Below are 45,418 nucleotides of genomic sequence, written 5' to 3'. Positions count from 1 at the left end.
AAATTACCTTTGCTCAAAGTGTTTTCTTAATTTTTATTTTCCAACTATGTCAAAGTTATTAGGTATGACATCTAGTAGTTGTAGGCTTTTTACTGCCTACTAAAACACTGCCAACTGCATACTAAAGATCTAAGGTGGTTATAGCAACGGGGCTCACCTCTTCCCATTCCGAACAGAGAAGTTAAGCCCGTTAGCGCAGATGGTACTGCATCTCGTGGGAGAGTATGTCGCCGCCTTTTTTACAGAAGCCTCAACAGCAATGTTGAGGCTTTTTTTATACCCTAAAGTCAAGTGAAATCACGACTGTCAGCTCTCCGGGCCGACAAAGCCTGACAGGGAAGGTCTGGTTCCTTTCTATTTTTCAGGGTTCCAAACCCTGAAAGGGTTGCTCTGGTAGGATGTGATGGCGCGGATTTGCAATCCTTGCCGAGATTTACCCACCAAAAGCTAAAGAGAATACGGATTTCAGCTCTCCTCCCTTGAAAGATGGGTGTCCGCCCTATCGCGCCGGGGAGGATCTGGTTTCTTCAGATATTGTAATTAACCACGAACTTTAAATCCTGAACAACCGCTGTCAGGGTTTAAAAACCGCTGACAGGGTTAACCTTGAGTAGAGAAACTTTTGTAGAATCTGCTGGCGCGGATTTGCAATCCGTGACGAGATTACCCACCAAAAGCTTAATAGAACACGACTGTCAGCTCCCCTCCCTTCCAGGGAGGGGAAGTCCGGCATTTAGCCGGACGGTAGGGTCTGGTTTCAACAAAAGGTTAAACAACGGACATTATCCGCTGCACCACTCAGATTAACCGCTGTCAGGGTTTAAAACCGCTGACAGGGTCGCGTTGGGTCGAAAATCTCTTGTAGACTCCGCTGGAGCGGACGAGAAGGACGAATTTTCATCCTATTCATATTCTATTATAAAAAAATCTTAAATTGTAAAGTAATCACCAACACATCTAATCATGAAACTATTAGTACTCCTCCTTCTCCTGTTCTCTATCTTTTCTCAGGAAATACCCAATAGATGGGATGAACTAACAGCAAGTGACTGGCCTAAAGCACTTGAGAAATCAAATAAAACTATTATTCTGCCTGTTGGAATTCTTGAGAAGCATGGACCTCATGCTCCCATGGGTTCAGACCTTATTCGCGTAAGACAGCTGGCCAGAATGGTTGCAGAACAGGAATATGCTGTCATTTTTCCTGATTATTTTTACGGACAGGTGAATGAAGCCCGGCATATCCAGGGAACTTTTTCGCTGCCCACAAGTCTTACATTGGAGTTACTTCAGGCCACGTGTGACGAGATTGCAAGAAATGGTTTTGAGAAAATATTTATCATTAACGGTCACGGTGGTAATCCTGAATTATTGAAATATTTTGTACAGACCCAAATGGATAAAAAGAGAGATTATGCCGTCTTCTTTCATACATCCAGTCATGATACAGCAGTATGGGAGCAGATAGGAAAAATGAGGAAGTCAGATCCTGCTTTTGATCAACATGGGGGTGAAACAGAAACCTCTGTATTATTGTACATGCGCCCCGATCTTGTACAATTAGACAGGGCCACTACAGAATCCGGGGAAAACCTGAACCGCCTTGCAAAAATGCCCAATGTGTACACCGGCATTTGGTGGTATGGCTCTTATCCACTTCATTACGCGGGTGAGGCTGAAGTCGCTACGAAGGAACTGGGAAAACTCATAACAGAGGATAATGTAAGATCAATTGTTGAAGCTTTGCGTGCCGTGAAGCAGGATACTACTACACTTCAGTTGCAGAAAGAATATTTCGACGAAGTGGAAAGGATGTCCCCCGGTGACAGGAAGTAATTCTGTCTAAATTTCTAAGTGAATAGCTGAGTCAGAAGTGATTTTCAGCTCTCCTCCCTTCCAGGGAGGGGAATGCTGGCATATAGCCGGACTGGGAGGGTCTGGTTTTCAAATGTTGCGGTTAAATGCTGAGTTTTAGAAAACCCTTTCAGGGTTCCAAACCCTGAAAGGGTTGTTCATTACTCCACTTCGTACACCAGATGATTTATAGTTGACATCCGGAAATATCCAAAAGGAAAATTTTCAGGATTGGTAGTGTTGACAATGTTTCCTCTTACTATGCTGGGCTGCGTCCGGAAAGGACCACCATTGCTGCTTCCGGATTGGGATCTAAGAATAAACATATAATCGTAAAATCCTCTGGTTATTCCCTGAATTTCGAACATCACTATATCTCCGGATCTTGCATCTTCATCATTGAAGAAAGCAAAAGTTCGATTGCCATCTGTGAATTCATCATCATAAATTTGGAGGGAAACCCGCTCATTGATGTAGCGAAAAAGATAATAATTCCTCATATCTGCCGGATCTCTGTAATAGACTTTAAACTCATACTCATCACCGGAAAAACCACCTATTTCCTGTTCAACAAAATCCAGTTGAGGGACCGGCACTAATTTTTCGGTTGCGGTATACAATTCGTTATTATAGGTGATAAGCAGTTGATGTTCCACATTAGGTAAGAGAGGGAAATTTTCATATCTGAAAATGCCATCTTCCACTTCCTCAAATATGAATTCCCTCCCGGTCTCTGTAATAATCCAGACAGAGGCGCCAATAGCAGGAGGAACTTCATCCTGGAAGAAAGGAGCAGTAGTAGTAAGTTTAATAACCTGCGCGTTTTGCTTTCTGTCAGCATTCCAGAGTAGCGATGCTTCAATGACAAGACGGGGTGCAGACTCTTTCAGATCGACATCCACAACGTCTTCACAGGAGTAAAGACTAAGTACCAGAAACAACAAAATAATCTTCTTCATCTGCCTAAAATTTAAAATTGTATGTAACCGATGGAACTATCCCAAATAGGGAAAGCCTTATAGCTTCATTCCTTCTGGTATCCTGGTTTTCCCTGAAACTTATAGAGACTGCATTCTTGCGGGCGTAAACATTATAAATTCCGAAATTCCAGGAGGAGCTGTAAGTCGATCTTCTTTCTTTTTGTGGAGTGTAAGTTGCTGACAAATCTAATCTGTGATAATCGGGTAATCTGTTACTATTCCTTGCAGAATAAACAGGGATAGTAAGTTCTTCAAATTTATATTGTGCGGTAGGATAAGTAGTTGGTAAGCCGGTTTGATATATAAAACTGGCATTGAAATCCCATTTTTGAGACAGCTGGTAAGAACCTGTCACAGATAGATCGTGCGTTTTATCATATGCTGTAGCATACCACTGTGAATTATTTATACCCGGTTCTTCGGAAGTTCTGCCCGGCGTTCGCTGTTCTGATCTTGACAATGTGTAGGCAAACCAGCCCGTGAAATCTCCTTTATTTTTTTTCAGAAGCAATTCAGCACCGTATGCTCTGGCTTCACCCGGTAAAATGACCTGTTCAATGGCATCATTAGCAATTAAGTTTGCACCGTCTATATAATCTAACCGGTTTTCCAGAGTCTTGTAAAATCCTTCGATCTCCAGCGAATACTTTTCTCCCGAAAATGTTCTGTAATAGCCTGCAGCAACCTGGTCCAGGGACTGTGGGTCAATATAACGTCCACTTGGTGCCCAAACGTCAAGTGGCGTAGGGGAACTGGTGTTGGTAATTAAATGAAGATACTGGGTCATGCGATTATAACTCATTTTTACAGACTGGTTGTCTGCAAGGACGTAAGCCAAAGCAATTCTGGGCTCCAGATTTCCAAAAGATCTTTCTATTTTATTTTTACTTAAATTTTTAGTTCCCGTAGGCTCTGTTTTTTCATAGATTCCGAATCTACTGTTATACGTGACCGGACCTTCCGCCGGATAAAGGTTCAGTTCTTCCTGGCCGAATCTTAAAAAACTGCTGTATCTGAGACCATATTCTGCGGAAAACTTATCAGAAAAACTGTGCTCCAGTGAAATGTAAGCTGCAGATTCAAAAGCATACTTCTTTGTGAGTTCAGAAGCGATAATACCTGAAGCAGGGGAATTGGGTTCTATTTCACCCGGATTAAATTCATACCAGGTGCTCTGAAGCCCATAGTTAAGGCTGATATCTTTATTGACATAATGATCAAGATCGTATTTAAAATTGAGATTTTTGATCCCACTGTTCCAATTGAAGCCTACAAAGTCGAGAGTAAGCCCATAGTAGTAGTCGCTATAGATTAGAGAAAGATTGCTAAAAATATTTTCTTTAAGAATATGGTTCCACCTCAGGTTAAATACAGAATTTCCGTAGGTATTATTGAAACTTTCACTCAATTTAAAAACGTCTCTACCAAAATATCCAGAAAACAATATAGTATTCTTTGCATCCAATCTGAATGTAAGTTTCGTGTTAAGATCGTAGAAATAAGCAACATTCTCGTTATCTGTTAGCTTCAGAAACAAATGGGCATAAGAGCTCCTTCCTCCAACTAGAAAAGAACTTTTTTCTTTCTGAATGGGTCCCTGGGCAAGCAGTCGGCTGGAGATCAATCCGATGCCGCCATTTGCTTCAAATTTTCTGCTATTGCCGTCCTTCTGATAAATATCCAACACAGAAGAAACTCTTCCGCCGTAATTAGCCGGAATTCCACCTTTATAAAGCTTTAGATTTTTAATTGCATCAGGATTAAAGACCGAAAACAGACCGAATAAATGACTGGCATTGTAAATGGTAGCCTCATCCAGCAGGATCAGGTTTTGATCTGCAGCGCCACCACGAACGTTAAAACCGGAAGAGGCTTCCCCGGCATTGGAGACGCCCGGCAGCAACAAAAGGGATTTAATGATATCAACTTCTCCAAAGACCACCGGGAGTTTTTGAATTGTAGTGATCTCCAGCTTATTGACACTCATTTCGGGCCGGGAAATATTTAATCTTTCAATATCTTCTGTGATAACCACTTCTTCAAGGTCCTGAGTTGCTGTAGAGAGGCTGAAATCCATGTTGATGTTTTCCTTTGCGTCAATCTTAACCCGGCTTGTCTGGTAACCTAAAAAAGAAATTTCCATGACATGTTCTCCTTTCGGGATCTTAATAGAATAGAATCCATAGTCATTGCTTACTGTTCCTCGTTGGAGCTCTGGAAACAAAATATTGACTCCTGCCAGAGTTTCGTTGTTGTCGGCGTCTTTAATCACTCCGTTAACCACAAAAGTTTCCTGCGCCCGCAACTGAAAGACAACAGATAGAAAACAGATAGCGAAGATTTTCTTCAATTATTAAATTTTAAAAGGGAGATTGAGTGCTTAATCAAATAAGGCCTTCATTATTGTATTAATTCCTTTAAACATCAAAAATACAGCCGCGGCCATAGCCAGAATGGCAAAGATCACAACAGGTATAAAAAATATATGATCCTGGTTTTTGAAGGAACTAAACAGCACTACCGGGCCTATAAACGAGAGAGGTAAAGCACCTGCAAGGAACTTAAGCCCTTTAAGCAATAGATTTTTATTGGTATGTTTCATGCCTTCAAAGATACTTATTTGGCTTTAGATCACTGATTTTTAAACAGGGGGCTTTTGCCAATAAGCACAACTTGTCTTTAATTTTCATATATTTAAAAAGTTGCTCTACTTATATTCTAAAGAAAGACCACTTTTCCCCCGGCAAAATTAATTTGAAATTAACATCTTTCAAAGCTTTAAATGTTTAAATTTGTCCTAAAATATTTAAACAATGGATCAGTTTTCGATTAGTCAGCTTTCCCAGTTTTCTGGTATAAAGCCTCACACCATCAGGATTTGGGAGCAGCGTTATAACGCTCTAAAACCTAACCGGTCCGAAGGTAATACCCGATACTATGATGGTGCGCAATTGCGCAGGCTCCTTAATATTGTTAGTTTATCGGGTACCGGAACTAAAATATCCCGCCTTTGCTCTTTAAGTGATGAAGAACTATTCAAGCTTCGGGAAGAGTATGAAGGAAGTGCTGCATTAAGTAATGATTATGAGTATTTTATCAATCAGCTCATTGCAGGCGGAATGAGTTATGATGAAACGAATTTTGATAAGGCTTTCTCTCATTGCATGTTGCGATTTGGGCTTCAAAAAACCTATATTGACATTATTCATCCCCTGTTAGACAGGATTGGACTCATGTGGTCAACTAACAATATTCCTCCTTCTCAGGAGCACTATATTTCCAATTTACTGAGACAAAAAATGTTGACTGCCATAGATTCTATGCCGCCGGTAGTTGAAGGAGAAGAAAAATGGTTGCTCTTTTTACCCGAGGATGAGTTTCATGAACTTGGACTTTTATTCGGCAATTATTTTTTAAGGAGTAAGGGAAAGAATGTGATCTATTTAGGTGCGAACGTTCCTTTATCATCTGTTGAGCACACACTCGAGGACGTGCAGATCGATAATCTCCTGCTGTTTATGGTTCATCGAAATGAACCCGAGAATATTGCCGGTTATCTTGAAGAGCTCAGAAAAATTGCTGGAAAAAGAAAAGTTTTCATTGCCGGGAATGGGATAACTTTAGAAGATGTGTCTCATGATAAATATCTTATAAGGCTTTCAACAGTTGAAGATATGGAGAGAGAAGTAAAACCATTAAGTTTTTCCTGATATGTCAAAGATCGCAATTATTGGAGCAGGTTTTTCCGGATTAAGTGCAGCTGCATATCTGGGTGATGCCGGGCATGAGGTCCATGTTTTCGAAAAGAACAGTGCTCCCGGAGGGCGGGCGAGGCAATTACATACCTCGGGAGGTTATAAATTTGATATGGGACCAAGCTGGTATTGGATGCCCGGAGTTTTTGAGAAATTTTTTGGGGATTTTGGGTTTAGAGTGGAGGATCTCTATAAACTGGAGCTGCTTGATCCTTCATTTGAGGTTGTTTTTTCCGGAAATGAAAAAATGAGCATCCCTGAGAATTATGAAAAATTAAGGCAGCTCTTTGAACAAATTGAGCCGGGAAGTGCTTTGCAGCTCGACAAGTTCATGCAGGAAGCTCAATATAAATATGAGCAGGGCATGGAGAGACTGGTTTATATGCCGGGCATCTCTCTTGGCGAGTTTGTAGATCTTGATCTCATTAAAGGAGCTATGAGGTTACAGGTCTTTTCTTCTTTCAGTAAACATGTTCGTAAATATTTCTCCAATCCTAAGTTGATCTCTCTTATGGAATTTCCTGTATTGTTCCTGGGAGCAATGCCGCAGGATACCCCGGCGCTTTATAGTCTTATGAATTACGCCGGACTCAAATTGGGAACCTGGTATCCACAGGGAGGATTTGGAAGTGTCATAGATGCCATGGTAGAAGTGGCGAAAAACCAAAATGTAAAAATTCATCTGGATGCACCTGTTCAGCAGATCACTACATTAGGAAACAGCGTTCAGGGGATCAAAGTTTTTGGGGAAGAAGTAGCATTTGATGCTGTTGTTGCAGCAGCAGATTACCAACATGTTGAAAATAAACTGCTTCCGAAGGAATTTCAGAATTACAAAGAAAAATATTGGGAGAAAAAAACCTTCGCGCCTTCCTGTTTGATCTATTACCTCGGAATTTCTAAAAGAATACCAGAACTTGAGCATCATACATTATTTTTTGATGAAGATCTCTTTGAGCATTCAGTTGAAATATATAAGGATCCTAAATGGCCGGCAAAACCTTTATTTTATGTATGCTGTCCTTCGAGAACAGATGATTCTGTAGCCCCGGAAGGACATGAAAACCTGTTCCTGTTAATGCCTCTTGCGCCCGGACTGGAAGATGAGGAGCCGGTGAGGGAAAAGTTTTTTAAGATCATGATGGAAAGACTTGAAAAACAAATAGGACGCAGTATTACCCGGTACATCGATTATAAAAAGAGCTACTGTGTTTCAGATTTTGTTACTGATTATAACTCTTATAAAGGAAATGCTTATGGCCTGGCCAATACCCTTCAGCAAACGGCTATTTTAAAGCCTAAGATCAGAAACAAAAAGCTTAAAAACCTTTTTTATGCCGGGCAGCTCACTGTACCCGGACCCGGTGTTCCTCCTTCTCTCATTTCGGGAAAAATAGCTGCAGAGCAAGTAATAAAAGAACTCAATAAGAAGAAGTATGAAGTCACTGTTTGATAATTTATCTCTCGAGGTAAGTCGGCTTACCACCAAATCCTACAGCACCAGTTTTTCCCTTGGTATCTATTTTTTACATGACCGGTTGCGGGATCCTGTTTATTCTGTATATGGGTTTGTGCGGATAGCAGATGAGATCGTGGATAGTTTTGAAGGCTATGACCAGGAGTACCTGCTTAAAAAATTTAAAGAAGACACTTATGAAGCCCTTGAGCAGAGAATATCGACCAATCCCATTTTGAATGCTTTCCAGGAAGTAGTTCATCAATTTGAGATCGACATAAAACTAATTGATACTTTTTTAGCCAGTATGGAGATGGATCTTCAAAAAGTCGACTATAATGATGAAAAATATCAACAATATATTCTGGGATCGGCAGAGGTAGTTGGTTTAATGTGTCTACACATTTTTACTGAAGGAGATAAGAAGCAATTTGAGGAATTAAAGCCTTATGCTATGAAACTCGGAGCTGCTTTTCAAAAAGTAAATTTCCTAAGGGATCTAAAGGATGACTATCACATTTTGGGTAGAACTTATTTTCCGGGTGTGGACATGGAAAATTTTTCACCGGCTGCAAAGAAACAAATTGAAAAAGAGATTGAAGAAGATTTTTCAATTGCCCTGGAAGGTATAAAAAAATTACCTGCGTCTTCAAAGGGAGGAGTTTATCTTGCCTATGTTTATTACCAGTCCCTTTTCAAAAAGATCAAACGATTACCCGCTCAAAGAATTCTGGCAGGTAGGGTGAGGATTAATAATGGCAGGAAATTTGGCTTAATGATCAACAGCCTTGTAGAATGTAAAATGAGATTTGTTTAATGAAATTATTCATAACCCTCCTCTTATTAGTTTCAGCTACCTTGGAGCAACAAGCAGGAATATCGGAGATAAGAAGTTATTATTTGAAAGCAGCAGAGCAGGAAGCAGCAGCTAATACGCTAATGAAAGTGACTACAAAAAGTGATATCAGTGATCCATTGATGTACGGTTACAGGGCTGCGGCACATATGATGATAGCCAAACACGTTGGAAATCCATTTAAAAAGCTATCCAATTTTAATAAAGGTAAAGAGATATTTAGCAAGGCTATTGAAGCTGATCCCAGTAATGTGGAACTTCGTTTTCTCCGGTTCTCTGTTCAGGCAGAAGCTCCGGCTTTTTTGAATTATAAGCAGAATCTCGAAGAAGATAAAAGAATCCTTTTGAACGGTACACCTCAAATTGAAGATGCTGAACTTCAAAAAATAATCCGTGATTACCTTATTTCCTCCAAAGAATTGAGTAATCTGGAAAAAGAAAAATTATAATAGAAAATTGTATTTCAGTAAATTAGACTGGAGTAAAAAAGGAAAAATATGGAAACGATAGCAATAAATTTTTTAATTGTGTTGGCTGCTTTTCTTGCCATGGAAGGAGTTGCGTGGTTTACCCATAAGTACATCATGCATGGTTTATTATGGACTCTGCACAAAGACCATCATAAAAAGGAATCGTCGGGTTTTTTTGAACACAATGATTTTTTCTTTTTGATCTTTGCCATTCCCGGGATTATTTCACTCTACTTCGGAATGGAGGCAGGGTATAATTACCTTTTTTGGATAGGATTAGGCATTACATTTTACGGACTGTGTTATTTTCTGGTTCATGATATTTTTATCCATCAGCGATTTAAACTTTTACGAAAGATCGACAACTCTTATTTCAAGGCAATAAGAAGAGCTCATAAGATGCACCACAAGCACCTTGGCAAAGAAGATGGGGAGTGCTTCGGAATGCTTTGGGTGCCAATGAAATACTTTAGAGAGCAAAGAAAAACTGCCTGATGCAATATACTTACCTGTTGGTGAATTTCTTCACCATCATTATCCCGTTCTTGTTTTCATTTCATCCAAAGCTGAAATTTCATAAGACCTGGAGTGCATTTTTCCCTGCGGTATTCATATCCGGACTTATATTCGTTTTATGGGATATGTACTTCACTCATATTGGCGTTTGGGGTTTTAACGAAAAATATCTTACCGGTATTAATATTGGAAATCTCCCCCTTGAAGAAGTGCTTTTTTTCTTTTGTATCCCCTATGCCTGCGTATTTACTTATCATTGCCTGGATCTTTTTATGGGACGAACAGGAGATCCCAAAGTGCAAAAAATGATCACTATTCTTTTAGTCGTTGGTTTGTTGAGCTTCGGAATTTTCTTTTTCTCCAGAAGCTATACGGCTACTACCTTTATCAGCTTTGCTTTGCTACTGCTTTTTGCTGAATTCATTCTGAAGATCAACTGGCTCAGCAGGTTTTATCTTATTTATGGTGTATTGCTCATTCCATTCTTTCTCGTCAATGGTGTACTCACCGGAAGTTGGATCGAAGAGGAGGTTGTTTGGTACAATTCGGAAGAATTTATGAATTTCAGAATTGGGACTATTCCCATTGAAGATGTATTTTATGGGGCGGAGTTGATCCTTATGAACCTTCTTATTTATAAATACATCCTCGCCCGGAAAAGCTCCTTATCGAAAACATCCTTAAAAGCCAAAGCACTATGATCAGGACTTTACAGATATCCAATATTGTAGCTTTTCTTCTCATGATCGTGGTTAGTTATCTTTCTAATACGGGTTTGATCAATGGTGAGACAATGGGCAGTGTTTCTGCGGAATATGAAAATCTTTTTACTCCGGCGGGATATGCCTTCTCCATCTGGGGCCTGATCTATCTTGCTTTAGCAGGATTTGTAGTTTTCCAGATAATGAGTAAAAAGGGGAGGGAAATGGTTGCAAAAGCAGGTTGGTGGTTTGTGATCTCCTGCGGCTTGAACATTGCCTGGATCTTTGCCTGGCTTCATCATCTTACGGGGCTTTCGGTACTTATCATGGCTTTGCTTTTAATCTCGCTGATCATGATCATTCTGCGCACGAGGATGGAACTGGATGATGAGCCTCTCTCTGTAATTGCTTTCCTTTGGTGGCCTTTTTCCTTTTATTCCGGCTGGATCACAGTTGCCCTAATTGCTAATACTGCCGCCTGGCTTACCTCAATAGGCTGGGGCGGAGCTGGCCTTGCTGAAGCAACCTGGACGCTGATAATGATTGGAGCTGCTTTAATAATCAACCTCCTTATCACCTGGACCCGAAATATGAGAGAATTTGCACTTGTAGGAGCCTGGGGATTAGTAGCAGTTGGCATTGCCAACAGAGGTGAGCATGAAACCATCTTTTTAACCGCTATAATAGCGGCAGGCATACTGGTAATTAGCAGTGGTATTCACGGGTATAAGAACAAAGAATATTCTCCGTGGGAAAAACTTTAGACGAGGATATAGCAGTCTGCTGGCTTCGCAGAGATCTTCGGCTTGAGGATAATTCTGCATTTTATCACGCTCTGAAAAGTGGATTTCCGGTGCTGGTGATATTTATTTTTGATCCTGCAATTCTTGACACCTTACCCAACAAAAAGGATAGCAGAGTTGCATTTATTCACCGAAGGTTAAAAAAATTAAACGAACAGCTTCGCAAAAAGGGTTCTTCACTTCTTGTGCTACATGACCTTCCAAAATGGGCATTTCAAAAGCTCATTTTTGAGTACGGGGTAAAAGAAGTCTTCGCTAATCACGATTATGAACCCTACGCCCGTAAAAGAGATGGGGAAGTGGCGGCTCTTTTAGCAGAAAAAGGAATAGCATTTACCACTTTTAAAGATCAGGTGCTTTTTGAGAAGGATGATGTTTTAAAACAAGATGGTACTCCTTATACTGTTTTTACTCCCTATTCAAAACAATGGAAGCATAGGCTTCATCTTGAAGGGGTGCCGGATTATCCTTCTGAAAAGTTATTAGATGAACTTCTGAAAATTCAGCCAAAGGAGTTCCTTTCCTTGGAAGCAATAGGTTTCGAACCTGTAGATAAAGATGTTCCTGAAATAGATCTATCAGAAGGGCTGATAAAAAACTACCACAATACCCGGGATAATCCGGGGGTGAACGGAACAAGTATGGCGGGAGTACATCTCAGGTTTGGTGCCATAAGTATTCGGCATCTTGTAAAGCAGGCTCTTGAGCAGAATGAAACCTGGCTGAATGAGCTTATTTGGAGGGAATTTTTTATGATGATCCTCTGGCATTTTCCACATGTGGAGCATGAAAACTTCCGAAGCAAATACAACCGTATTCCATGGCGTAACAATGAAAAAGAATTTGAGTTTTGGTGTAAGGGAGAAACAGGTTACCCCCTGGTTGATGCAGGAATGCGCCAGCTCAATGAAACAGGCTGGATGCACAACAGAGTGCGGATGGTTGTTGCCGGCTTTCTCACCAAACATTTATTAATCGATTGGCGCTGGGGAGAAGCTTATTTCGCCGGAAAACTTCTCGATTACGAACTTGCTTCCAATAATGGAAACTGGCAATGGGCTGCCGGAACCGGTTGCGATTCTGCGCCTTATTTCCGGATCTTCAATCCGGATTCCCAGATGAAGAAATTTGATCCGGAATTAAAATATGTAAAGAAGTGGATCAAGGACTTCAGGCCGGGATATATCGAACCTGTCGTAGAACATAAGTTCGCACGGGCGAGGGCACTGGAAACTTACCGTAGGGCACTGGATTTTTAGTAGCCGGTGCGCTGATTAGTTGGCAGTAAAGATGTATTGCAAGCCTATAGCTATTCAAAGGGAGCAAAAGCACCAAATTCCAAGCACCAAATTCCAAGTTCTAAATTCCAATATTCTTCTAGGCAATCATGAAAAACAATTCGTGAATTCGTAGCAAAAAGGAAACCTAAACCATTACAATATTCCCCTTTTTTTAATCTCCAGGTATTTGTTGATGGTATTGACAGTGAGATCTTCTGGTTTGGTGAGAATGGTCTGGATCCCATGTTTCTGAAGCTCTCTTACCATTAACCGCTTGTCATAGCTAAACTGCTCTGCAATCGCCTGATCGAATATTTCCCCTACCTTTCTGGCATCACTGTGAATGAAAGTCTCCAGTTCTGTATTCTCGAAAAATATAACTACCAGGAGATGCTTTCGTGCGAGCGCAAGCAGGTAAGGTAATTGGCGATGTAAAGCACTCAGGTGCTCAAAGTTGGTGTATAGCAGGAGCAGACTTCTCTGTGCCAGTCGCCTGTTTACGTGAGTAAACAGCAATCCGAAATCTGAATCTTTGAACTGGGTGTCAATGTTGTATAGCTTGTCCAGCAACAGGTTTAAATGAGCTTTTTTCGAACTTGCCGGCACCATATGCTCCAGCTTATTTGAAAAGCTGATGAGACCTGCCTTGTCTTTCTTCTTCAATGCAATGTTAGAGAAAGCCAGAGCCGAATTTATTGCATAATCCAGAAGTTTTAATTGCTTGAACGGCATTTTCATGGTTCGGCCGCTGTCGATTACAGAATAAACGGGTTGCGACCTTTCATCCTGGTATTGATTGACCATGAGATCTCCCTGTTTGGCAGTGGCTTTCCAGTTGATACTGCGAATATCATCTCCTAACACATAATCTTTTATCTGCTCGAATTCCATCGTGTGCCCAATCTTCCTGATCTTCTTCAGTCCGGGCTGAGGGATCTTCCGGTCGATGGCCAAAAAGTCTTGTTGTTTCATCTGTATAAAAGACGGATATACTTTGACCATCTGTTCTTTTCCGAATTTCTTGCGGCGCCTTGCGAGCCTGAGCGGAGTTGAAGCGAAAACGTTCAGGTTACCAAAATAATATTCGCCGCGCTCCACCGGTCTTAAATTGTAGCTAAAGGTAGAGGAGCTACGCCCGGGAATTTTTAAGAGCTTCGAAAAATCCCTTTTTTGAAACTGTACAGGAATCTCATCAATGACTTCAAAAGTTGCTGAAAAACCATAGTTGTTATGCAGACTCACCTGCACCTCATTCTCGTCACTGTTTGAGAACTTATCCGGAAGGATTCTTTCTGCCGAAACTCCTTTGCTTTTAAAGAGTACTACAATATCTGCCAGGACGATAAGGAAAAAGATAATGGTAAGAATCCATAGAACAGGGTATAGCCATTCAAGCCAATAGGAAAACAGGAATCCTGTCGCCAGCGAAAAGATGACAACAAAGAAGCGCTGATGCAGGTATAACGACTTAAAGAAGCTTAACAATTTATCTCGGGATTTCTACTGAATGGGTGATCATCTCAATTACACTTGATGTGGTGCTACCTTCCATTTCTCTTTCGGGGGAGAGGATAATACGATGTCCCAGTACCGGTTCCAAAACTCTTTTAATGTCCTCGGGAATGACGAAATCCCTACCATCTACCGCGGCAACAGCCTTGGAAGCATTCATGATCGCAATAGAAGCACGGGGAGAAGCTCCCAGATATAAATGCGGATGATTCCTGGTCTTGCTTACAATTTCGGCTATATAGTTAAGCAGCTTTTTTTCTACCCTTATTCCCTGAATCTGGGAACGAAGCGCCTGTAATTTTTCCGGATCGAGCACCGCTTCAATTTTCGTTTGAGGTGCAACTCCCTGCCGTTCGTGATGCGTTTGCAGGATCATTACTTCTTCGGCCAATTCGGGATAATTGACCTTGATCTTGAAAATAAAACGGTCCAGTTGTGCTTCGGGAAGGGAATAGGTTCCTTCCTGTTCAATGGGATTCTGAGTGGCGATCACCATGAACGGCAATTCCATCACATGCTGCTTTCCATCAATGGTGATCTGTCTTTCTTCCATGACCTCGAAAAGGGCAGCCTGTGTCTTTGCCGGAGCCCGGTTGATCTCGTCAATCAGGACAATGTTCGAAAAAATGGGACCGGGTTTAAATTCAAAGTCGGAGGTTTTTGCATTGAGTACAGAAGTTCCCAGCACGTCGCTCGGCATAAGATCGGGGGTGAACTGGATGCGGCTGAAGTCGGTTTTAAGCGTTTTTGCGAATAATTTGGCTGTAATGGTCTTGGCCACTCCCGGAACACCCTCAATAAGTACATGCCCGTCCGCAAGCAAACCTACGATCAACAGGTCAATGAACTTCTGCTGCCCTATGATGATCTTTGAGAGCTGAGCTTTCAGGCTTTCTACGGCCGACTTCAATTCCTCCAGGGGAATTCTATTCTCGAAAGTTATCTCCTCGTTTCTTGTTTCTTCGTTTTCCATTTAATTGTGTTTAAAGGCCTTCATCGCTTTATTCAACTGCAGCAGTTCTTCTTTGGTGACCTTATTTTGCTTTTCCAGTCGGCCCATGAACTGCCATAACTCCTTTACTTCTTCCACAGGGTTGTCGCTTAATGCTGCCAATCGCTGAAAGAAAGCATCATTGACATTCTCTGTTGAAATTCTGTAGTGGGAGCGTACGTATTCCAAAAATAAGGCAATCTTTTTGGAAGTTATACTTTTATGATCACCTCTGTCCAGGTACAAGCCTGCGATAGTACGGGTGAAATCGAGTGTTTGATTCCTTAGAGGCTTTATTACAGGGATACTTCTTTGCTTCCTTTTTCCTTCAAAGATGACAAATAAAATACTTCCAATGATCACAAAATAATAGGCCCAGCGCAGCGCTTTACTTTTGAGAATGACGAACAGCGGTGAGGTATGGAAGGTTTTTCCGGTTTTATAATAATGGTCCCAAAAGAGGGTTTTTTGAGCAGGAATATAGGCAAGAACCCTCTCCACGTATTCATGATTTTTTTCCTGCAGAAGGAAATAATTACTGAAGGCTTTCGGCATCAAATGCAGGTAGACGCTTCCTTTACCCACAGTATCTCTCAAAAAGTTGATATGTGGATCTTCAATTTCTTCTGAAGCTCCCTTTAGCTGTGTCGTCCCCAGGGTGTCCCGGGGAAGCGTATCCGGAATTGAAAAAACAGCCTGATAAGTTTCTTTGTCAAAAAGGAAAGGCTTCGGATTTTTAAGATCTGGATGAGTCAGATTCAGCAAAGGTTTTGACGAGATTCCTTCTGTAGGCACCAGTATTTCCGTCTTCAGATCAAGAGTGTCCAATATGTTTTTACTGAAATTTTCAGCAATTAAGAAGACCGTATTCCCTCGCTCTACCCATCTCCATAGTTTCTTTAATTCGTTGTCGTCAATAGCGAGATTGTTATTCAGGAAGAAATAGGTGCCTGTAATAGTGGTATCCTCCAAAAATTCAAAAGGAGGAACATTGACTCCCTCTATATTCATATCCTGCTCCTGCAGATTCTCATAAAGTACTTTAGTACCTAGTGGAATTTTATCTAAAGCCGAATAGCTGGGGCTCCAGTTCACCGGCTGTGGTTCATTTGCTTCCAGCCAGGTAAGCGTTACCAGGAGCAGCACCAGGAAGGCGAGAGTGATCTTATAAGTCCTGCTCATGTTGCGGCTCTATTAAACGTTCGGTTTTTTGATATTCATTCTTAATCTTCAAATAATCATCGGCAGTAGTTTCAAAGTTTCCATACCACACAAAATCGTAGATTCTGTTGACTCTTATAAACTGTGATTTTAGAGCAGGATCTTCAATTTCACTGAGGTAATCTTCATCGGTTTTAGCACTGTCGTAGATAACAACCTCCCTTCGGGAGAGCTGCTGTAGGATATAGAGGAAATGATAGCGTATCGCCCTTCTGTAATCTTCTTTGGAAACAGCCTTTTCAATCAATTTCTTTATGTCTCTGGTCCTTATGATCTTTTCTTCATCCTGGAAATGGAGTTCAGCTTCGGCGGGTGCTCCAAAAAGGTAATTTCCGGGGTTGATCTTTGAAAAGAGATAAAGCATTAAGGTGAGTAATAAGCCCAGTAACAGGTATGGCAAAATGTCTAGGAAAATTGCCAGCAGGAGGGGAGCTTCGTAGTCCCCGAAAAGCCAGTTGAGAAATTGCTGCCATTGGAGACGGATATATCGTTTGAATTGGGTCCACCAGGAATCTTCAGCCGTTGCTTCAGAATAATTGAAATCAGGATCCTCCTTTAAGCTTTGTATGGTCTCTTCAGAAAAATCCAAAGGTATAAGGTCTGTTTCAGCAGTTTGTACCACAGCAACCGGTCCTCCGGAAATTCCGAAGAAGCTGAATGCAAGGAAAAAAAAGAGAAACAATTTTGCCATTTTTAAGACCCCAGGTTAGAAATACGTTCATAAGATCCTGTGGCATTTTTTTGCTCATCAAGGCTGTAGTAAATAAAAGCTGTGGCAATCACCACAATTGTAGAAAGCAGGTACTGGAACAGGGATGAGACTACATTAAAGAACACATAAACCCAGTCAACAATATCTGCCGGGTTTGCTACACTGCCTTCGTGAGACGTGGTAAGGGTTTTGATAAAAATATAGATCATCATTGGAAATTGAAAGATCATACCAATGATGTAAACCAAAATCGTAATAACGAATAGCGTAAAAAAGGTATTCCACCAGTTATTTTTTATTAGATCGAATGCATATCCAATGGAATCAAAAACAGATTTGCCGCTAAAAATTAAAATTGAAGGACTGAGGGCCATTGGCACCCAGAGATAAACACCCGGTAAAATACATAATAAAAGCCCCAGCACAGTAAGAAAGCCTGCAATCAACAGGAGACCAAGCATGCTCCCAAAATTATTTTTAACTCCATGGAACACCTCGATTTCATTAACCACTCCTGCATTGGCTATATAGCTTTTTATAAAGTGGAGCACGGTATTGTAAAGCAGAACGTAAAATGCAAGCAGAGAAGAGAAGAGAATAAAGAGGGCAATAAAATACATTTCAAAATTTACTTCTGCAGTGTCGTTTAAAAATGGATTTTCGAGCAGATCCATTCCCAAATAGGAATAGTAGCCAATCGCCAAAAGCAGGATGACAAACACCGGTCCCGTTATCCTGAAAATTGTTTTAAAAAGCGGCTTAAAGTTTTGCCTGATAAACTGGAATGTATCGGAAATCACATCCCCCAGCTCTCGGTGCCGGCGGAAATCAATTGGTGTTGTGGACATTGGGAGGTCTTCTGTTTAAATAAATAGGATAATATATGTAGTAAAATAGAATTAATGCGAAAGAGGTAAGGATGATGAATATTGCGAGCCAATCGGGCATATGGGTATGTCTGGTGACGAAACCTTCAAGAAAACCTGCAATAATAAAGAAAGGGATGGTACTTATAACAATTTTAAGGCCTGCCTTTACTCCCTGTATAAAGGACGTAAGCCTGCTGTAGGTGCCGGGGAACAGCATGCTTTTCCCCACAACCAATCCTGCACAGGCTGCTACAATGATAACAGAAATCTCAATTGTGCCATGGATCCAGATAGTTCTTACAGATTCCCAGAGGAGTCCCTTCTCGTAAAAAAAATACTGAAACGAACCCAGCATGATTCCATTCTGCATCACAATGAACAAGGTACCCAAACCTGCAAAGATCCCGAAAACAAAGGCCATAAGAGCTACCCTCACATTATTGATCGTAATTCCCAGGAACATCTCCATTTCTCCCATTTTCTTATAAACCGCCATTGGATCATCAACGGCAATATTTTCCAGGGTCATGTTGATGTATGCATCTCCCAATATTGATCTTACAAATGCCCCGTCACTGGCTGCTGAAAAACTTCCTGCAGCCACAAACAGTACGAAAACCAAAAAAGCCAGCAATAACTGCTTATGGTAATGGTAGAATTCCTTCGGAAATTCCTCGCTAAAGAAGGTTATAAATCTGTTTTTTGATTCTTTCTTGTTCCTGTAGATCTTCTGATGAGCTCTGGATGCCAATCCATTGAGATACCTGAAGGTGTTGCTGTTTGGATAAAACGTCTGGGCGTAACCCAGGTGGTCTGTAACCTCCAGGTATAGTGCCGATAACTCGTTGGGCGCGACAAGAGCATTATTTTCCAGGGCGCTTTCAAATCTTTGCCATTTATCCTTATTTTGCTTTACGAAAGCAGCCTCGCGCATTCTCAGTTAGTTTGTCTCAAAGAAACATATTAAATGGATAATTTTCAAATTGAAACCGCTCAAAATATCAGTATTACCCAAAATGTCGCGGGAATAGGAGAACGCATTCTTGCTTATCTCATAGACGGACTTATAATGGTGGCGTATATAGTGGTGATGATGATGTTGATGTCGGGATTAAATGTGAGTGCAGGCAGAGAATGGCTTTTTATGTCGGTAATCCTCCTCCCTTTACTTTTATACTTTTTACTTTGGGAGAGTCTTTGGAAGGGCCGTTCTCCGGGGAAAGCAGCGCTGGATCTCCGTGTTGTGAAACTGGACGGTTCAAAACCTGCTTTTTCAAATTACCTGGTGCGCTGGCTTCTAAGGATCGTAGATATTACTATTACCAGTGGTAGTGTGGCAGTAGTCACTATATTAATAAACGGGAAAGGACAACGGCTGGGAGATCTCGCGGCAGGAACAACCGTAATTTCTGAAAAAGCAAGGGTGGGACTGGACCAAACCATACTGGTGGATGTTCCCGAAAATTACAGGCCGGTATATCCGCAGGTCACCATGTTGTCTGATAAGGATGTGAGGGAAATAAAGGAGATCTATAGAAATTCCCTGCAAAGTTCGAATTACAGGGTCATTGGCAGTCTTTCCACTAAAGTTTCTGAGCTCTTACAGGTAACTCCCGAAGAAAAACCATTACAGTTCATTAAGACAGTACTCAAAGATTATAGTTATTATACCCAGCACTAGTTACTCTATGATTTCGGCTTCTAAAATATGAATATTGGTAAGCGGCCATTCACTTTGATCTGTTTCCACCTTATTTATTTCATCCACAACGTCCATTCCTGAAATAACTCTGCCAAAAACCGTATGGTCATTGTTGAGGTGATGAGCCCCGTCTGGATCCTGGACAATGTAAAATTCATAGGGAGAGGAAGCCTTGCTTACGTTTTGTTCTACATATTTTGCTGCTGCAAGCGCACCACGTACGTGGCGGTGACCCGCATCAAATTCACTCGGTATAAGGAAATCTCCAATACGATGTCGTTTTCTGTTGGTATCAGGATTGTCGGAATTTCCTCCCTGGATCACAAATCCTTCCGACACCCTGTGGAAGAAAGTATTTTCAAAGTAATCCTGTTCCACCATATAAAGGAAATTCGCCCGGTGAAGGGGAGTGTCATAAAATAACTCGACATCAATATTCCCAAACCGGGTCTTGATACGCACCTTGTTTGCTCTGTTTTTCCTGGCGTATTCGGTATAAAAAGGAATGAGCTCTTCCTGCACCAATAAAGGGCCATCTCTTCGTTCTTTTTTCTCCTCTTCAGCTTCTACAACCTCTTCGACTTTAGTATTATCTCTTACAGCAGTATCCGGCTGCACCGGCTTTTCTAGCGGAGGTGCTGTGCTGTTTTGTGATGAAGATTTTTTATCTTCACAACTTGCAATAAGCATAACAGCACAAAATAATATCAGCAAACAGGATCTCATGGATTTCAGGGATTTTTTAAATATAAGTCCGAAATTAAGGAAAATAACGCTTCCAGGTGAAGATTCGCACATTAAATTGGCTCCTATGCTGAGACTAAAGGAGCTGGAGAATCTCAGTATTGAAAATAAAAAACCTAATGATGCTGCGGTTCTGGCTGTTTTTTATCCGGGTTTGCGAAAGGAGACAAAATTTGTGCTTATTCTTAGAAAAACATATAAAGGGGTACATTCTAACCAGGTTGGATTTCCCGGCGGCAGAGTAGAGGTAGAGGATGAAAATCTAATGCATACCGCTTTGAGGGAGACCGAAGAGGAAGTGGGAATTCCACGCCATGAAGTGGAAGTGGTTCGGGAGCTTTCCAGGCTATATATTCCTCCAAGTAATTTTTGGGTATATCCCTTTATGGGAGTAATGAAAAGGACTCCTGTTCTTGTTCCACAGGAAGATGAAGTAGAGTCTGTACTGGAAATAGAATTAAAAGATTTTTTGTGTGATTCCTGTCTCACTACTCAAACCTTAAGTACTTCATATGCCAAAGAGATAGAAGTGCCTGCTTTTATCCTTAACGGGCATGTGGTTTGGGGTGCTACGGCAATGATGCTAAGTGAAATGAAAGATATTCTTAAACAGGTGCTGTAAATATAATTAAGTATCTTTGTTTTTCTTTTTAAAATGTAAGGGAACAAATGGGGATATTGAAAAAGAATCCTTTTGGACATTATCTTTTTGTAAAAAAATGGCTTATCCGCATCTTTGGATTATTGTCACATCGTCGTTACAGAGGGTTCAATGAACTTAAAATAGAAGGTTCTGAGATCATTAAAAATCTTCCCGAAAACAACGTTCTTTTTGTTTCCAACCATCAAACCTATTTTGCCGACGTTACCGCAATGTTTCATGTTTTTAATGCAGCATTGAGCGGAAGAGTAGACTCTATCAAAAATGTAGGTTACCTGTGGCAGCCAAAGCTGAATATTTATTACGTTGCTGCAAAAGAAACCATGAACGCGGGTTTCCTCACCCGGATGATGGCCTATGCGGGAGCAGTTTCTGTAGAGAGGACCTGGAGGGAGAAAGGAAAGGAAGTTCAGCGGGAAGTAAATCCCGATGATCATAAAAATATAGGTACTGCACTTGAAGATGGATGGGTGATCACTTTTCCGCAAGGAACTACCAAGCCGTTCAAACCTATAAGAAAAGGAACCGCCCATATTATAAAACAATACAAGCCGGTAGTAATTCCAATTGTTATTGATGGCTTCAGGCGATCTTTCGATAAAAAAGGACTTCGGATAAGAAAAAAAGGAATCCTGCAGAGTTTTCAAATCAAGGAACCCCTGGAGATCGATTATGAAAATGAAAGTGTGGAAGAAATTGTTGAAAAGCTGGAGTATGCCATTGAACAACACCCTTCATTCTTAAAAGTACTTTCCAAAGAAGAGCTGGAGGCGATTGAGGAGCTTAATAAGACCAGACAATGGGAATATTAAGTGTTCAGTGCTCAGTGCTCAGTAGGCAGTAATTACTTTCTGAAAGGATCTTTTTTATACTTGATCCAACTTTTTGCCGGCAAAATCAATTGCTTCAGAATAATTTCAGCAATAATTTAAAAGGTGCTCAAAGAGGACCTTTTTAAGCTGCTATTCTTCCGAAGAAATTTGAGACTTAAAGAAGCTTAGTTATACTTCCAGCTTTTTAAGTTCCTTATAATTTCGTTTTAGGCGTCGCAGCAGGATTCCGTAGATCAACCTGTAAAAAAGCCACAACGCGAGAAGGAATATGCTTAAGATGATCAATCCGGCAATGGTGAATTTGATCCAGTCAACCATATCGAAAGTGTATTTACTGGTGTCCTGCACTTCCTGAACCATTTGATGGTTTTGGATCGAGAAATAAGCAATTACTATAGAATATAAGGCGGTTGAAATCAGGATGTACGCGATATATATTTTAACCGTACGACGTGTTCTAAGAATGTTTTTCATTAGTGTTGCCGCATCATCTGTACTGGAGATCCTTTTATAGTTTCGGTAGAAGCAGTAGATAAAATAAAAGGTGATGAGGTAGCTAACTATGTATATATATATGGTGGTTTGCTTTAAATGTAACTCATCCATATGCTCCCAGTAATTGGCATCGGCCATATAAATGCTGAGCAAAGTAGAGAGCAATAATTCTACTATGCTAATGACGAATATCCATTTTACGATTGAGGAAGACCGTTTCCAGATCATTTTATAGATATCATCATAGGAAAGGCGGGGAAGATTCTCTTCCTGCTTTTTCCAGTTTTGTTTTAAAAATTCTAGTTCATCCATCTGGTAGGTACTACGGATTCAAAATATTTCTGAGGCTCTTCTTTATTCTGTTCATCTTCACACGGGCATTAACTTCTGAGATCCCCAACGTATCTGAAATATCTTTGTAGGACTGGTCTTCCAGATACAAAAATACCAGTGCCTTATCAATATCGTTTAATTCTTTTACCGCCTTATACATTAATTGTAACTGCTGTTCTACCTCATCGCTATAAACTTCGGCTTTTATTTTGAAACTCACATCATCATAATCCTGGGTGCGAATATCCTTTTTAGATTTCCGGTACAGGGTTATGGCAGTATTTAATGCTACCCTGTACATCCATGTACTGAATTTTGAGTCTCCGCGAAACTTAGGGTATGCCTTCCAAAGCTGAATGGTTATTTCCTGAAACAGATCATTGTGGGTTTCCCTGTCATGAGTATACATACGGCAAATCTTGTGCACAATATTCTGATGCTTTTCAAGATTGGTTACAAATTCGTGTTCCAGGTGGTTCTCCACAACAATGTTTAGACCTTTATATGTAGCGAAAGTAATCTTCTTGTTACAATAAGCTTAAAGTTTCTTTACTTTCTTTATCCTGAGGAAAGCCATAACTTTGGGAGAAAATCAATTAAAATCATGAACATACCAGTTTCTGCATATCCGCGGGTAGTGATAGTTGGAGGGGGGTTTGCAGGTATTTCTATAGCAAAGCACCTTTTAAAGGAAAAGTTGCAGGTGATCCTTCTGGACAGGCATAATTACCATACTTTCCAGCCTCTCCTGTACCAGGTATCCACATCTGGACTCGAACCTGATTCAATTGCCTATCCTCTTAGAAAGATCACCCGTCACAGTAAGGATGGGTATTTTAGACTGGCTGAAGTTACGCAGATCGTTCCTGAAGAAAATAAACTGGAAACCTCAATTGGAGACCTGGCTTATGATTACCTGGTGCTTGCCACGGGCTCGCGAACTAATTTCTTCGGAAATAAAAGTATTGAAGAGAACGCCATGTGGATGAAAACTATTCCGCAGGCTTTAAATATTCGCAGCCTCATCCTTGAAAACCTGGAACAGGCAGTAATAACAGAAGATCCGGAAAAGAGAAAGGCATTACTAAATTTTGTGGTAGCCGGGGCAGGTCCCACGGGGGTAGAACTCTGCGGAGCAATTGCTGAGGTAAGAAATCATATTGTCCCACGGGATTTTAGGGATCTCGATCCTGCCGAAATGGAAATTCATTTGGTGGAAGGTTTGGACCGGGTACTTCCTCCCATGAGTGCAAAGGCATCCCGGGAAGCAGAAAAATTCCTGAAAGAGCTGGGAGTCGAGATCCATCTTAACACCATGGTTCAGGAATATGACGGGCAAACGGTGGTCACTAATAAAGAAGATTTGCGATTTTTCACTTCTACTTTTATTTGGGCTGCGGGAGTTTCCGGAGCACCTGTAAAAGGTTTAAATGCTTCGGCAGTGGTTGAAAAAGCTGACAGATATGAAGTAAATGTATTTAACCAGGTTAAAGGTTATGAAAATATTTTTGCCATAGGAGATATTGCTCTTATGCAAACGGAGAAATATCCAAAAGGTCATCCCATGGTCGCCCAGCCGGCAATTCAGCAGGGCAAACATTTAGCTATAAACCTGAAACGGATACTAAAAGGGGAGAAAATGCTGCCATTTGAATATTACGACAAGGGAACCATGGCAACAGTGGGAAGAAACAAGGCAGTTGTGGATCTTGGAAAAATGAAATTTGGAGGCTTCTTTGCCTGGTTTATCTGGATGTTTATCCATTTGTATTTCCTTGTTGGGTTTAGAAACCGTTTGATCACCTTTTTTAACTGGGTCTACAACTATGTTAATTTTGATAAAGCGTCAAGACTTATCATTCGGCCCTTCAAAAGCAACAAGAAAAATCTGGAAGTGGATCAAAAAAAGGTATAAAAAAATCCGGCTCAAAAATGTCATTTTTGGGCCGGATTTTTTTCAGTTTAGTTGTTTACTACAACCATTCTACTGTCCCGGTATCTACATTGTAATATGCTCCAACAATGTTGATTTCTCCATTGTTCACCATTTCAGCAATAATATCACTGTCTGATTTTATTTTATCGATGGTGTGTTTTACATTATTCCTTATAACCGCATCAACATATTCTTTATTTTTAACTGTTCTCTGATCTTCAGGGAAATTATCCGTCATTTCAAGTGCAGGGTCAATATGCGAAAGCATTTGGGAAATATTTCCCAGTTCTACCCCCGCAATAGCAGATTTAATGGCACCACATTCTTCATGACCCATAACAACAATAGACTTTGAACCGGCAACTTTAGTTGCAAATTCCATGCTTCCCAGCATTTCCTCATCTGCAAAGTTACCTGCTATCCGACCTACAAACAGATCTCCAAGCCCCTGATCGAATATTTCTTCTACAGGCACTCTACTGTCGATACATGATAATATCATAGCCTTGGGATTTTGTTCTCCGGCGGTTGCCTGGATCCTACCTTGTCGGTTTCTTGGGGTAAGACTGTCTTTTATAAATCTTTCATTACCTCCCTTGAATTCCGCTACCACATCGGCGGGCATGAGGGCATCACGTTCTTCTTTTGTCAAGTTAACATCTGTATCCCTTTGGGTGTTCTGTGCGGTCATTTCTGATTCCTCTGTGCGATCTACGGGTTCATTTCTTTCTTCGGCTTCCCCACAGCTTGTCAAGAGGAATAAAAATAGTAAAATAGAACTCCAATAATTAATCCTTTTCATTTGTCTCTTTTTTTATAATTAGCTATTGATAATATAAAATTTGAAAGACGGAATCCCTGTTTATGACCTGTGAAAAAGCCTTAAACCCGCAATAAAAAAAGCGGCTCAAGGGCGCTTTTCTGTTAAAATCCCTAAAGTTAATTATCCTTTTATTTCAGCACAACCTATACGTGTACCTGCATTACCGCTTGGCTGTGAAGTGTAATCATCTACTCCGTCATGTACAATAACAGATTTTCCGATAATATTTTTCGTTTCATCGTCGCAGCCTATACACCATTTATCTGTTGTGAAAGTAATACTTCCCTCGCCGTTAGAATTTACATCAAAGTTACCAATATCACCTCTGTGGTAGCCACTGACATCTCCCCATTCTCCATGATCTTCAAAAGTAGGATTCCAGTGCCCTCCGGCCGAACTTCCATCATCGGCAGAACAATCGGCATTTTCGTGAAGATGAATCGCATGCATTCCTTCAGACAATCCCGATAATTCAGCAGTCATAGTAACTTCTCCATTTTCCTCCTTAAATGTTACCGTGCCCGAAACATTGCTGTCACTTCGGGGTTCCATTCTCAAGGATAATTCGCGGCCTTCCATGGTATCATCAACTCCAGCTTCTTCTTCCCCCTGAGTTAAATTAGTATGTTCGTCCACACGGTCTGCTGCGGTTTGATTTTCATTTTTGCATCCGGTAAAAATAAGGGCTACAGAAACTATTAAGCTTATTCCTATGTTTTTCATTATTGAAAATTTTGATTAGTAAAATCTAAATTATTGTAAAAGGCTCCTACTGCCAAAAAATTAAGGAGAGCTTAACAATAACAGGCTTTCAGTTGAGAATTTTTTGTTAGAAAGCTACTGTTTCCCTGGTGACCAAAAGAACAATTTGAGGAAATTCCTTATCTTTTTTCTAAAATATCAAAACACCAATAGAAATGAAATTTGAAAAAATAAGGAAGAGTAATCAAATTTTCATTTTTATCGCCCTCATAATTGCTGCACTTTACTATGGCGCTTCACTCTTAGTACCTTTCACTTTTGCAGTTTTTTTTGCTGCCCTCATTTATCCTCTTGTTACCTGGTTGGAAAAAGGTGGACGTACCGGGAAAATGTTGTCTTCTTTCATTGGAACCTTTGTTGTTTTTATTGGAGTGGGGCTTCTTATATTCTTTTTTATTCGGCAGTTGGGCGTTTTTCTTCAGGATATTATTGAGAGTCGTGAACAGGTGATGAATTATTTCTTTTCTATGCAGCGGAAAATGGCCGATATTACAGGTTTTTCCCTTGAGCAGCAGGACCAAATGTTGCGGGATAGTGTGATGCAGATACTTAATGTGACCCAGTCTTATGTCTCCGGAATCCTTGCAGGAGTTACTGGCATGCTTCTTAATTTTTTACTCGTGTTGATCTTTATTTTCCTCATCCTTGTAAACCGGGAGAAATTTATGAAGTTCTTGATGATGTACGTCGCACCCGATAGGAGGGAAGAAACAAGAAATATTATTTCCAAAACCAGAGTGGTTGCACATAAATATCTTTGGGGCAGAGTGCAGGTGATGATCATTCTTGCAGCTATGTATCTGGTACTTTTCACCGCTTACGATCTTCGACATACAGGTTTACTCATTTTATTTGGCGCTCTAATTACAATTATACCCTATATAGGACCCTTTATTAGTGGAACTATTCCTATTCTGTTTTTGGTGATCTTCGGTGGCACTTCTGGAGAGATTATATCCTTTACCATCATCATCGCGATCATACAGCTTATTGAGAGTTATGTTCTCGAGCCATTGATTATTGGGTCAGAAGTAGAGCAGAGTCCATTGTTTATAATTTTAGCCATTCTTTTGGGTGGGATCATATGGGGTCCCGCCGGTTTGATCCTCTTCGTGCCACTGTTTTCAATTTTAAAGATCTTATTTGATCATACCAACGGTATGGAGCCAGTAGGTTATTTACTCGGTTACGACAGACCGGGTGCTGGAGAAAATTGGATAGATAAGATCAAGAAGAAATTCAAGAAATGAGATAGAACTGACCCCCCTTTTTATTTAATTTTTCTGAGATGTGTAGAGATACCAACTTTGTTCGAAAGGGTTCTATGCACCGGACATTTATCGGCTATTTCGAGAATTTTTTGCTGCTGTGCCTCATCAAGATTCCCTTGCAGAACGATTTCTCTTTCAAATACATCTATTTTTGATGTATTTCTTTCACAGCTTTCACAGTCCTCGGCATGAGTTTTTTTATGGTTTACGTGGGTTTCCACATTTTTGAGAGGCCATTTTTTTCGTCGGGCGTACATTTGAATGGTCATGGAAGTACATGCAGCCAATCCCGCCGAAAGAAGTTCGTATGGCGAAGGACCAAAATCTTCTCCTCCAAAAGAAACAGGTTCATCGGCGGTCAGGTAGTGCTTTCCTGCTTTTAATTGGGTGGTATAGCCTTCCTCTCCAAGGTTCGCTACGACCTGGTGTTTAGTCTCGAGATCTTTTTCCTCGGGAATCTCCAGATAACGAGATGCCCAGGATGCAATAACTTTTCCTGTGTACCCGGAATCCTTTTTATTTGAAAGTAAATGATCTGCCCCGTCAAGAGAAACAAAACTTTTTGGGTGTCTTACTTTTTTATAAAGCGTTTCGGCATTGCTTATTTCTACAACATGATCCTGGGGAGAATGCATGATCAAAAATGCCTTCTTCAGCTCACTGGCAAAATCTGAAAGATCATGATTATTGATGTCGTCTAAAAAATCCTTTTTTATAGTAAAATTTCTACCTCCTACATTTACTTCGGCTATACCGTTTTGTTCAATTTCCTCGAGGTTTGATCTGAGCAGATTTTTCACATGCACGGGAGAAGAAGGTGCACCTATGGTAACGACGCTTTTTACTGAAGGTAACTTGGCTGCAGCAAAAATAACCGCAGCACCTCCCAGGGAGTGTCCTATAAGCATTTCGGGAGCTTTATATTCCCTTTCAAGAAAGTCTGCTGCCGAAAGCAGGTCCTGAACATTTCCTGAAAATGTAGAATCTCCAAATTCCCCGTCACTCTCTCCCAGACCTGTAAAATCAAATCTTAATACTCCATATCCTTGAGCAGATAAGGCTCTTGCTATATTCTTTACAGCAAAGAAGTTCTTGTTACAGGTAAAGCAATGGGCGAATAAAACATAGCTATGTGGATGAGTGTTAATAGGAAGGTCAAGATATCCTGCAAGTTCGAGACCTTCAGAATTTTTAAAGTTAACCCTGGAGTAATTCATACTTAAAGTTTTGTAATTAAAAAAAGGCTATTCAAAACGTATATTTTATTCTCAGCTACTCATCGAAAAAAAATGTTATCTTCTTCAATGAATTAATTTAGAATAAAATGACTGTTTTAAATAGCCCTGTTTTGTTGAAACAGATATCTATCTGTTATCACGATATCTGGTACGGTCGAATTCTCCTCTGTCATAGAAAGAGTCATCTTCCGGAATTCTACCGCTATCTCGTCTGTCTGTAGTTCTTCCAGTATCTCTACCGGTTAAGTTATCACGGTCGCGATCTGTATGATCACGATCTGTTATTGTGCGATCTCTGTCGCTAAGAGTTGTATCACGATCTCTGTCAGCTTCCTGCATTCTTCTTCTTTCGGCGTCTAGATCATTATCTCTTCGATTGTCTCTGTCGAGATCACGATTATAAGATTCAAGTACTACAACCTCATAATCCCTGTCTACGTCATAACCTTTTTCCATTCTTTTGGTTTCGGCAAAGGTTCTGTGATTTATCTTATCTGTATAGACGTACTTATCATCAACATTTAACCTTGCCAAACCTATTGGAAGGATAAGGTGGTTTTCCCCGTCACGATTAATAAATTCGTGAACTTCACTCGCAGGATTACCATAAGGATCATGATTTGCATCAATGATAGATTTATCTACCTCGACGTCGAGGTAAACTACTCTCTTTTTCTCTTTACTTACAAGAAGATTGTCTACTTTTCCAACTACTCTGTTGTCAACATCTTTAACAGGCCAACCTCTTACATCCGGGTCGTCGCTGTCTACTTTAAAATCTGATAACTCATGTAAGTAATACAAATGTTTTCTATGTTCTTTTCTATCTGCCATAATTCTGTCTGATTTTAATATTATTAATTAGCTCATTTTTCTCAAAACATCGCCTGCCTCGTCAAAAAACTTTTTAATCTGATCTCTTTGCTGAAGGGTTTGAGTCGAAGGTTCAATATTCTGAACCGCGGTTTTTACCTCCTGAACATCTGAAGAAAGATTAGGAAATTTTTCCTTCTGCATCTTTTCAATCACATTCGCCAGTTTAGTGCCGGCGTCTTTAATCTTGTTTGCATGTGTGGTTGCTGAAGGATCACGCTGAATGGCCTGTGCATCTTGTCTTATGGCCTGCATATCTGCACTAATGTCATAATTCATTTCATTTGCCTTGGCCTGTACAGCATTCATTAATTGAATGATAGCATTATTAGTGTATTGGTGATCTACCCCCATTCTGTTATTATCAGAGATATAACTGAGATAACCTTCAACACCCTGACCTGTGGCCGACATGGTGTCTCCCTGGGTATTCCAATTTGTGGTGTCAGTTTCCGTATCCCAGGTGGTAGTATCTGTGTCATCTTCCCACACTGTGGCTCCTTCTACCTGTTCTGTAGTGGTATCATCCATGTCATCGTTATCGTCGTCTGCAAATACAAAGAAGTATAAGAGAGCCAGAATAACTAAGGCCAGGATGATCCAGGGCCAAATTGGTTTCTTTTTTTCGATCTTAATCTCTGCCATAATATTTCTTTTTTATTAGTTAGATTATACTTGATTCTAAATTACTGATTTTGACCCCTATTTTAATTAAGAGCAGCCTAAAGTATTGTTAATTAAGCATTAAAAGGGGGTATTGACTAGCGTAATGTCAGCGAATTAGGAAAGGAATCGAATATTTTTCATGGAACCGCAATTCTCATTTTAATAGGAGAGATTCGCGCTTTAACTTCCCTGATGTCACCCCTGTATTCGCCGTCTATTTGGAAAGGGATATTCTTATTACTGGTTATTTTCGCCTCTACAGCCGGAATTATTTCGAGGAATTCTTCACTCAATTCGACATTCTCTCTAAAAGTCTGAAGAATTTGAGGAATATTAAATTCTTTAAAAATGAGAATCTCGAACCTGCCGTCATCATAGTGCCCATTGGGATTGATGTTTGCTCCGGTACCATATTTTTGGGCATTTGCAATAGCAATTAACACTGCTTTGCGCGTAATTTCCTTACCATCGGCTTCAATTTTGAATTGAAATGGAAAATCACTCTGTATCAAGGTGGGGATAGATTGAATGAGATATCCGAGTTTTCCCCTGATGTTTCCTTCCTGGTAATTTTTTATTAAAGCTGCATTTAGACCTATATCACTAATATGAAGGCAATATTCATTGTTTACCAGAATCGTATCCAGCTTTGCAAATTTATTTCCCAGGGCTACTTCTGTAATTTCAGATATATCTGCGGGAAGGTTAAAATTTTCTGCCAGTCCGTTGGCAGAACCGGCGGGATATATTCCCAGGGGAATAGAATCATCCTGAAGAATTTCTGCAATGAGCTTTATTGTCCCGTCCCCTCCAATTGACAATATCCTTTGTGGATCAAAATCTTCGATCTCTTTTTGCAGTGCCTCTTTATCTCCTGTTCCCCTGGTTAGGAACAGGCGAGGTTCAAGATTTTTTTCCCTGATGATCCTCTTAACTTCTTTTATGAGTACAGATTTGTCTTTGCCTCCCGAAATAGGATTGACCACCATTAAAACCCTGCTAAAATTGGTCATATAATTGAGCTTGTGCCTAAAAATAATTAATTTGGGAGGGAATGGCGTTAAATAAAATTAAAATGAAATTAGACCTTAAATTATACAGGGGTTATGTAAATGACCAGGAGCTGGTAGTTTTTGGGCATGTTTTCGATTCCTGGGCACCAGATAAATATGAGATTGACCGTAAAGGATACCGGCATGCCAAATCTGTATATAAAATGTTCACAATAAATCCAATTAAAAATGCCAGGATTAAGCTCAACTTCAGAGATCTGGAGGTTGAAACAAAAACTACAGACGATGGATATTTCAGGTTTAATCTTCCTTACAATAAATTTCTGGAAAGTGGATGGCATCCTTATACTGTCACCTGTAAAATAGGGGAGTTCGGAATTGTCGAAAAAGGAGAGCTTTTAAAACCATTTAAAAGTAAACTCGGCATCATTTCAGATATTGATGACACTTTCCTGATCTCTCACACTCAAAACTTTTTTAAGAAACTCTATGTGATCCTTACCCAAAATATTGATAACCGGGAGGTGTTTGATGATGTTGTGCCACACTATCAGGCTTTAAGTAGGGCCGGGCAGGAAGAAGAAGGAGAATTCAACTCCTTCTTTTATGTTTCCAGCAGTGAGTGGAACTTATATGAATTTATACTTCAATTTGCCCGAAAACATAAATTACCCAAGGCTGTAATTAAACTAAAAAGTATAAAAACAGGTCTTGGAGATTTTCTTTTTACCGGTAGGGGAGGGCACGATCATAAATTCATAAAAATTAAGGATATTATTTCGTTTTATCCACAACTCCAATATGTCCTTATGGGGGATGATTCTCAGCATGACCCATACCTTTATGAAAGGATCGTCAAGATGTTTCCTTTGAACATCAGGGCTGTCTACATAAGACAAACTTCAAAAAAGCAAAAAGATAAAGTAAAGAAGGTCCTTGATAATATAGAAGACCTTGGAGTTGCTGCCTGTTATTTTGAGGATAGTGGAAAAGCAATTGCTCATTCCAAAAAAATAGGGATCGTTTAGAGATCCCTATAAGTTCAAAATTTTCAAAAAATTTAATCCCTGAAAGTCGTGGAAGGAAAAACAATCACACTTTCATTTCCATTTTTGCCTACACTGGCAACTCCAAAGAAGAAATTATCAATTACGATTCCTTCAAGGGTAAAACTGTTAACATCTCCCACAAATCTGGAATGCTCCCATTGTGGGGAGGTAGTATCCCGCCAGTATATTTTGTAACCGGCAACATTTTCACCTTGAACCTTGTCCCATTTCAGTTTAGCCGATGGTTCCACGATTCCGCCAATGGCAACATTTTCCGGAGCTGGAGGAGCCCATGCAAGACTTGCCATATTTATTGCATTCACAGCTGTTAATTTGGCAGCATAATCAAAATTCACATGCTCAATAACATCCCCGTATTCAATTCCATTTTCTGTACGTATATCCTGATGTTGCTGGGTATAATTCTCGTGGGCTTCCATTATCCTTATTCCAGCGAAGCCAAGATCATTGAAGGGCCTGTGATGCCCTCCCCGCCCAAAGCGGTCAAGCCTGTAAACCATCATAGGATTCATTTCGGGCATATAGGTTTCTGTTGTCCGGTGCACATAACGAGCCAGCTGGCGTGAAATTCCGTCTACTTCGCCCCCATAGTACCTTCTCATATTACGTTCTCTTTCTGTTTCGGTCGGAGGAACAGGTTCCGAAAAGATCCTGAAGCTCCGGTTGTCTATGACACCGTCTACTCCTTCAATATTCCCTATCATGTCATTATTAAAGACCCCGATAATATCCCAGCCATTTTCTTTTGCCATTTTAGCAAATCCTTGTCCGCCAAATAATCCCTGTTCCTCTCCCGATAAACCGAGGTAAACAATACTACTTTCAAAATTATATTTAGAAAGCACTCTCGCTGCCTCCATGACTCCGGCCATTCCACTGGCGTTATCATTTGCTCCGGGAGCGTCTGTAGTAAAATCCATAGTATTACTCGCACGGGAATCGATATCCCCGCTCATTATGATGTATCGGTTTGGATATTTTGAGCCTTTTTGCACTGCCACTACATTAACCACCCAGGCATCCTTGGGCACACGGTTTCCATCATCTTTTGTGACAAAATCCTTTTGATAAAAAACATCCAGACAATTATTACAATTTTGGGAGATTTGATCAAAATCGGCTTTTATAAATCTTCTGGCAGCTCCAATTCCACGGGTGGTGGAAATTGTATCACTAAAAGTATTTCGGGTTCCAAAACCTGCCAGTCTACGTATGTCTGCTTCAATACTGTCTGCCGAGACTGCTTCTATGATGTCATAGATCCTTAGATCTACCTGCGGAGGAGCTGTTTTGTTTTGAGCAGTAATGGTAAGACCTACAAAAAATAAGGTAGTAAAAAGGGCATTTTTGAGCATGGTATAATTTTATAAATATTGATTTCCCAAAGTAATAAAAATTGGGCATAAAAAAAGCTGCACAACGGCAGCTTTATTAGAAAGGATCTTTTATCTAGTAAATGATCTTGTCATCTCCATCCATAGTGTTTTCCATTTTTTTGGATTGACCTCTCATTTTTGCCTTTACAGAATCATATCTGTGGGAAAGATTATCGGCCAGATCATTATATTTACTTTTAGCCCCGTACATATATTCGTTGCTTTTATCTGTAATGTTTTTTCTGGTATCAGTTCCTTTTTTAGGCGCAAATAAAATACCTGCAATAGCACCAATTGCAGCTCCTGAAAGTATTCCTGCTATAAATTTTCCTGTTTTCATGTTTGACTATTTTTTCTAATTGATAATGGTTAAAAATATATGCTAATATACTTCTAAATTAATGGTATGTAAGAGAATGCCTAGTTAAGGTTGATTTAAAAAATTCACGTTTTTTGGCTGATATTTAACAGCCATTATACACTTCGACTTAATAGGTGAGGCTTGAAAATTCCCGTAGCAACTCTCTCACCTCGTCTACGTCTTCAATAAAATATTTAGCTTCTGTTTTATTTCTTCCTACTTTGACAGAGACAGTTTGATCTGGCAATTCTCTAAACAGGTATTCATCTGTCCAGTCATCCCCTATTGCGAAGATGAAATCGTATTTTTCCACCAGTCGTTTATTAGCTGCCTTTCCTTTATTTACTCCACTGTTTTTGATCTCCAGTACTTTATTTCCCTGTAACACACTTAATCCGTGATTGGAGATCATGTCCATAAGAACAGCCGAGAGTTCATTCGCCCTAACTTCACCGAGTTCGGGATTGGCTTTACGGTAATGCCATGCCAGGGAAAAATTCTTTTCCTCTATAAAAGTACCGGGAGTACGATCTACAAATGTTTCTAAAACCGGTCTTACTGTAGTCATCCAGCTGTTATTTAAATTTTCTGTAAGTTCCCATTCCCCGTTCGCCGGCCTGTTCCAAACACCGTGTTCGGCGATAAGTTCTACGGGTACATTTTTCCACCAGGTTCCCAAGGTTTCTTTATCTCTACCGCTAATGAGAATCACCCGGTTATTTTTTTGCTCTCCCAGGCGTGTGACAAGCTCCAATAGTTCGGGATCGGGGTGTGCGTCCTCCGGTTTATCTACAAATTTTCTCAGAGTACCATCATAGTCCAGAAACATGATCCTGTTTTGAGCTGCACTGTATTTGTCAAAAAGATCTTTTTTAATATTGTCAGTCAGAGCAATACTTTTAAAAGATGTTCTTGAAGTTCTGGTCTCTTTAAGACTCTTCATGAAGTCTTTTGCCCAGCGTTCTACGTTATATCTCTTCAACCTTTTCTGAAGCACCTTGTTGCGTCGTATCTGTTCTTCTTTTGGCATTTCAAGGGCCATTTTCATCGTATCAACAATTTGCTCGAAATTGTTGGGGTTTATGATGAGTGCTTCATTTAACTCATGTGCAGCACCAGCCATTTCACTTAAGATCAACACTCCTGTCTGGTCTGTGCGGGTAGCCACATATTCTTTTGCAACGAGGTTCATACCATCCCGGGTAGGAGTAATAAGAGCCACATCACTTGAAGAATAGAGATCTATAAGATTTTCAAATGGCATTGACCTGTAAAAGTACCAGATAGGCGTCCAGTTGATGGTGGCAAACTGGCCGTTAATGCGACCAACCAGTTCATCGATCTCTTTTTTAAGTAATTGGTATTGTGGTACATTAGTTCGGGACGGGACTGCAAGCATAATTAGCCTCACCTTTTCCTGATATTCCGGATATTTTTCCAGGAAATACCCAAACGCTCTTATACGATTTGCAATTCCTTTGGTGTAATCAAGCCGGTCAATAGAAAGGATAAGTTTGGTGTTGCGGGTAACATATTTGTGATAATCCAGTTTTTTCTGAATATCTGAATTCTCACTTCGTGGCTGATTCTTGTGCTCTTTGGCCGATTGGTAAAATTTCTTATAATCTATGCCCATTGGAAAAGAGTCTGACCGCACGATCCTGTTACCAATATTGACACTATTAAAATTGATGTCATATCTAAGAATTCTATTGACAGATCTTAAAAAGTGTCTTTCATATTCATAGGTGTGAAAACCAATCAGGTCTGCACCCAACATTCCTCTTAAGATTTCTTCTCTCCAGGGAAGGGTTCTAAACACTTCTGAAGATGGAAAAGGAATATGATTAAAGAAGCCAATAGTAACATTAGGTTTCTTTCGTCTGATATATTCGGGTAGCAATAGTAACTGGTAGTCGTGAACCCACACCACGTCGTCGTCATCCAGACGGTCTATGACAGCTTCAGCATATTTTTCATTTACCTTTTTGTAAGCCTCCCAATGATCGGGATCGAATTCGGTAAATTCCATAAAATAATGGAAAAGGGGCCAGATGGTTCTGTTGCTGAAGCCGTAATAGAATTTTTCTATTTCTTCAGAAGTTAAGGAAACAGGAACACAGCTCTGATTTTTTACTTCACGATCAATATCCTCCCGTAGCTCGGGAATAATATCTTCTTCGGCAATTCCTGTCCATCCAATCCAAATGCTGTCACCTTCCTCATGAAAGCTCTTAAGGCCTGTTGCCAGGCCTCCTACACTCGGTGTGACTTCTAAATCATTGTTTTCGGTAATATTTATTTGTAAGGGTAGGCGATTAGAGATAATTATTGTTTTGCCCATAATGTTTTTTCAGCACGTTCTATATAATTCATTTTCCTTAAATTTCCGAAATTTTAAATAAGGACCCTACCATTTTAAAAGAACTTTAAGACTACATGAATACATTGGACTATGGGCTAATCGGCAATTGCAAAAGTGCCGCTTTGATCTCAAAAAAGGGCTCGCTTGACTGGTGTTGTTTGCCCAATTTTAACTCCGCTTCAGTCTTTGCTAAACTGCTCGACAAGAATATTGGAGGAAGTTTTTCCTTCGAAGTAGATGATAATTACAGTATAAGCCAAAAATACCTGTGGAAAACTAATATCCTGTGCACAACTTTTTCTTCGGAAGAAGCAGCATTTCAGGTTATAGATTTTATGCCGAGGTACAGGGAAGAAAACGGAAGCTTTTATGCACCACCTGATATCGTAAGGTTCATTTACCTCTTAAAAGGGAAACCTAAGCTTAGAGTAAAATATGAGCCCAGGTTGAATTATGCCAAAGAAGAAACTTTTACGGAAAATCACCGCTATTACTTAAAAAGCTTCACCAGGAAAGGCACTTACGATTCTCTATATCTCTACACCAGCCTGGACCTGGATGAGGTTCTTAACGGAGAAGAGATAAGTCTCACTAAGAATGTATATTTCCTGTTAGGCTATCACGAAAAACTAAGGGAGCAAAATCTTGAAAGGGCTTACCTTAAATTTCAGCGCACCAAAACCTATTGGATGAACTGGAGCGAAGAAACAACTAAGTTTCCATTTTATGGAGAAGAAATAAGCCGTAGTGCCCTGGTTCTAAAGGCTATGAGTTACCAAAAAACAGGGGCAGTGCTTGCAGCAGTGACAACCTCCTTACCTGAGACTATAGGCGAAGTGCGGAACTGGGATTATCGTTTTTGTTGGATTCGTGATGCCTCAATGGTAATTAAGGTCATGAACAGCCTGGGACATAAAGAATCTGCAGAACATTTTTTACAGTTTGTGATCAATTTAATACCTCATAAGGATGAAAAGCTGCAGATCATGTATGGCATTAATGGGGAAAAGGAACTCACTGAACATATCCTGGATCATCTGGAAGGTTATGAAGGTTCTAAGCCGGTAAGGATTGGAAATGCAGCCTATATACAGAAACAGAATGATATTTACGGCATTCTGATGGAGGTGATATATCAGCAGTTCTTACAGTTTGAAACTACTCTTGAAAATAGTGAGGAGCTCTGGACTATTGTTCGCGGAATTGTCAGGATCGTAGAAGAGCATTGGAGGCAACCGGACAAGGGAATTTGGGAATTCAGGACAGAAGAGCGCCATTTTACATTTTCCAAACTGCTCTGCTGGGTAGCTGTTGACCGGGCTGTAAAGATCGGCGAGATCTTGAGAAACGGAATAAATGATCAAAAGTGGAAAGACCTGAGAAAGGAGATCCATGATGACATCTATGAAAATGGATGGAATGATGAAATGCAGGCATATACGCAGTCTTACGGTTCCAAAGATCTCGATGCTTCGACTCTTTTAATGGAAAATTATGGATTTATTAAAGCTAAAGATCCACGGTATATTAGTACTGTTCAGGCTACAGAAAAGGAATTGTGTTATAATGGATTGCTTTTTAGATATAAAAATCAGGATGATTTTGGGCTTCCTTCTTCTTCTTTTACTATCTGCACTTTCTGGTTTATAAACAGTCTTTTCAAAATAGGAGAACGGGAAAAAGCAATGAAGATGTTCGATGAATTATTATCCTACAGTAATCATCTGGGCCTTTTCAGTGAAGATCTTGATTTTGAAACCAAAAGGCTATTAGGGAATTTCCCTCAGGCATATTCTCATTTGGCGTTAATTGAGACTGCAATGAACTTCTCTCACGGAATGGCTTCTGAAGCTCAGATCAGGGCTCTGTTGAGTGAGGAGGACCTTCTGTAAGTTTAAGATTTCAGGCAGAATGCCGGGGTATTTGTCTTTTCCTTACCTGGAAATTTACCCCGGCACACACCTGCAGTTCCAGGTAATGGGAGCCTGTTCTGTTCTGGGAATTTAGTACAAAAGAAAAAGGCCGCCCAGAGGCGACCTTCAACAGATTTAAAAGTGCAAATTGAATATTAGAAAGGGTATTTGTTTTCTGACACCACTTTTTCAGCTATCGTATTTCTAAGCTCAACCACATTTGGATGATTCTCATATTTGGTGAATCTCTTTAATCCCATCAACATCATTCTTTGCTCGTCTCCTTCAGCAAAGGAAACTATCCCTTCTTTTGCGCGGCTATTGATGATATCTACTGCGTGATAAAGGTAAAGTTTTGCCATTGCGATCTGTTCTTTCTGGCTATCTGCCCCAAAACGTTTCGCATTCTTTTCAGTTCTCAGGATTGCAGATTCGGCCATGTAGATCTCTATGAGAATATCTGCAGATGCCAGTAACAACTGTTGGTGATCTTCGAGCTGAGGTCCGAATTTCTGTACTGCACTACCTGAAACCATCAGGAATACTTTCTTCAGTTTTTTGATCATTTCTTTTTCTTCAGCAAAAAGCTCAGAAAAATCGGGTTTATCAAAAGAAGGAATCCCGGTGAGTTCTTCCCCCACTTTTGTTGCAGGACCTAAAAGATCTACATGGCCTTTCATAGCTTTCTTGATAAGCATGCCCACACATAACATGCGGTTAATCTCGTTGGTACCTTCATAGATGCGGGTAATTCTTGCATCCCTCCAGGCAGACTCCATTGGAGCATCGGCCGAGAAGCCCATTCCTCCAAAGATCTGTATTCCCTCATCTGTACAATTCTGAAGATCTTCGGAAACAGCGACCTTCAAAACAGAACATTCTATAGCATATTCTTCTACACCTTTTAGCTCGGCTTCCTGGTGAGAATTTCCTTCTTCCTGACGGATGGAAATCCTGTCCTCAATGTCTTTAGCAGCACGATATGAAGCCGATTCTCCAACATAAGCTGAAGTAGCCATTTCGGCAAGTTTTGATCTTATAGCTCCAAAATTTGCAATAGGTGTTTTGAACTGTACCCGTTCGTTTGCATATTTTACTGCAGCGTCTATAGTCCTTCTTTGGGCATCTAAACATGCTCCTGCGAGTTTAATCCGGCCAACATTTAGTGCATTCATTGCGATCTTGAAACCGCTTCCTCTTTCAGACAACATATTTTCTACTGGTACTTTCGTATCATTAAAAAACACCTGACGGGTAGAGGAGGAGTGGATTCCCAGTTTCTTTTCTTCTTCTCCAAGGGAAATTCCGTTTGGATTTTCTGAGTCGTATTCTACAATGAAACCGGTGATATTTTTGTCATCTTCTATTCTTGCAAAGACGATCATCATATCGCAAAATCCTGCATTGGAGATCCACATTTTTTGCCCGGTGATATTGTAGTATTTACCATCTTCAGAAAGTACAGCTCTGGTTTTTCCTGAATTGGCGTCACTACCTGCTCCCGGTTCGGTTAAAGCATACGCTCCAAACCATTCTCCTGTTCCCAGCTTAGGAAGGTATTTTTTCTTTTGTTCCTCTGTACCGTAAAGTGTAATTGGCAAAGTCCCGATCCCTGAATGTGCTCCAAAAGCTGTTGAGAAAGAACCCGTCGCTCCCGAGATGAAATCTACCACCAGCATTGTGGTGACAAAACCCATTCCGAGTCCGTCATACTCTTCGGGTACTGAAACTCCTAAAAAGCCCATTTCTCCGGCTTTCCTCATCAGTTCCTCGGTAAGTTCATAATTCTTATTTTCAAACTCTTCCCTTCTGGGCATTAGCTCTCTGTTCACGAATTCCTGAACGCTCTCCCGCATCATTTTTTGTTCATCGGTGAAATCTTCGGGAGTGAAAACGTCCTCTGCCCGAGTTTCCTTAACCAGGAACTGCCCTCCGCGAAGAAGGTCTTTTTTGCTGCTATCTGCTTGTGTGCTCATTATTTAGTATTTAGTATTGAGTAGTGAGTATTGAGATTTCTCTCGAATCTCCACTTTATATTATCCTTGAACTTTAAACTTTGACTTACGATAAGAATTCAAAAACTCCCGCGGCTCCCTGACCTGTTCCCACACACATAGTGACCATTCCGTATTTGTTTTTCAGATCACGTTTGCGCATTTCATCGAACAGCTGTACAGAAAGTTTAGCACCTGTACAACCCAGTGGATGGCCCATAGAAATGGCTCCTCCATTTGGATTCATTCGGTCCATATCAAGACCAAGTTCTCTTATCACTGCCAGTGACTGAGAGGCGAAGGCTTCGTTCAATTCTATTAATTCCAGATCATTCAATTGAATTCCCGCCTGTTTCGCTGCTTTTGGAATGGCGTATACAGGTCCAATACCCATGATCCTTGGCTCTACACCAACTGCCGAATAACTGACCAGTCTTGCCACCGGCTCCAGGTTCAATTCTTTTACCATTTCTTCGCTCATCACCATTACAAAAGCGGCACCATCACTCATCTGCGATGAGTTTCCTGCTGTTACGCTTCCGCCTTCTGTGAATACCGGTCGCAATTTTGCCAGTACTTCCTGAGATGTGTCGGCTCTTGGGCCTTCGTCCTTATTAACTGTGTAGGAGCGGGTTTGTTTTTTGCCATTTTCGTCGACGTAAGTCTGATCCACTGTTATAGGAACGATCTGGTCCTGAAAACGATCTTCTTTTTGGGCTTTTAGAGACTTCTGGTGAGAGTTATATGCAAACTCATCCTGATCTTCTCTGGAAACCTTGTATTTGTTAGCCACGGCTTCTGCAGTAAGACCCATTCCCCAGTAATAATCTTCTCTACCTTCTTTGGCGAGTTTATAATCGGGTACAGGTTTGTAACCTCCCATGGGAATGTAACTCATACTTTCTGCGCCCCCGGCAATGATACAATTAGCCATTCCACTTTGGATCTTGGCAGTGGCTATTGCAATAGTTTCCAATCCTGAGGCACAGTAGCGGTTCACGGTCATTCCGGGAACGTCTTCAGTTTTAAGTCCCATCAGGGAAATAAAACGCCCCACATTGAGCCCTTGTTCTGCTTCGGGCATTGCATTCCCCACAATGACGTCATCAATACGTTTTTTATCAAATTCGGGCAGCTTATCCATCATAAACTGGATAGTTTCTGCCGCTAATTCATCTGGCCTTTTAAATCTGAATACCCCCCGCGGTGCTTTTCCCACTGCAGTACGATACCCTTTTACGATGTAAGCTGTTCTGTTCATAGTTCAAAATATTAATATGAAAACGAGAGTCTGGAAACTAGAGCCTAGAAGCTAGACTTAATCATTTCCAAGGTTGTCCATAAAGGAACCTATCATTTTCTGTATTTGTAAAATCTTATTTTCCAATTCTTCAAATCTTTCCTTAGAAAGAAAATTTTCATTACGGGCCACAATTAGTTGTGTCTCCCACTCAAAAGCCGATCCCAGGCTGTTCTCTAAAAACTTTTTAAAATGTCTGTCGGTACTTTTGCTGGAACCTTCGGCTATATTGGAGGGAATAGAAACGGCACAACGATTTAACTGACTTATTAAATTAAATCTTTCACTGTCAGGAAATGTTCTTGTAAGTTTATAGCTTTCTCCAACAAGAGCAATCCCTTCATTCCAGATCTTTAATTTTTTAAAGTTATGTCGTCCCATTTTTTCCCATTCAGTCTAGATTCTAGAATCTAGACTCTAGGCTCTAGATATTAATTTCTCAACGGTTTCCCCTTCTGCAACATATGCTGCAACCTCTCCAATGTCTTCTTTTCTCCCGTCAGCGATAAAAATGCTTCTCTTTCAAGGTCGAGCAGGTATTGTTCGCTTACGTATGAATTTTCGGAAAGGTCACCTCCGGCCATTACATAGGCGAGTTTATTGGCAATCTTCTTGTCGTGTTCACTGATGTATTTTCCTGCGAACATCTGGTCTGTTCCTACATAGAAAGCACCAAGGGCTTGTTTTCCCAATACTTTAATATCTGTTCTCATAATAGGCCTGGTATAGCCGTTCTCAGCCATGAGTAAGGCGTGTTTCTTAGCAATAGCTAACTGACGATCGGGATTTACTACCACTATATCTTTTCCTTTTTGCAGGATGTTGAGGTCATAGGCTTCATAGGCTGAAGTCGAAACCTTTGCCATTCCTATAGTAAGGAAGTGCTCACGCAGACGATTAAGCTCCACATCGTCTTTTTGGAAGGTATCGGCCGCACGCACCGTCATCTCTTTAGATCCACCACCACCGGGAATCACTCCGACACCAAATTCCACCAGTCCAATATAGGTTTCGGCTGCAGCGACTACCTTATCTGCATGGAGAGATAGTTCACATCCACCTCCCAGAGTCATCGCGTGTGGCGCTGCAACTGTTGGAATAGAGGAGTAGCGCATTCTCATCATGGTATCCTGGAAGTATTTTACAGCCATGTTAAGTTCGTCGTATTCCTGCTCTACAGCCATCATAAAGATCATCCCAATGTTGGCACCTACAGAAAAATTCTTTCCGGCATTTGCCACCACCAGTCCCTGATATTCTTTCTCTGCCAGATCAATGGCTTTGTTGAGTCCGTCCAGGACGTCGCCTCCAATGGAGTTCATCTTACTGCGGAATTCCACATTGAGGATTCCGTCGCCAAGATCTTCCACTACCACTCCGCTGTTGCTGAAAACTTTTTTGGAATCCCTGATGTTGTCAAGGATGATGAAGGCGTCCTGTCCCGGAATCTTCTTATATTCTTTGGCGGTGATATCGTAGTACCAGGTATTTCCGTCTTTTACACTGTAGAAGCTCTTGTTGCCTTTTTCAAGCATTTCGTTCACCCAGGCGGCCGGTTTGCGGCCTTCCTCCTTCATGATCTCAATTCCTTTTTCCACACCAATGGCATCCCAGATCTCAAAAGGCCCATGTTCCCAGCCGTATCCGGCTTTCATTGCGTCATCTATCTTATAAAGCTCATCTGTGATCTCCGGGATCCGGTTTGAGGAGTAGGCGAAAATGGCGGCAAAGTTCTTTCTGTAAAATTCACCGGCTTTGTCTTTTCCTCCAACCAGGACCTTAAAACGATCCTCCACTTTATCAATCGTTTTCGTTTGTTCGAGAGTAGAAAAAGAGGCTTTTTTCTGAGGCCTGTATTTGAGGGTTTTCAGATCCAGGGAGTGTATTTCACTGGAGCCGTCATCCTTTTTGAGCTTTTTATAAAAACCCTGTCCGCTTTTACTTCCAAACCACTCGTTTTCCACCATTGTACCTATGTAATCGGGCATAGCGAAAAGATCGTGTTCTTCATCTGTAGGCACTCCTTTATGTAATCCTTCGGCCACATGCTTGAGGGTGTCAAGGCCTACAAGGTCTACGGTGCGAAAAGTGGCAGATTTCTGCCTTCCTATTACGGGACCTGTAAGTTTATCTACTTCCTCCACTGTAAGATCCATCTCACGTACCATGTGGAAGAGACTCATAATGCTGTACGTTCCTATTCGGTTTCCAATGAACGCCGGAGTATCCTTGGCGACCACAGATTTCTTTCCGAGGAATTTTTCACCGTACTCATTAAGAAATTCCAAGACCTCTTCGGAAGTATCAGGTCCAGGAATAATTTCAAATAATCTCAGGTAACGCGGTGGATTAAAAAAGTGAGTTCCGCAGAAATGCTTTTTGAAGTCCTCGCTGCGGCCTTCATTCATTTGCTGAATAGGAATTCCGGAGGTATTAGAAGTAATAAGAGTTCCCGGTTTGCGATGTTTTTCAAGATTATTGAATACCTGCTGCTTAATATCAAGGCGTTCTACAACTACCTCCATGATCCAGTCAGCTTCAGAAACTTTAGAAATATCATCCTCCAGGTTACCGGTTTTGATACGATTTGCAAAGTCTTTATGGTAAATAGGAGAGGGCTTCGATTTTAGGGCGTCCTGTAAAGAAGTGTTTACGATCCTGTTCCTTACCTGTTCATCTTCCAGAGTAAGTCCCTGTTTTTTTTCTTTTTCTGAAAGCTCCCGCGGGACAATGTCCAGCAGCAAAACTTCCACCCCGATATTGGCAAAGTGACAAGCGATCCCGCTGCCCATAATACCCGAGCCTATTATCGCAACTTTGTTAATTCGTCTTTTCATGTTGATATAAATTTTGGTGATCACCGCGGTGATCTTTATTATTCATTATATATTTTTCTTGAGGCAATAAGCTCCATGATCTTGGAAGCCACTTCAATAAATTTATCCAGGTCTTCCTGAGGAATTTCCTTTCTTACAGCTTCATCAAAAGTCAAAACCACCTTTTTGGAATAGTCTCTCATCTCTTTCCCGAAATCGGTAAGACAGATAAGAACACTTCGTCCATCAACCGGATTTTTCTTTCTTGTAATAAGGCCTTTATCTTCCATGGTTTTTAGGGTGCGCGACAAACTCGTCGCTTCCATTCCCATTTTGGGACCCAATGAAGTGGAGGGGGTGCCATTTTCCGGATCAATGCTCAAAAGGGCAAAACCCGTTGCCATTGTACTTCCTTCTTTACTGGCTTCTTCATTGTACATTTTGGCAATTGAGATCCAGGTCGCCCGAAGAACGTAATCAATGGTTTTTTCTTTCATAGAATCTCAAAGTTAAGAAAATTTTATTATGCACGCATAGCAAATAAAAGAAAAAAAATCTGACTCTAAGACAACTCTCTTAAAATTATTGGAAAAGCACAAGAAAGTATACTGGCGCAGGAGAGTTTAACAATTATTTAGTGAATAAAATTAACAGGTGTAAATGATTGAGCTACGGACTGCTGGCATTTGTGAAGATTTATTGATCCGAGAACAATTCTTCCCGTAATTTTATCCATTCTCCCTGAAGGTAAAACTTCAATCGTGCTTCATTTTTTAGAGAAATAAGCCGGGGCAAAGCATCATCTTCAATGATATGATTAATTAGCAGACGCATTTCCTGGTCAGAAAGTTCCATGTCTTTCTTCATATACGCTGTATAGTGGAGTTCCAGAAAGGT

At 40.6% G+C, this 45,418-nt stretch carries 43 protein-coding genes and 1 rRNA gene (1 of these 44 only partly in view); 17 read left to right on the top strand and 27 right to left on the bottom strand.

Annotation, left to right across the window (positions count from 1 at the left end; translation table 11 throughout):
- The first annotated feature begins 130 nt into the window (after positions 1 to 130).
- Both rrf and G564_RS0104530 read left to right on the top strand, forming a co-directional pair.
- Positions 131 to 239 (top strand): 5S ribosomal RNA (gene rrf / locus G564_RS0104535).
- Positions 240 to 963: 724 nt separating this feature from the next.
- Positions 964 to 1,836, top strand: coding sequence for a creatininase family protein (locus G564_RS0104530; protein ID WP_037373467.1), 873 nt, complete (start codon positions 964 to 966; stop codon positions 1,834 to 1,836).
- A 179-nt stretch (positions 1,837 to 2,015) separates the two neighbouring features.
- Here G564_RS0104530 and G564_RS0104525 read toward each other — a convergent pair whose 3' ends face one another.
- Genes G564_RS0104525 through G564_RS0104515 form a run of 3 tightly spaced genes read right to left on the bottom strand, consistent with a single transcriptional unit; the run spans position 2,016 to position 5,436 of the window.
- A complete protein-coding gene (locus G564_RS0104525) occupies positions 2,016 to 2,813 on the bottom strand; it encodes a DUF4249 domain-containing protein (protein WP_029036618.1) in 798 nt (265 codons plus the stop codon).
- 4 nt (positions 2,814 to 2,817) lie between these two features.
- On the bottom strand, positions 2,818 to 5,184 hold the full coding sequence (locus G564_RS0104520; RefSeq protein WP_051205302.1) for a TonB-dependent receptor: 2,367 nt from the start codon (positions 5,182 to 5,184) through the stop codon (positions 2,818 to 2,820).
- Between the two features lie 30 nt (positions 5,185 to 5,214).
- Positions 5,215 to 5,436 (bottom strand): DUF6095 family protein, encoded by a 222-nt coding sequence (locus G564_RS0104515; protein ID WP_029036616.1) that lies wholly within the window; start codon positions 5,434 to 5,436, stop codon positions 5,215 to 5,217.
- Between the two features lie 211 nt (positions 5,437 to 5,647).
- Between G564_RS0104515 and G564_RS0104510 the strand changes: the two genes are divergently transcribed.
- From G564_RS0104510 to G564_RS0104475, 8 genes are read left to right on the top strand one after another with little or no spacing between them, the layout of a single operon-like run.
- Entirely contained in the window at positions 5,648 to 6,544 is an 897-nt protein-coding gene (locus tag G564_RS0104510) for a MerR family transcriptional regulator (RefSeq protein WP_029036615.1), read from the top strand.
- 1 nt (position 6,545) lies between these two features.
- A complete protein-coding gene (locus tag G564_RS0104505) occupies positions 6,546 to 8,042 on the top strand; it encodes a phytoene desaturase family protein (RefSeq protein ID WP_029036614.1) in 1,497 nt (498 codons plus the stop codon).
- Positions 8,026 to 8,862, top strand: coding sequence for a phytoene/squalene synthase family protein (locus G564_RS0104500; RefSeq protein WP_029036613.1), 837 nt, complete (start codon positions 8,026 to 8,028; stop codon positions 8,860 to 8,862). Before G564_RS0104505 ends, G564_RS0104500 begins: the two co-directional genes overlap by 17 nt.
- A complete protein-coding gene (locus G564_RS0104495) occupies positions 8,862 to 9,350 on the top strand; it encodes a hypothetical protein (protein ID WP_029036612.1) in 489 nt (162 codons plus the stop codon). The genes G564_RS0104500 and G564_RS0104495 overlap by 1 nt, the downstream gene beginning before the upstream one ends.
- Positions 9,351 to 9,398: 48 nt before the next feature.
- Positions 9,399 to 9,866, top strand: coding sequence for a sterol desaturase family protein (locus tag G564_RS0104490; RefSeq protein ID WP_029036611.1), 468 nt, complete (start codon positions 9,399 to 9,401; stop codon positions 9,864 to 9,866).
- Positions 9,866 to 10,588, top strand: a complete 723-nt coding sequence (locus tag G564_RS0104485; protein WP_029036610.1) for a lycopene cyclase domain-containing protein — start codon at positions 9,866 to 9,868, stop codon at positions 10,586 to 10,588. Before G564_RS0104490 ends, G564_RS0104485 begins: the two co-directional genes overlap by 1 nt.
- Positions 10,585 to 11,352 (top strand): tryptophan-rich sensory protein, encoded by a 768-nt coding sequence (locus G564_RS0104480; RefSeq protein WP_029036609.1) that lies wholly within the window; start codon positions 10,585 to 10,587, stop codon positions 11,350 to 11,352. The genes G564_RS0104485 and G564_RS0104480 overlap by 4 nt, the downstream gene beginning before the upstream one ends.
- Positions 11,337 to 12,650 (top strand): cryptochrome/photolyase family protein, encoded by a 1,314-nt coding sequence (locus G564_RS0104475; protein ID WP_029036608.1) that lies wholly within the window; start codon positions 11,337 to 11,339, stop codon positions 12,648 to 12,650. Before G564_RS0104480 ends, G564_RS0104475 begins: the two co-directional genes overlap by 16 nt.
- 174 nt (positions 12,651 to 12,824) lie before the next feature.
- Here the strand turns inward: G564_RS0104475 and G564_RS0104470 are convergent, their stop codons facing one another.
- The 6 genes from G564_RS0104470 to G564_RS0104445 are packed head-to-tail and all read right to left on the bottom strand — an operon-like array spanning position 12,825 to position 18,910.
- Positions 12,825 to 14,156 carry a DUF58 domain-containing protein gene (locus tag G564_RS0104470; protein ID WP_029036607.1) on the bottom strand — a complete coding sequence of 444 codons (1,332 nt, stop codon included), beginning with the start codon at positions 14,154 to 14,156 and terminating at the stop codon, positions 12,825 to 12,827.
- Between the two features lies 1 nt (position 14,157).
- Positions 14,158 to 15,156 (bottom strand): AAA family ATPase, encoded by a 999-nt coding sequence (locus G564_RS0104465; RefSeq protein WP_029036606.1) that lies wholly within the window; start codon positions 15,154 to 15,156, stop codon positions 14,158 to 14,160.
- Complete coding sequence (locus G564_RS0104460) at positions 15,157 to 16,356, bottom strand: DUF4350 domain-containing protein (protein WP_029036605.1); 1,200 nt, start codon at positions 16,354 to 16,356, stop codon at positions 15,157 to 15,159.
- A complete protein-coding gene (locus G564_RS18550) occupies positions 16,340 to 17,086 on the bottom strand; it encodes a DUF4129 domain-containing protein (RefSeq protein WP_051205301.1) in 747 nt (248 codons plus the stop codon). The genes G564_RS0104460 and G564_RS18550 overlap by 17 nt, the downstream gene beginning before the upstream one ends.
- A gap of 2 nt (positions 17,087 to 17,088) precedes the next feature.
- Positions 17,089 to 17,955 (bottom strand): hypothetical protein, encoded by an 867-nt coding sequence (locus G564_RS0104450; RefSeq protein ID WP_029036604.1) that lies wholly within the window; start codon positions 17,953 to 17,955, stop codon positions 17,089 to 17,091.
- Positions 17,936 to 18,910, bottom strand: coding sequence for a stage II sporulation protein M (locus tag G564_RS0104445; RefSeq protein ID WP_029036603.1), 975 nt, complete (start codon positions 18,908 to 18,910; stop codon positions 17,936 to 17,938). The genes G564_RS0104450 and G564_RS0104445 overlap by 20 nt, the downstream gene beginning before the upstream one ends.
- 33 nt (positions 18,911 to 18,943) lie before the next feature.
- Between G564_RS0104445 and G564_RS0104440 the strand changes: the two genes are divergently transcribed.
- On the top strand, positions 18,944 to 19,657 hold the full coding sequence (locus G564_RS0104440) for an RDD family protein (RefSeq protein WP_029036602.1): 714 nt from the start codon (positions 18,944 to 18,946) through the stop codon (positions 19,655 to 19,657).
- On the opposite strand, the gene G564_RS0104435 is transcribed toward G564_RS0104440, so the two are convergent.
- Complete coding sequence (locus G564_RS0104435; RefSeq protein ID WP_029036601.1) at positions 19,658 to 20,404, bottom strand: peptidylprolyl isomerase; 747 nt, start codon at positions 20,402 to 20,404, stop codon at positions 19,658 to 19,660.
- Between the two features lie 85 nt (positions 20,405 to 20,489).
- On the opposite strand from G564_RS0104435, the gene G564_RS0104430 reads away from it, so the two are divergent.
- The gene (locus G564_RS0104430; RefSeq protein WP_316928843.1) at positions 20,490 to 21,044 is read left to right on the top strand and encodes an NUDIX hydrolase; all 555 of its coding nucleotides are present in this window, start codon (positions 20,490 to 20,492) and stop codon (positions 21,042 to 21,044) included.
- Between the two features lie 47 nt (positions 21,045 to 21,091).
- Complete coding sequence (locus G564_RS0104425) at positions 21,092 to 21,895, top strand: lysophospholipid acyltransferase family protein (protein WP_029036599.1); 804 nt, start codon at positions 21,092 to 21,094, stop codon at positions 21,893 to 21,895.
- Between the two features lie 189 nt (positions 21,896 to 22,084).
- Here the strand turns inward: G564_RS0104425 and G564_RS0104420 are convergent, their stop codons facing one another.
- A complete protein-coding gene (locus G564_RS0104420; protein WP_029036598.1) occupies positions 22,085 to 22,723 on the bottom strand; it encodes a hypothetical protein in 639 nt (212 codons plus the stop codon).
- A gap of 10 nt (positions 22,724 to 22,733) precedes the next feature.
- A complete protein-coding gene (locus tag G564_RS0104415; RefSeq protein WP_029036597.1) occupies positions 22,734 to 23,228 on the bottom strand; it encodes an RNA polymerase sigma factor in 495 nt (164 codons plus the stop codon).
- A gap of 120 nt (positions 23,229 to 23,348) precedes the next feature.
- Here G564_RS0104415 and G564_RS0104410 point away from each other — a divergent pair, with 120 nt between their 5' ends.
- Positions 23,349 to 24,659 carry an NAD(P)/FAD-dependent oxidoreductase gene (locus G564_RS0104410; RefSeq protein ID WP_029036596.1) on the top strand — a complete coding sequence of 437 codons (1,311 nt, stop codon included), beginning with the start codon at positions 23,349 to 23,351 and terminating at the stop codon, positions 24,657 to 24,659.
- Between the two features lie 58 nt (positions 24,660 to 24,717).
- Here G564_RS0104410 and G564_RS0104405 read toward each other — a convergent pair whose 3' ends face one another.
- Both G564_RS0104405 and G564_RS0104400 read right to left on the bottom strand, forming a co-directional pair.
- Complete coding sequence (locus G564_RS0104405) at positions 24,718 to 25,482, bottom strand: carbonic anhydrase family protein (protein WP_029036595.1); 765 nt, start codon at positions 25,480 to 25,482, stop codon at positions 24,718 to 24,720.
- A 141-nt stretch (positions 25,483 to 25,623) separates the two neighbouring features.
- A complete protein-coding gene (locus tag G564_RS0104400; RefSeq protein WP_029036594.1) occupies positions 25,624 to 26,226 on the bottom strand; it encodes a superoxide dismutase family protein in 603 nt (200 codons plus the stop codon).
- Positions 26,227 to 26,420: 194 nt separating this feature from the next.
- Between G564_RS0104400 and G564_RS0104395 the strand changes: the two genes are divergently transcribed.
- Positions 26,421 to 27,515, top strand: a complete 1,095-nt coding sequence (locus G564_RS0104395) for an AI-2E family transporter (RefSeq protein WP_029036593.1) — start codon at positions 26,421 to 26,423, stop codon at positions 27,513 to 27,515.
- Between the two features lie 20 nt (positions 27,516 to 27,535).
- Here the strand turns inward: G564_RS0104395 and G564_RS0104390 are convergent, their stop codons facing one another.
- From G564_RS0104390 to G564_RS0104375, 4 genes are all read right to left on the bottom strand, one after another.
- Positions 27,536 to 28,753: a bifunctional alpha/beta hydrolase/OsmC family protein gene (locus tag G564_RS0104390; protein ID WP_029036592.1), complete on the bottom strand. Its 1,218-nt coding sequence runs from the start codon at positions 28,751 to 28,753 to the stop codon at positions 27,536 to 27,538.
- Positions 28,754 to 28,900: 147 nt separating this feature from the next.
- Positions 28,901 to 29,608, bottom strand: a complete 708-nt coding sequence (locus G564_RS18545) for a PRC-barrel domain-containing protein (protein WP_156879169.1) — start codon at positions 29,606 to 29,608, stop codon at positions 28,901 to 28,903.
- Positions 29,609 to 29,635: 27 nt separating this feature from the next.
- Positions 29,636 to 30,292: a hypothetical protein gene (locus tag G564_RS18540; RefSeq protein ID WP_037373465.1), complete on the bottom strand. Its 657-nt coding sequence runs from the start codon at positions 30,290 to 30,292 to the stop codon at positions 29,636 to 29,638.
- Positions 30,293 to 30,450: 158 nt separating this feature from the next.
- Positions 30,451 to 31,326 (bottom strand): diacylglycerol/lipid kinase family protein, encoded by an 876-nt coding sequence (locus G564_RS0104375; RefSeq protein ID WP_029036591.1) that lies wholly within the window; start codon positions 31,324 to 31,326, stop codon positions 30,451 to 30,453.
- Between the two features lie 62 nt (positions 31,327 to 31,388).
- Between G564_RS0104375 and G564_RS0104370 the strand changes: the two genes are divergently transcribed.
- Positions 31,389 to 32,354, top strand: coding sequence for an App1 family protein (locus G564_RS0104370; RefSeq protein ID WP_029036590.1), 966 nt, complete (start codon positions 31,389 to 31,391; stop codon positions 32,352 to 32,354).
- 32 nt (positions 32,355 to 32,386) lie between these two features.
- Here G564_RS0104370 and G564_RS0104365 read toward each other — a convergent pair whose 3' ends face one another.
- The 3 genes from G564_RS0104365 to G564_RS0104355 all read right to left on the bottom strand — a co-directional run bounded on the left by G564_RS0104365 (position 32,387) and on the right by G564_RS0104355 (position 36,477).
- Complete coding sequence (locus G564_RS0104365; RefSeq protein ID WP_029036589.1) at positions 32,387 to 33,751, bottom strand: M28 family peptidase; 1,365 nt, start codon at positions 33,749 to 33,751, stop codon at positions 32,387 to 32,389.
- Between the two features lie 94 nt (positions 33,752 to 33,845).
- Positions 33,846 to 34,112, bottom strand: coding sequence for a YtxH domain-containing protein (locus G564_RS0104360; RefSeq protein WP_029036588.1), 267 nt, complete (start codon positions 34,110 to 34,112; stop codon positions 33,846 to 33,848).
- A gap of 148 nt (positions 34,113 to 34,260) precedes the next feature.
- On the bottom strand, positions 34,261 to 36,477 hold the full coding sequence (locus G564_RS0104355; protein ID WP_029036587.1) for a bifunctional alpha,alpha-trehalose-phosphate synthase (UDP-forming)/trehalose-phosphatase: 2,217 nt from the start codon (positions 36,475 to 36,477) through the stop codon (positions 34,261 to 34,263).
- A 95-nt stretch (positions 36,478 to 36,572) separates the two neighbouring features.
- On the opposite strand from G564_RS0104355, the gene G564_RS0104350 reads away from it, so the two are divergent.
- Entirely contained in the window at positions 36,573 to 38,390 is a 1,818-nt protein-coding gene (locus G564_RS0104350) for a glycoside hydrolase family 15 protein (protein WP_029036586.1), read from the top strand.
- Between the two features lie 176 nt (positions 38,391 to 38,566).
- On the opposite strand, the gene G564_RS0104340 is transcribed toward G564_RS0104350, so the two are convergent.
- The 6 genes from G564_RS0104340 to G564_RS0104315 form a co-directional block, all read right to left on the bottom strand.
- Positions 38,567 to 40,387 carry an acyl-CoA dehydrogenase family protein gene (locus G564_RS0104340; protein WP_029036585.1) on the bottom strand — a complete coding sequence of 607 codons (1,821 nt, stop codon included), beginning with the start codon at positions 40,385 to 40,387 and terminating at the stop codon, positions 38,567 to 38,569.
- An 85-nt stretch (positions 40,388 to 40,472) separates the two neighbouring features.
- The gene (locus G564_RS0104335) at positions 40,473 to 41,666 is read right to left on the bottom strand and encodes an acetyl-CoA C-acyltransferase (protein WP_029036584.1); all 1,194 of its coding nucleotides are present in this window, start codon (positions 41,664 to 41,666) and stop codon (positions 40,473 to 40,475) included.
- A 57-nt stretch (positions 41,667 to 41,723) separates the two neighbouring features.
- Positions 41,724 to 42,086, bottom strand: a complete 363-nt coding sequence (locus tag G564_RS0104330; protein ID WP_029036583.1) for a four helix bundle protein — start codon at positions 42,084 to 42,086, stop codon at positions 41,724 to 41,726.
- 50 nt (positions 42,087 to 42,136) lie between these two features.
- A complete protein-coding gene (locus tag G564_RS0104325; RefSeq protein WP_029036582.1) occupies positions 42,137 to 44,542 on the bottom strand; it encodes a 3-hydroxyacyl-CoA dehydrogenase/enoyl-CoA hydratase family protein in 2,406 nt (801 codons plus the stop codon).
- A 38-nt stretch (positions 44,543 to 44,580) separates the two neighbouring features.
- Positions 44,581 to 45,018, bottom strand: coding sequence for a MarR family winged helix-turn-helix transcriptional regulator (locus G564_RS0104320; RefSeq protein WP_029036581.1), 438 nt, complete (start codon positions 45,016 to 45,018; stop codon positions 44,581 to 44,583).
- A gap of 199 nt (positions 45,019 to 45,217) precedes the next feature.
- Positions 45,218 to 45,418 carry the final stretch of a hypothetical protein gene (locus tag G564_RS0104315; protein WP_029036580.1) on the bottom strand. 549 nt of this gene lie beyond the right edge of the window, so only the last 201 of its 750 coding nucleotides appear in the window; the start codon falls outside the window, past its right edge — the gene reads right to left on this strand; its stop codon occupies positions 45,218 to 45,220.

It is taken from the genome of Salinimicrobium xinjiangense DSM 19287 (assembly GCF_000423585.1).
In the GTDB taxonomy this organism is placed as follows: domain Bacteria; phylum Bacteroidota; class Bacteroidia; order Flavobacteriales; family Flavobacteriaceae; genus Salinimicrobium; species Salinimicrobium xinjiangense.
Note: the sequence above shows the minus strand (reverse complement) of the source record. Positions and strands in the feature narration are given on the sequence as shown.

Coding starts and splice junctions, on each gene's coding strand:
- G564_RS0104530 (WP_037373467.1), top strand. CDS start 964: ATGAAACTATTAGTACTCCTCCTTCTCCTGTTCTCTATCTTTTCTCAG.
- G564_RS0104525 (WP_029036618.1), bottom strand. CDS start 2,813: ATGAAGAAGATTATTTTGTTGTTTCTGGTACTTAGTCTTTACTCCTGT.
- G564_RS0104515 (WP_029036616.1), bottom strand. CDS start 5,436: ATGAAACATACCAATAAAAATCTATTGCTTAAAGGGCTTAAGTTCCTT.
- G564_RS0104510 (WP_029036615.1), top strand. CDS start 5,648: ATGGATCAGTTTTCGATTAGTCAGCTTTCCCAGTTTTCTGGTATAAAG.
- G564_RS0104505 (WP_029036614.1), top strand. CDS start 6,546: ATGTCAAAGATCGCAATTATTGGAGCAGGTTTTTCCGGATTAAGTGCA.
- G564_RS0104500 (WP_029036613.1), top strand. CDS start 8,026: ATGAAGTCACTGTTTGATAATTTATCTCTCGAGGTAAGTCGGCTTACC.
- G564_RS0104495 (WP_029036612.1), top strand. CDS start 8,862: ATGAAATTATTCATAACCCTCCTCTTATTAGTTTCAGCTACCTTGGAG.
- G564_RS0104490 (WP_029036611.1), top strand. CDS start 9,399: ATGGAAACGATAGCAATAAATTTTTTAATTGTGTTGGCTGCTTTTCTT.
- G564_RS0104485 (WP_029036610.1), top strand. CDS start 9,866: ATGCAATATACTTACCTGTTGGTGAATTTCTTCACCATCATTATCCCG.
- G564_RS0104480 (WP_029036609.1), top strand. CDS start 10,585: ATGATCAGGACTTTACAGATATCCAATATTGTAGCTTTTCTTCTCATG.
- G564_RS0104465 (WP_029036606.1), bottom strand. CDS start 15,156: ATGGAAAACGAAGAAACAAGAAACGAGGAGATAACTTTCGAGAATAGA.
- G564_RS0104460 (WP_029036605.1), bottom strand. CDS start 16,356: ATGAGCAGGACTTATAAGATCACTCTCGCCTTCCTGGTGCTGCTCCTG.
- G564_RS18550 (WP_051205301.1), bottom strand. CDS start 17,086: ATGGCAAAATTGTTTCTCTTTTTTTTCCTTGCATTCAGCTTCTTCGGA.
- G564_RS0104450 (WP_029036604.1), bottom strand. CDS start 17,955: ATGTCCACAACACCAATTGATTTCCGCCGGCACCGAGAGCTGGGGGAT.
- G564_RS0104445 (WP_029036603.1), bottom strand. CDS start 18,910: ATGCGCGAGGCTGCTTTCGTAAAGCAAAATAAGGATAAATGGCAAAGA.
- G564_RS0104440 (WP_029036602.1), top strand. CDS start 18,944: ATGGATAATTTTCAAATTGAAACCGCTCAAAATATCAGTATTACCCAA.
- G564_RS0104435 (WP_029036601.1), bottom strand. CDS start 20,404: ATGAGATCCTGTTTGCTGATATTATTTTGTGCTGTTATGCTTATTGCA.
- G564_RS0104430 (WP_316928843.1), top strand. CDS start 20,490: ATGCTGAGACTAAAGGAGCTGGAGAATCTCAGTATTGAAAATAAAAAA.
- G564_RS0104425 (WP_029036599.1), top strand. CDS start 21,092: ATGGGGATATTGAAAAAGAATCCTTTTGGACATTATCTTTTTGTAAAA.
- G564_RS0104420 (WP_029036598.1), bottom strand. CDS start 22,723: ATGGATGAACTAGAATTTTTAAAACAAAACTGGAAAAAGCAGGAAGAG.
- G564_RS0104410 (WP_029036596.1), top strand. CDS start 23,349: ATGAACATACCAGTTTCTGCATATCCGCGGGTAGTGATAGTTGGAGGG.
- G564_RS0104405 (WP_029036595.1), bottom strand. CDS start 25,482: ATGAAAAGGATTAATTATTGGAGTTCTATTTTACTATTTTTATTCCTC.
- G564_RS0104400 (WP_029036594.1), bottom strand. CDS start 26,226: ATGAAAAACATAGGAATAAGCTTAATAGTTTCTGTAGCCCTTATTTTT.
- G564_RS0104395 (WP_029036593.1), top strand. CDS start 26,421: ATGAAATTTGAAAAAATAAGGAAGAGTAATCAAATTTTCATTTTTATC.
- G564_RS0104390 (WP_029036592.1), bottom strand. CDS start 28,753: ATGAATTACTCCAGGGTTAACTTTAAAAATTCTGAAGGTCTCGAACTT.
- G564_RS18545 (WP_156879169.1), bottom strand. CDS start 29,608: ATGGCAGATAGAAAAGAACATAGAAAACATTTGTATTACTTACATGAG.
- G564_RS18540 (WP_037373465.1), bottom strand. CDS start 30,292: ATGGCAGAGATTAAGATCGAAAAAAAGAAACCAATTTGGCCCTGGATC.
- G564_RS0104375 (WP_029036591.1), bottom strand. CDS start 31,326: ATGACCAATTTTAGCAGGGTTTTAATGGTGGTCAATCCTATTTCGGGA.
- G564_RS0104370 (WP_029036590.1), top strand. CDS start 31,389: ATGAAATTAGACCTTAAATTATACAGGGGTTATGTAAATGACCAGGAG.
- G564_RS0104365 (WP_029036589.1), bottom strand. CDS start 33,751: ATGCTCAAAAATGCCCTTTTTACTACCTTATTTTTTGTAGGTCTTACC.
- G564_RS0104360 (WP_029036588.1), bottom strand. CDS start 34,112: ATGAAAACAGGAAAATTTATAGCAGGAATACTTTCAGGAGCTGCAATT.
- G564_RS0104355 (WP_029036587.1), bottom strand. CDS start 36,477: ATGGGCAAAACAATAATTATCTCTAATCGCCTACCCTTACAAATAAAT.
- G564_RS0104350 (WP_029036586.1), top strand. CDS start 36,573: ATGAATACATTGGACTATGGGCTAATCGGCAATTGCAAAAGTGCCGCT.
- G564_RS0104340 (WP_029036585.1), bottom strand. CDS start 40,387: ATGAGCACACAAGCAGATAGCAGCAAAAAAGACCTTCTTCGCGGAGGG.
- G564_RS0104335 (WP_029036584.1), bottom strand. CDS start 41,666: ATGAACAGAACAGCTTACATCGTAAAAGGGTATCGTACTGCAGTGGGA.
- G564_RS0104330 (WP_029036583.1), bottom strand. CDS start 42,086: ATGGGACGACATAACTTTAAAAAATTAAAGATCTGGAATGAAGGGATT.
- G564_RS0104325 (WP_029036582.1), bottom strand. CDS start 44,542: ATGAAAAGACGAATTAACAAAGTTGCGATAATAGGCTCGGGTATTATG.
- G564_RS0104320 (WP_029036581.1), bottom strand. CDS start 45,018: ATGAAAGAAAAAACCATTGATTACGTTCTTCGGGCGACCTGGATCTCA.